Here is a 56,486-nt window from a genome sequence, read left to right on the forward strand (position 1 = left end):
CCGGCAGGATTCGAACCTGCGACCAAGCGGTTATGAGCCGCGCGCTCTGCCGCTGAGCTACGGGCCCCCCCGTACACTCATCCCAATTATAACAGAATCCTGAGACCTTTTTTCAGGTTTCGAGTAGAATGGAAAAAAAACCTGGGCTGTGCGGGTCTGGAAAGGAGGAAAAATGTCCCTGTTTTTGCTGGACGATACCCTTAGATTGACCGTGTTCTACGACCGCTCTTCAGAAGAAGGGGCAATCTGTCTGTACTTTGAGGAAGAAAGCCCTGTTTTGTTTCAGGGTACCGAAACCCGGCTTCTCCTCAGCCCGGCACAGGCAAAAGCCCTGGCGCAGGCTTTACTGGAAGCCTTGCAGGAACGCGAGAAGAATCTTTCATCCACCCTTCAGGAGGTTCTCCATGAGCACCATCCATGACCTGATTCGCAAAAATCGCAGTTACCGCCGTTTTTACCAGCAGGAGGCAATCTCCATGGAAACCCTGCGTGACCTGGTGGATCTGGCGCGTCTGTCTCCCAGCGCCGCAAATCGCCAGCCTCTCCGTTACTTTCTTTCGTGCGATCCTGAAACCAATGCCAGAATTTTCCCCACTCTGGCATGGGCGGGATATTTGCACGACTGGCAGGGTCCAGAGGAGGGAGAACGCCCTTCGGCTTATATAGTCATTTTGCTGGACACCGAGATCAGCAAGAATGCCGGTTGCGATCATGGAATTGCCGCCCAGAGCATCCTGCTGGGCGCCACCGAACGCGGATTGGGCGGGTGCATCATTGCTTCGATTCAGCGAGACGCCCTGCGCGCCGCTCTGAACATTGATCCCCGCTACGACATTCTGCTCGTACTGGCACTGGGTAAACCCAAAGAGACAGTGGTGATTGAGCCTCTTCCACCCGACGGCGATATCCGCTACTGGCGTACCCCCGATGGCGTGCATCACGTCCCCAAACGCTCACTGGATGATCTGATTCTCAACCGTTGACCCTTTCACCGGCTGGTTCGTCCAACTGCGCCTCTGAAATCTGAACTATCACTGGCAGGCAGGGCATTTTTATCCCGGTTGTATCTTTCCCAGCCATTCCTCTCTTCTCTGTTCAAATGGCTGTTACCGGTAACAATTTTCTGAAAATACCGATATAATCCATTCAACAAAGGAACTTTCAGGAGGTGAATCATGCAATACCGTCCGTTAGGTCGTACAGGGTGGAATGTTTCCGCCATCAGTTTTGGTGCGTGGGCAATTGGCGGTACCTGGGGACCCGTGCAGGATGAAGAGTCCATTGCCGCACTGCACCGTGCGATAGATATGGGGGTCAATTTCATTGACACCGCCGATGTGTACGGGGATGGGCGTTCGGAACGGCTCATCGCGCAGGTGAAAAAATCCCGCAAGGAAGAGATCATCGTGGCTACCAAAGCCGGGCGGCGCCTTAATCCCCATACCGCTGAGGGCTACAACCGCCAAAACCTTACCGCTTTTGTTGAGCGCAGCCTCAAAAACCTTGAAGTTGAAGCACTGGATCTACTCCAACTGCACTGCCCGCCCACGCCGGTTTATTACATGCCCGAGGTTTTCGGCGTTCTGGACGATCTGGTGGCGGCGGGGAAGATTCGGTACTACGGCGTCAGCGTGGAAAAAGTGGAAGAGGCACTCAAAGCCATTGAATATCCCAATGTGCAAAGCGTGCAGATCATCTTCAACATCTTCCGCATGCGCCCCGCCGACCTGTTTTTCCGCGAAGCCGCCCGCCGGCAGGTGGGCATTATTGCCCGCGTTCCACTGGCATCGGGTTTGCTCACCGGGAAGATTACCCGCGAGACGCAATTCAGCCCCGATGATCACCGTGCCTTCAACCGTCAGGGAGAAGCCTTTGATCGTGGTGAGACCTTCTCTGGCGTGGATCTGGAGATTGCCCTGCAGGCGGTCGAAGAACTGCGCCCGCTGGTTCCCCCCGGGATGACCATGACCCAGTTTGCCCTGCGCTGGATTCTCATGTTCCCCGAGGTCACCTGTGCCATCCCCGGCGCCAAACGTCCCTCGCAGGCAGAAGAAAACTTCAGCGCCGCCGACCTTCCACCGCTTTCCGAAGAAACCATGCAGAAAGTCAAAGCCATCTATGAGGCGCGCATCAAACCTCTGGTGCACCACTACTGGTAAAATGGAGGCATGCGCCGACGTTTGACAGAGATCCAGAGGGACATCCTTACACTGTTTATTGCCTTTATTCTCACCCTTGCAGGGGCGTGTGCGCCTTCCCCAACCCCGCCATCGTCAGAAACCGCCACGCCCCTGCCATCACCCACCTTCCCCCCTTCCCCCACCCCTACCCTCGCACCCACATCCACCCCGGAAACTCCTGCGCCCATCCGTCCGCGCTACACCCTGACGGCAATACTCAACTACCCTCTGCACAGCCTGAACGTTCAGGAACGCATTACCTATATCCATACCGCCGAAGAAACCCTGGACGAAGTCTGGCTGGTAGTAGATGCCCTGCTCTATCCCGGCGCGTTTGAAATGGACTCTCTGCAAAGCATCCGTGGACCGGCGCTGACGAACATCCGCCAGGAACGCACCTGGATCAAAGCCGAACTGGACTCACCCCTGCGGAAGGGAGAAACCCTGGAACTGGACCTGACCTACCGGCTGAGCCTGCCGGCCCGGGTTGCACAGGAAGGGTTGCGCCCGCAGGTTTTTGGGTGGTCAGAACGGCAAACCAATCTGGTGGACTGGTACGCCTACCTGCCGCCTTACATTCCCGGGCAGGGATGGCTGGCGCATCCGCCGGGGTATTACGGGGAGCATCAGGTTTATGAATGGAGCGACTTCAAGGTCAATCTGCAGATCACCGGGGAACCTGAGAATCTCACCATTGCCGCCAGCGCACCCGAAAGCCGGCAGGGGGAATGGCGCCAGTACTTTCTGGAAGGCGCACGCACCTTTGCTCTCTCCCTTAGCCCATCCTTTGTGCACACCACCCGGCAGGCAGGCGCAGTGACTCTTCACAGTTATGCCTTTCCCTATCACAAAACGGCCGGGGAACGGGTATTGAACACCGCCGCCCAAGCCCTGGACCTGTACTCCCGTCTGTTTTCCCCATATCCACACGAACACCTTGCCGTGGTAGAAGCCGATTTTCTGGATGGGATGGAGTACGACGGGTTGTTTTTCCTCAGTTATGGCTTTTACAATCTGGATAATGGCACACCGGCGCAGTATCTGGTGGCGTTAACCGCCCACGAAACCGCACATCAATGGTTTTACGGGGTGGTCGGGAACGATCAGGCACTTCAGCCCTGGCTGGACGAGGCATTGTGCACCTATGCCGAAAAACTCTACTACGAAACCTACGCTCCCGAAGCGTTAACATGGTGGTGGGAAGCGCGGGTCAACTACTACCAGCCCCGCGGTTATGTGGACGACAGCATTTACAATCCGCACGGTGAAGCCCAACCCTACCGCGCCTATCGCGATGCCGTGTACCTCAATGGAGCCGTTTTCCTCGAAGAACTACGAAAGCAAATAGGAGACGAAGCCTTTTTTGACTTTTTGCGAATGTACGTCAACGAAAATCGAGGCAAAATTGCCAGCGCGCAGGATTTCTTCCGCATCTTACGCCAGACCACCCGGGCACCGCTTCAACCCCTGCTGGAACGTTTCTTTCAGAATGTTCCGTAACGAAATTGCAATGTTCTTGTTAGGTATTTGTAAGGAACATTTCAAAATATTTGTGTGTATAATATAGGCAGAATTCCGAAAGGGATTTACACACTATTTTTTCATAAGGAGTTGTTCTATGTTATTCGCCGCTAAAGAAAAAGGTCAAGGTCTGGTAGAGTACGCGCTGATTCTGGTGCTCGTGGCCGTCGTCGTGATCGTCATCCTCGCCCTCCTGGGCCCCGCCATCGGCAACATCTTCAGCAACATCGTCAACCGCATCTAGTCTTCACGGATTGCATCCACGGAATGGGCGCCCGCAAGGGCGCTCATTTGTTTTAAGGTATACTCAGGGAAGTGAACGAAAACCGCACGCTCATTTCTATCCCCCCGGAAGAACTCCGTTTTACAGCCATTCGCGCCACCGGACCCGGTGGACAAAACGTCAACAAAGTCAGCACCGCAGTGCAACTTCACTTTGACGTCTTGCGCTCGAGAGCCCTTCCCGCCGATGTGAAAGAACGGCTGGTTCAGATTGCCGGGAAGCGAATCAACGAACATGGGGTGCTCATCCTTGATGCGCGGGCTTACCGTTCTCAGGAACAGAATCGCGCCGATGCCCTGCGGCGCCTATATGCACTGATCGAGAAAGCCATGCAGGTACCCAAAGTGCGCAAAAAGACGCAACCCTCCGGTGGAGGCAGGGCAAGAGAGAAACGCCATCTTGCCGAGAAGAAACGCATGCGCCGTCTGAACCTTTCCGAGTGGGAGGAATAGCACTCATCGCATGAACCTGTGGACATGGAAACAGAGACTCACCACTCTGCGCCAGAATAAGCGCTTTTGACACTGGATGCCTGCCAGTGGTAGAACAAGACTTCCCACCCCCTGATCGGGCTTCTTCCTGACCATTGCCTGATTGCTTCGCTCAACCGCGGCAGCCAGACCCTCGTACCGCACGGAAACACCACCCTGCAAGCCGGAGATGTGCTGGTGGTAACCTCTCAAAAGGCATCCCGAGAGGCACTGGAACGCTTTTTTGCCACCGGCGAATTTATCAGAGATTTATAAGAATTTCCATCTCCCCTCTTGACTTTCCTCATAAAACTGGTAAGATAAACGGCGAAATTTAGCACTCTAAATATTAGATTGCTAATTTTTTTGAGACTAAATTCGATCCAAAATCCTGAAGCAGGAGGAATCCAATGGCTATCAATCTTAAACCCCTCGGAAGCCGTGTCGTAGTCGAACCCATCGAAAGCGAAGACGTCACGCCGGGCGGTATCGTTCTGCCTGAAACCGCCAAAGAAAAACCCCAGAAGGGCAAGGTGCTCTCAGTTGGTCCTGGTGACCGCGATGACAAAGGCAATCGCATCTCCATGGACGTGAAAGTGGGCGATGTTGTGCTCTTCGCCAAATACGCCGGCACCGAAATCAAGGTTGACGGCAAGAAACTGCTCATCCTGCGCGAAAGCGACTTGCTCGCAATCGTGGAGTAATTCATTCTAAATCACACCCCAAAAAAGGAGAGTTGAACAATGGCAGCCAAACAACTGGTCTTCGCTGAAGAAGCCCGCCGAAAACTCAAGAACGGCGTTGATATCGTGGCGAATGCTGTTGCCACCACCCTGGGTCCCAAAGGACGCAACGTGGCAGTCGATCGCAAGTTCGGTTCCCCCACTATCACCCATGATGGCGTGACCGTGGCGAAGGAAATTGAACTGCAGGACCCCTTCGAGAACATGGGCGCGCAACTGCTCAAAGAAGCCGCCACCAAGACCAACGACATCGCCGGTGACGGCACCACCACCTCGACCGTGCTGGCTCACGCCATCGTTACCGAGGGTCTGAAGAACCTTGCCGCTGGCTCCAACCCGATGCTGCTCAAGCGCGGTATCGAAACCGCCGCCAAAGCGGTTGCCAAAGCCATCACCGAAATGGCGATTGACGTCACCACCAAGGATGACATCGCCAACGTTGCCACCATCTCTGCGCAGGACCGCCAGATTGGCGAACTGATCGCCGAGGTCATGGACAAAGTCGGGAAAGACGGCGTCATCACCGTGGAAGAGAGCAAGGGCCTCGAATTCGAAAAGGATTACGTCGAGGGTATGCAGTTCGACCGCGGCTACATCTCGCCCTACTTCATCACCGACTCCGAACACATGGAAGCGGTCATTCACGAGCCTTACATCCTGATCCACGACAAGAAGATCTCCGCCGCTGCGGATATCGTCCCGATCCTCGAAAAACTGGTGCAGATTGGCAAACGCGATCTGGTCATCATCGCCGAGGATGTGGACGGTGAAGCCCTGGCGACCCTGGTGCTGAACAAACTGCGCGGCATGCTCAACGTGCTGGCTGTCAAAGCCCCCGGCTTCGGTGATCGCCGCAAAGCCATGCTTCAGGATATTGCCATCCTGACCGGCGGCGTGGTCATCTCGGAAGAGACGGGCCGCAAACTGGAGACTGCTGTGATTGCCGACCTCGGTCGTGCCGAGAAGGTGGTTGCCGATAAAGACAACACCACCATCGTGGGCGGCAAGGGCGATGAAAAAGCCATCAAGGGCCGCATCGAGCAGATCCGCGTTGAAATCGAGAAGACCACTTCCGATTACGACCGCGAGAAACTGCAGGAACGTCTGGCAAAACTGGCGGGTGGCGTTGCCATCATCCGCGTAGGTGCCGCGACCGAAACTGAAATGAAAGAAAAGAAGCACCGCGTTGAGGACGCTCTCTCTGCGACCCGCGCGGCGGTGGAAGAAGGCATCGTGCCCGGCGGCGGTGTGGCGCTGCTCAACGCCATGAAGGCTCTGGATGGTCTGAAGATGGACCTCGAAGATGAGCAAATCGGCGTTAACATCGTGCGCAAGGCGCTGGAAGTGCCCATGCGCAAGATCGCCGAGAACGCCGGGAAAGACGGCTCGGTGGTGGTGGAGAACGTCCGCCAGCGCCAGAAAGCCGAGAACAACCCCAACATCGGCTACGATGTCATCACCGATCAGTACGTTGACATGATCAAGGACGGTGTCATCGATCCTGCCAAGGTCACCCGCGGCGCACTGGAGAACGCGGCTTCGATCGCGGCGATGATCCTGACCACCGAAGCCCTGATCACCGACGTGCCGGAGAAGGAAAAACCCGCAACTCCGCCGATGCCGGAATACTAAACCGCCAGGCTGATCCAGTCACAGGGTGCGTCTGAAAAGACGCACCCTGTTTTTTTCAGTACGTTTTCCGTTCAGAGCATTGACTCAGGCGGCAGGAAACCGTATTTCTGCAAAATTTGCTGACCTTCATCTGAGAGGACAAACTCCACAAAAGCCCGGGCTTCGTCGCCGTGCAGGGTAGATTTCAACACCGCAATGGGATACACCGCTTCCACATTGACCGCGTCAGGGATGAGCACCAGTTGAATCTGCCCTTCAGCGCTTCTTCCATCAGTGAGAAACACCATCCCGGCATCTCCTTCGCCCAGCATGACTTTATTCACCACCCCCTTGACAGTACACCTCGTTTTGATACACCTTCTCTATTAAAATTAGACGCACCCCCAGTCTGGCAAGATCCCGCCTGGTCTTAATGCCCTGCGGATTGTCCCTGGGGACGATAATGACCGGGCGATTTCTGGCAAACACTTTTACGGCGTCTTTCTCAATCAAGCCCTGTGCTACGGCGTCCTCGATGAATTTTGGCGCGGCAGAAGAAAAGACATCCGCCGGTGCCCCCTGAGCAATCTGCTGAAACAGGGTAGAGGCATTGGCAAAGTTCAGGTTAACCCGAACCCCCGCATGTTGTTGTTCAAAGGTCTATCCGCTTTCGGTGAAGGCTTCTGTCAGCGAACCTGCCGCAAACACCACCAGTTCAACCGGTTGAGAGGGGGAAGGCGCCCCCGTCACGGCTTGACAACCGCTCAATACAAATCCCAGCAAAAGCCCTTTCAGCGTTTTCATGATGTTATCCCTGAGAGGAGGGGGGCACGCCTGCTTTACCTGCTCATACCAGCCAGTGCGCTCCGGTGTAAAGACATCAAAATCAGGCACATAAGGTTTGATATCCAGCAAAGGGGTGCCATCCAGCACATCCACTCCTTGAATGCGCAAATGGCGGTCCTGCCGTTCCAGCAAACGCACTACCGAAATCCCTATCGGGTTTGGACGGCAGGGATAACGGGTAGCGAATAACCCGGTCTCAAAGTCTGCCAGGAATGGTTTAACCTTCAGGCGCACCCCGGCAGGCGCACGGTGCCAGACGTATAGCAGGATGAGATGTGAGAATCCCTCTATGCCCTCCAACCCCTCGGCATATTCGGGATAGACTTCCACCCAGCCTTCGGCATTCGAACGGCTGGACTGAATGGGGGTATCTTCAGGATCCTGATAGGGAGAATGGATGAGACCAATCGGTTTGAGTTCAGGCAGATTCATGACATCACCTTGATTTGAAACACTCACTGAATGAGTACAAGTTTATTCCGTTTCATTCTCTTTGGGAAGGGGTTCTCCAGAAAATTCGGATCCAAACCGGAATACCAGATACGCTGTTTCCTCGCTCTGTCTCGCAAAGGTTAATGTCTTGTAAACGATGCCCGTTATATCTGTGTTTTTTATTTCTGTGGAAATACAATAAAGCAAACAACACATTACCCCAATTTTCTTATGGAAGGGAATTTACACTTCTATGGGAACCTCCCTGGCGACTCGCAAATGGTTTACTCCATTGATGTATTTTCTTCTGGTAATTGTTGCTTTTCTTCCCCTATCTACCGAACAGCCATACGATCCACGAAACACCTCAGAAGTTATTTTTGAAATTCTCAGCCACGCGCTTGTTCCTTACGCTGGCTGGGGGCTTCCTTTTCACCTCCTCACTTTGCTGGTGATTGGTATTGCCATCTGGAAACCCTCCACGGGCGGAAGGTTTGTTGCCGGATATTTTGGGCTGAACTATCTGATCATTGCTTTCACCCAGACTCGCGCGCTGACCCCAACCTACGGGTACGCAGTGCACACCGGGGCACTGATTGCAGAGGTTTTTCTGGGGGTGCTCTGGTTATGGGTGGCATGGAAAGGGAAACTCATCCTGTCCTTTAAAAACATACCGTTCTGGCGCTGGTTATTTCTGCCATTCGCTCTCTTATCTTTCTGGGTTCCCATGACCATGGAAGGGAGCAGAGCGGTCCCATATTTCAACCCGATTCTTCTTCTCACTTCAGCCGACTACGCACTGGCGTACTGTTTCATGACCCCCGTATTTCTCTTCCTGCTCATTCTTGCCTACCCACATGTGGATGTGCTGGCACTGCGGCTGACGGCGTTCAACGCGCTGCTGTACGCACTGTTTAACCTCAACCACTGGGCTGTTCCCGACCGCATCTGGCTGGGGGTCATGCACCTGCCTTTGCTGGTCCTCTCGCTGGTCGCGCTGATTCTGGCGCACAAACGCCCTGTCCAACCGGTTGCATTTCAGCCCGGGGGTGTCTATAATGGGAATGGATGAAGCCTGCGCCCCACACTTTTTGATGATCGAGTCCGGATACACAGTCTGGGGTAAGCATGATCGGGACCGTCTGCGAACTGTGCAGACGGTCTTTTTTTGAGCCAGTTCACCGAGGGGAGGTGTGAGATGTCTGAAAAACTCACTCTGAGCGTGATTAAAGCCGACGTAGGGGGTTTTGTGGGGCACTCTGCCATTCATCCAGACCTCATCACCACTGCCCACAACGCCCTTGAGGAAGCCCGGCAGAAAGGCTGGTTGATTGATTTCCACGTCACCGCCTGCGGAGACGACCTGCAGTTGATCATGACCCACACCCACGGAGTGGACAACGAAGATACTCACCGTCTGGCGTGGCAGGTCTTTGAGCGCTGTACTGCCATCGCCCGGAAACTTAAACTGTACGGCGCCGGACAGGATTTGCTTGCAGATGCCTTCTCGGGCAACGTGCGTGGCATGGGACCCGGGGTCGCTGAGATGGAACTGCATGAGCGCGAGTCTGAGCCGGTTATCATCTTCATGGCAGATAAGACCTCAGCCGGGGCATGGAACCTGCCGCTCTTCCGCATGTTTGCCGACCCGTTCAACACCGCCGGGCTGGTCATCTCGCCAAGCATGCACGAGGGCTTCCGCTTCGAGGTGCACGATGTGAAACTCCACAAACGTATCTTCTTCGACACCCCCGCGGAGATGTACGACCTGCTGGTGTTCATCGGCGCATCGGGGCGGTACGTCATCAAAGCCGTGTACACTCGCGACGGCGAGGTTGGCGCCGTTTCATCCACCCAGCGCCTGGCATTGATTGCCGGGAAGTACGTTGGCAAAGATGATCCCGTGTGCATTGTGCGCAGCCAGGGCAAGTTCCCCGCAGTGGGAGAAGTGCTGGAGCCGTTCACCATGCCGCACATCGTAGAAGGGTGGATGCGCGGATCGCACTACGGTCCGCTCATGCCTGTGCCGGTGCGTCAGGCAACACCCAGCCGCTTCGATGGTCCCCCGCGGGTGGTAGCGCTGGGCTTCCAACTGGCGCATGGTATGCTCATCGGTCCACGGGACCTGTTCGATGATCCCGGCTTTGACGAAGTACGCCGCCAGGTTAACGTGCTGGCAGATCAACTGCGGCGGCATGGTCCCTTTGAGCCGCACCGCCTGCCCATGGATGAAATGGAATACACCACCCTGCCGCAGGTGATGGAGAAACTGGCAGAACGCTGGGAAGCCCTGCCCGACGAAGGGTAACAGCACAACCTCTTTTCCTCATATCAGCAGGGGAGATAGTTCTTTTGCCTATCTCCCCTGCTTGCAGGTAATATGGTTTCAACGGTTACACCGTTCCCTCCTCACACAAAATTTTGAGGTTTTCCAGGGTTTGTTCCATCGCGCGTTCCTGCATGCGTTCCACCAGAAGACGATTGGCAACCCGTCCCAACACTGCACCGGGAAGGGTGTAATCAATCGTGACGGTCACTTCCGTTCCTCCGTTTTTAGGGAGGTAATCCCAGGTCTGCTCGCCATCCAGGGGACCTTCGATTTTCCCCCTCCATCTGGCACCATTTGGACCAATGGAATCTTCCAAAACCCGACTGGTGACCGGGAAACGCACCCCCGCCATCAGATAATGGTGCTTTACCACCGTTCCAACCTCCCCCTGTCCGGTAACTTCTTCCGCCTCACTGAGACCGGCATAGAAAGTCGCCCAGCGGTTCGGATCCCTTGCTATTGCGTACACTTTCTCCACAGGGGCATGAATGATAATACTTTTCTTCACGTGCGCCATGACTCTCTCCTTTCGGACAAAAATGGATAACCAGAGGCAATCTTCTTGAGAAGGTCAAAGTTGTCCTCTGTATTCAGTCATTTGGCTTTGCCTATTTTCCAGGACGAATCGGTGCCGGCACAGCGGGTGAGGGACCCCACAGTTCGCCAACGGCATTGAGGGTCACTCCGTACAGTTCACCAAGCACTTTTTGATTTTCCTCATGGGTAAACCAGGCTGACCAGTCCAGTAAACTGGCAAACTCATATGTAGCCACAATCTGAGAAGTCCCCAGCAATCCGCGGTAGCCTCGAAATTCCACCACACCCGGAACCGCCAGTGTGCGCGGGATCACGCCGTTCAACCAGTTGTAATAGGCATCTTGTTTCTCAGGGTGGATATTCCACTTCACCACATACAGGATCATCGCCATTCACCTCCTTTCTATAGAAACGTCCGGGAGACGGGGCTTCAACAAGGTGAGGGGGCTCCTTCCCGACCCGATCTTTTTCAAGGGTCCTTCTCATCCTTGAAACCTTTTCCAATTCCGTCATGAACACGGGTGGAGGAAGAAGTGTTCCAGTATCTGCCTCTCATCCCTCTGAAAAGCAGAATACCTCATCCCTGTCCACAAACTGGCTACAAAAAAGTTGACTCGCTTAATGGAATAACGGCAGTTTTCGCATGAGATAACCTTCACGCCGGGAAGGCTCAGAGATGCACCGGGACTTCTTCTCTACCAGAGACCTGCCCTGCTGAAGGAACACATGCGCTTCTTCGACCCGTCCCAGGGCTTGTAACACCTTTGCATGGCTTTGAACCACTTCTTCAGTGGGAATCCATCCTTCATACGCTTGAGGGAGGAGATGGACTGCCCGAGAAGTGTGTTGTACTGCAGATCCCAGATTGTTCTGCGCCAGTAAAGTGAGTCCCTTTTCCATCTCTGCCCACATTTCGCAAACGGGAAGGGTAAACCGTTGAGCAACGCTCAACGCTTCATCGGAATAAGCCAGCGCATTCAGAAAATGCCCGGTTTCTCGTTCCACGCGAGCCAGCGCCGATAACCCTGCCGCCAGATTCTCGGCACATTCGCTCTGGCGCGCCAATTGTACGGCTTCTTCCAATGCCTGTCGGGCTGATTCAGGACGAAGATCATCAAGTTCCACCAGTCCCAGCCCAATCAGCGCTTCAGCCAGACGACGCCGATGATTCACCACACGGGCACCGTCAACGGCATTCTGGAATCGGGCACGCGCTTCAGAAACTTCGCCCAGGTGGCACAAAGCAAATCCCCAGCCAATTTCAGCCGCCACCCTGCCATGCACCTGAAACACCGACTGATGTAATGGGACTGTTTGCTGAAAGCACTCTATAGCCGCCGTATAATCCCCCTGATACAGTTTCCAGCAACCTGAGTACATACGGGCATAAAATTCGGCAGGTTGAGCGCTGATCCGATGAGCCAGTTCGAGGCTCTGTTCTAAATAGGCTTTTGCCTCTTTGAAATGTCCCAGTTTCAAATGCAAGAATCCCAGATCCAGTTCAGCCCATGCCATGCCATTAAAGTCTTTCACCATCTGATGACAACGCAAAGCGTTTTTCTGATGCACCAGCGCCTGAGTATATTCCCCCTGATGCAGAAACATATATCCAAGATGATGCTCAATGGGTCCCTGCACTGCCGGATCAGGATCCGGTCCCGCCATACGCTGAGCCGCGTAAAGCGCAGAAAAGCCCGCCCGGGGTTGCCCTAAAAAGTAGTGAGCAAAGGCAACCTCAACAAAAAGAAGCGCCAGGGTTGAGGCAGAGGCAGTAGACAAACCGTCTACAGAGAAAGCGTGGATTCCCTCCTCAGCAAGGGCAACGGCTTTTTCATATTGACCACCGAGATTAAGGTAGCGAACCTGAGAGAGCAAAGCAAGAAGGGATAAGTTCCTTTCTGGTAATTTTTCAGCCAGGAGGCTTACCGCTTTCAGGTCGGCATCTCGATCGGCAAGTCTTCCCTGGAGGTAGTCATGTTGAGCCCGCTTGAGCAGGATGTTGCCGCGCTTCAGGATGAGATCGGGTTGCGTTTCGTGCGGGTCAAGTTTGTCTAACAGAGCAAGCATACGGTTCTGAAATTGTTCGGTTTCTTTCCAGGCAAACAATGCCTCGGCTTGCCGGGCTGCCTGTTCATAGAAGAACAGGGCTTGTCTGGTTTCTCCACCAAGATCAAAGTGACGTGCCAGCACGCCTGCATCATCAGGCGTTAATCGCACCAGCATCCATCCGGCACGACGATGAAGCAGTTGACGACGGACCGGACTCAGCGCCTCATCCACCGCCCGTTGGACCAGTTCATGGTGGAACCGGTATTCCGAACCCTGCTCCACCAGTAATTCTCGATCGACAAGTTCATCCAGCCCATTCACCACTTCCATCTCGCGGCGCCCTGCGATGCCCCGAACAAGATCAAAAGGAAAAGCAGAACCGGCAATTGCCCCGGCTTCCAGAACCTGCCGTGCCACCGAACTCAGTCGTTGAACGCGCGACATGATCACATCTCGAACAGTGTCTGGCAGAGGAATCCCCATCTCCACACCCCGTTGCTCGGGCTGCCATCCTCTCTCCATCATGGCTTTAAGCACTTCCAGAAGGAAAAACGGGTTTCCCCCTGTGGCAGACTGGAGGTGTTCGGCAAATTCATGCATGTCAACAGGAAAATCGCCTCTTAAATGAGAAAGGAGAAGAAGGATTGAAGGGGTATCCAGTCCTGTAATTTGAAGTTCGGAGAGAACCCGCACGTTCTGCAATTCTTGCCGCAATTGCAGGACGGTGTCCGCTTCCTCACGGCGATAGGTCCCCAGAACCAGCACACGATTCCCGCGGATCTGGCGTCCCAGATAAGCCAGCCAGTCCAGAGTGGCGCTATCTGCCCAGTGAAGGTCTTCCAGACAAAGGATCAGGGAAGAATACGAACGCAAAAACATTGGAGAAGTGGATAACCCGATCACAATCTGTACCAGCGCCTCGAATAACCGGCTTCTGGCTTCCTCCGATGCTGCTGGCAGGGGAAGGGGAAGATCGGGGTACAGACTGCGCAGTTCCGGAAGAACCCGGGATACTTCCACCAGCCAGACACGATCCAGAGCACGGGGTAACCACTGGAAGAGCAATTCTGGATCACCTTTCCCGGTCTGGCTCCAGAGACCTCGCAGGGCTTGAATAATGGGAAAGTAAGGAAGTGTTCGTGCCTCTGGAAATGCAGAACCCATTAAGACGGCTGTATCCGTACCCAGACGAGCCAGAAACTCTTGAAGCAAGCGAGATTTGCCCATGCCCGCTTCCCCGGAGATGAAGATCACCTTTTTGTTACCTCCCAGGGCTTCCTGGGCTGTTTTTTCAAGCCACTCCAGCGCCTGAGAACGACCGATGAGCGGCACCCTTATCCCTGGAGAGGGTTTCCAGGCAGGCTGGACGACCTTCCTGAGCGAGAACCGTTTTTCTAAAACATCCTGATAAGCGGTACGCGTTTCGGGAAGTGGACTGACGCCCAGTTCCCGCTCCAGCACACGGGCGCAGATTTCAAACTGGCGCATTGCGGCGTTGCGATTACCCGTGGCTGCATACAGTCCAATTAATCGGCGATGGATATCCTCGGCAAGCGGATCGGTATCCAGATAACGCCGGGCATAGCGTATCGCCGCCTCTAAATTTCCCTGCTCAGAAGCGCATTCGAGGAGAAATTCCAAACCTGAGAGGTAGATGCGTTCCAGCGAATATCTCTGCTGTGTCATCCATTCTTCAAATTCGGCGCAGTCGGGGAGGGAAAACCCCTCCAGAAACAGCCCTCGATAAAGATTCACTCCCTGTTCAACAGAAGTTCTGTCTACCCGGGTGGGTTGACCACCCTCATCCCGCAACAGATCATGAGGGCGCTGCGCGGTCAGACCCGCACAGAGGGGCTCAAACGTTGCCACATCCGACCATACCCGCTGAGGATTCAACCCAACCTGATCATCTTCCAGGACGAAAAACTGCGGTGCCGGTAAAGCGAGATGCAGATGGGTGATCAGGTGGCTGAGATGACGACGCGCGGATGTTTCCGCTTCATCTGCCCAGAACAAATAACACAGCCGCTCTCTCGGAATGGGTTGCATGTCTGTAGCCAGACGATATAACAACGCACGCGCCTGACGGCGAGTAATGGATAAAGTGCCCTCTGCACCTTCTACCCGGGGAGGTCCTAAAAGAAAAATGCGCAGGTCTGGTGAGCCCTTCGATACAAGCCCCATTTTTTCTTGAACGACCACGAGTCTCCCCCCATTGAACATCCCACTGAGCGCCTTGAACCCTCCTCTCTTTTTCAGAGGGGTCAAAATCCCACCCTCTCTGAGAGAAGTGCCGGGACCACCCAATGACGAAAGACAAGCCTGTGCTTCTCTCTTCTATCCATGAAGGCACAAGCCTGTTGGTATCTTCTTTGTTCGATTGGAATTTTTCGACGGCTGATTGATGGGTTTCAAACAAAATTTCGTGAAAGCAGGACCTGCATTATCGCAGAATTAATTTTCCCAACCTCTTCCCATGCAGTACAAAGCATGTGCCTTTCTTTGAAGACCACCTTCAGAGTAACACGAACGCGAAGGAATTTCAAGAAGGATTCCGCCTCAGCCATGCCGGGTATCAGCCAGCGCAAACATAGATTCTATGCCTGTCGAATGTACCAGATGCTATTTTTCACCCACATTCTCAAAATTGTGATAAAAATGAGAACGTTTCCAAAACTCATTTTCCGGGGGCAGTGAAGGCATGGGACTTCCTTACCATTTCCGTTACGACTTTCTGGACCGGGTGCTGATTACACCTGAACAAATTGAACAGCGCGTCGCTGAACTGGGCGAGCAGATCACACAGGATTATCTCGATTCGGAGAAACTGATGCTTCTGGGGCTGTTACGCGGCAGTGTCATGTTCATTACCGACCTGATGCGCCACATCCGCCGCCCGCTCACCATGGACTTCATGGCAGTTTCTTCGTACTCGGGCACCGAATCGACCGGCTTTGTCCGCATTGACCACGACCACAAAGCCAGCATTGCCGGATGGGATGTCATTCTGGTGGATGACATCGTCGACTCGGGGTACACCCTGTGGATGGTGCGGAAACTTTTGTTAGACCGCAACCCACACAGTCTGAAAGTCTGCGCTTTGCTGGATAAACCCGAACGCCATAAGTACCCCATTCCGATTGATTACTGCGGGTTCACCATTCCCGACGAATTTGTGGTAGGCTACGGGCTGGATATTGATGAAAAAGGGCGCAATCTGCCCTATATTGCTTCAGTAGATTTAAAGAAATATCGCAAGGAATAGGAGGACACAACCATGGCACCGCTTAATCTACAATCCACCATCCGGATGAACAACGGCGTGGAAATTCCGCGCTTTGGATTGGGTACATTCCAATCCAAAAAGGGAGAAGAGACCTACAACGCCGTGCGTTGGGCTCTGGAAATCGGTTACCGCCACATTGACACCGCCGCTGTGTACGGCAACGAAGAAGACGTGGGGCGCGCCATTGCCGACAGCGGTATTCCCCGCGAGGACATCTTCATCGTTACCAAAGTATGGAACGACGATCAGGGCTATGAGAACACCTTCCGGGCGCTGGAAGCCTCCCTGCGCCGTCTCAAGACCGATTACGTCGATCTCTACCTAGTGCACTGGCCCGTCAAAGGCTTGCGTCACGAGACCTGGAAAGCCATGGTCGAAATTTACAAACAGGGTAAAGCCCGTTCGGTGGGGGTGAGCAACTACACCATCCGCCATCTGGAAGAATTGCTTCCCAATACCGAACTGGTGCCCGCCGCCAACCAGATCGAGTTCAGCCCCTTCCTGTACCGCAAAGCCCTGCTGGATTACTGCGTTGCCCACGGGATTGTGGTGGAAGCCTACAGTCCGCTGGCGCGTGCGCGCAAACTGGAAGACCCGCGCCTGGTTGCCATGGCGCAAAAGTACGGTAAAACGCCCGCCCAGATTGCCCTGCGCTGGGCAATCCAGCACGATCTGGTCGTCATCCCCAAATCGGTGCGCCGGGAACGCATTCTGGAAAACGCCAGCATCTTCGATTTTGAACTGAGCCCGGAAGATATGGCGGAAATGGACACCTGGAACGAGGATTACTGGACCATTTCCGAATCCTTCCATCCCGAACGCTCACCGCGCTGGGAGTAGCCATATGAACGCCCCGCAGGACTCCGCTTACACCTTTCACCTGCTCACCCCCGAACGCTGGACAGATTTTGAGCGTCTGTTCGGTGCGCACGGGGCATACGCCGGGTGCTGGTGCATGTTCTGGTTCCTGCGGGGCTCCGACTTCACCCGTGGGCAGTGCGACCCCAACCGCCTGGCGATGAAAGCCCGCGTCGAGGCAGGGCTTACCCCGGGCATGCTTGCCTACCTGGGAGATGAGCCAGTGGGGTGGTGTGCGTTTGGACCGCGTGAGCAATACCCGCGCCTGCTAGCCTCGCGCACCCTCAAACCTGTAGATGATGCACCCGTCTGGTCGATCGTGTGCTTTTATGTGGCAAAGGAACATCGAAAGCGCGGGGTCAGCAAAGCCCTGCTGAGGGCAGTTATCGAAGAAGTCCGGCGGCGCGGCGGAACCTTCGTGGAAGGGTACCCCAGCCCATCCACCGGCGAAGGACGTCCCGATCCTTTTGTTTATCTGGGGCTGGAAGCGGCATTCCGCGAGGTCGGCTTTGTGGAAGTCGCCCGCCCCACCCCCAGACGGCTCATCATGCGGTACTCGATTCAACACCCCTGAAGGGAGACCTCCCATGGAATGGAAAACTGAACTGGACAAAGAGTTGCTGGAGCGCCTGGAAAATTTACCGGCGCTCCGGGCGTTTTATCAGATTCAACACCTCAAGCACCTGTACCGCCAGGGATGGTTAAAGGCAGGTGTACCGCGCGAACGCTGTGAAACAGTTGCCGATCACATTTTCGGGGTTGCCATGCTGTGCTGGCTGCTGGTGGAAGCGGGCGCCGCGCCATCAGTCAACCTTGACCGTGCCCTGCGCATGGCGCTGATCCACGAACTGGGAGAGATCTACGCCGGGGACCTGACTCCCTCGGACGCCATCCCGTTGGATGAAAAACATGCCCGCGAACGGCAGTCGCTGGAGCGTGTGCTGGAGGGCGTGCAAGGCACCGAAGACATCCGCGCCCTGTGGGAGGAATTTGAAACGGGAGAATCCCCCGAGGCGCGTCTGGTGCGCCAGGCGGATCGGCTGGAAATGGCACTGCAGGCAGTGACCTACGCCCGCGAGGGAGCGCTGAAGCGCCCCGGGGCATTTTTCCAGTCGGCACGCCAGGCCCTTGCCGATGCGCAATTGCTCCTCTGGATGGAGATTGCCAGCACCGCGCTCATCCCCGACACCGGAAGGGAATAACCCTCGGGGAATTTCCTCAGAGCATGGCGCCTCTCTCCTGATTGGATATAATACAAATAAACTACAGATATCCATTTTTGAGGTAAAGCCATGAAAAACCTTCCCGCATGGATGATCGTCTTGTTGATTCTGGCAACCCTGAGCGCCTGCCTTCCCACTCAGACGGCATCCCCCACCCCCAACGTGGATGCTACGATTGCCGCAGGCGTGGCAACCAGACTGGCGGAACTTCAGCCCACCCAGGACATCCCTGCCACAGTCAGCGCCCAACAAACCCAGTTTGCCCAGTTCCAGCCCACTCAGGCACCTACACAACCGCCAGTCACCCCAACCCCTGCACTGAGCGATGAAGAAGCCCTGCGCCAGGCTCTGCTGGCGTACCTCGGCTGGCAGGAAAACGAACTGATCTTCTCGCTGGGAAAAATCGAAAACGGCATGGCACGGGGCGGGGTTAAGCGCGCCGGGGAGGAAAGCGGCGCGGGCTGGTTTGCCGGAAAACAGCCTGACGGCACCTGGGTAATTGTGCATGTTGGTCAGGGAGTTCCCTACTGCGCGGATATTGCCCCCTTCCCCTTCCCCACCGACTGGATTTCCCACTGCGTGGATGCTTCCGGCAACACCGTGCAACGGTAAAAGTCCTTCTCCCACTGGCTGAAAAACATCCCGTTGGCAAAATTGTCTTGAAAAAGGTGAGGCTTTTCCCTTTTCCTGCAGGGGATAGCAGGTATAATGTAACTTGACTATTTATATCGCTTTACAGGAAAGGCACGATGGAATCTCTCTGGGTAGCCTTTGTAACCGGTCTGACCACCGGTGGATTGAGTTGTATGGCTGTGCAGGGCGGGTTGCTCGCCTCTTCGCTCGCCGGGCAACTGGAAAAGGATCTTTCCCGGCAGGCGTCTCAAAAGAAGAAAACGCACCCGTCTGCCCCATCCCGTCATTCGGCTGTGGTGTTTCCCATTCTGGCGTTCCTGCTGGCAAAATTAACGGCATACACCCTGCTGGGTGCACTTCTCGGCGCGCTGGGCTCGCTGTTTGAATTGACTCCTGAACTGCGCGCCATCCTGCTGTTTGGAGTGGGTGTGTTCATGCTCGGCAACGCCCTGCGCATGCTGAACGTTCACCCTATGTTTCGTTACTTTACCTTTGAACCCCCGCAAGCCGTCCGACGCTGGTTGCGGCGCACCTCCCGCGAGGAGAACCGCTGGTTTACCCCGCTGATGCTGGGAGCGCTCACCGTGCTCATCCCCTGCGGGGTGACGCAGACAATGATGGCGCTGGCGGTGGGAACGGGCTCCGCCGCGCAGGGAGCGGCGCTCCTGTTCGCCTTTACGCTGGGAACCAGTCCGGTGTTTTTCGGGCTGGCATATCTGGCAACTTCGCTGGGAACGCGCCTGGAGAAGCACTTCAACCGGGTGGCGGCTGTCCTGCTGATCATCCTGGCGCTGGTCTCGGTAAACTCGGGTTTGAATCTGGTTGGCTCACCGCTCTCCGCCGAAGCCCTCAGCCGCAACGCCCTGCAAGCCCTCAACCCCCCGGCGCCCGGTCAGATTGCCGACGCCAGCAACACCCTGACCCTCCAGGTGCGCGATGATGGCTACTTTCCCGCCGAACTGACCGCCCGCGCCGGTGAGCCGGTGACTCTTAAACTGGTCACCGACAACACCTTTTCCTGCTCGCGGGCATTCCTCATCCCCGCGCTCAAGGTTCAACGGCTCCTGCCCGCCACCGGCACCGAGGTGGTGGAAATCCCCCCGCAAAAGCCGGGCACTACCCTGCATTTTACCTGCTCGATGGGTATGTTCACCGGCGTCATCACCTTCAACTGACCGGGAGGCAGTATGGCCAAACAACGCTTTTCCGTCCCCGATATGCACTGCTCTGCGTGTGTGATGCGCCTGGAAAGTCTGGAAGATGAACTGCCGGGCGTGAAACAGGTCAAAGCCAGTTTCCACAGGCAGGAAATGGAAGTGGAGTACGACGAATCCCACCTGACCCTGGATGCCCTGCTGAACGCCATCCAGAAAAAGGGCTACCACCCCCAGCCACTGGATTGAATTTCTCCAGCCGCCTCATTACCCCGCCTTCGGGCGGGGTATTTTTTCAGGATGAAGGTTCGTCCAGTCCGTGGCGCAGTTCAAAGAAATGCCAGACGTTTGCCTGCGGATCGTAAGCCGTGCGGGCGAATCCCAGATCACCAAAGTGAAATGCCACCCCCTGACGATTGCCCCACGGGGGCACGCCACAAATCGCCCGCAGGGTCATGGAGAGAATGCCGCCGTGCGCCACCACCAGCGTGCGCGGCGCTCCCCGGCGTATCACTTCCTCCAGCGCTCCAGCGGCGCGGAGGAAGACTTGCCACTCGCTTTCCCCGGTTGGAGTGATGCTTTCATACGGGTTGCGGAAGGCTGGACGCGGGTAAAGGCGCTCGGCTTCCTGCGGAGTCAGCCCCGCCAGCCCACCGGTGTTGGTTTCCATCCACAAATCCGAAACCTCCAGCGGAAGGTTAAGCACCTCACAAACGATTTCAGCGGTGCGGCGCGCTCGCTGAAGTGTGCTGGCAATTACCCGGTCAAAGGTGAAGCCCGTCTCTTTCCATTCACGGGCGCGGCGGTAGGCTTGCGCTTCTCCCACCGCAGTGAGCGGGGAATCGTAGCGTCCCTCGTACACGCCCTCATCATCAGCACGGGAACGTCCATGGCGCAACAGGGTAAGCGCTATCAGGGTGGGGCTCATCGGACAGAGTCCTTTCGGCGCATGAACCAGAACAGCGCGGCAAGCATGACTGCCACCAGACCGGCTTCCACCAGCACCCCTTTGCGTTCGGCGCGCCAATCAGGCAGGCGATTGAGTTCTTTCACCACCGGAACCCGGTTCAACAGGTCATGCAGTCCTTCGTTCAGCACGGGCTTCTCCCAGCCGGGAATGGCACGACCGGTGCGGCGGGAAATTCCCCGCACCACCCAGTCCAGATCGGGCAAAGCGGCGCACAGCATGGCAAACGCATGCCGGGGAGCCAGCGCCAGCACGGTTGCCCAGGTGAAGATCGGCAGTACCCGCTGATGATAGCCTTTCCAGAAGGCATCATCCAGCGGTTCCGGCGGATGGTAGGTGGCTTTTGCCAGTTTGTCCAGCACACCGTGAGAAAGGTACGCCAGCCCGCCTGTAGTGAGGATACGCGCCCAGCCCGGCAGGCGCACGCGCGCCAGGGCTTCGTCAATCAATGCGCCAGCGATCAAATGCGTTGGTAACTGCACCGGCTTCCTCCCGCAAGAAAATGACTGAAATGATTATAGTCGATTCTCAAAAACGAAAAGACCGCCCCATGCTGGAGCGGTCTTTTCTTCGAGGAGGTACTGCCTATTCTTCGATGGAGATAGCCTGTTCGGGGCAGGCATCCATGGCTTCGCGGACATTGGCTTCCTCTTCAGGAGGCACCACGTCCACCAGCACTACAGCAATGCCGTCATCTTCCAGTTTGAAAACATTCGGGGCAATCGTTTCGCATACCCCACATCCCATGCACAAATCGCGATCAACAAAGGTTTTCATTATTCCCTCTTTTCAGGTGAATTTTATTCAATTATACAGCAGTTGTGAAAATTCACACAATAAAAACCGGAATTTCTCATGATTTTTTAAGATCGTAAATTGGCGGTTGCCTAATCCTGTGTTCCCCCTTAAAATAAAGAGGGAACCAGGTGATTTTCGCCGAAGGAGGGATACCTGATGATTACACCCATGGGCGTCATCTTGATTGTGGTGGGGATAATCGTATGCTTTTCGGGGTACAGCATGTTCCGCTCCATGCTCCCGCTGTGGGGGTTCATTCTGGGCGGTTTTGTCGCCATGAACCTTGCCCCGCTGGTGATTAAAGTGCCGGAAGCCCAGCGTCTCTTTCTCGATATTGGCAGTTTTGTGCTGGGGGGGGTGCTGGGAGCGGTGCTGGCATCTCCGCTGTATTACGTGACCATTTTCGCCTCTGGCGCAGCAATGGGAGCGCTCTCGGGGATGGTGTTTGGCGCCTACCTGCAAATCTCCGGAGGGGAAATTTCGGTGCAGGCGCTCTCACGGCTGGCGGCAATGACCTTCCCTCCGCGGGTCGAGACAGCGGTTCAGGTTTTCCTGATGGTCGCCCTGGGGTTAATCATTGGCGCGGCGGCACTGAGTTTCCAGAAGTTTATGATCACCGCTTCCACTGCCTTCCTCGGCTCGGCGGCAGTGGTGAGCGGGTTTACCGGCACCATCACTCAAGCCCTGCAGGGCAGTGGTTCGCAGGGGGTCTGGATGATGGTTGGCTGGTTGTTGCTGGGCATGCTGGGAATGTTTATTCAGTTCCGCATGCGAGACGAGACTTAATATTTTTAGAAATGGAGAAACCCATAGCACATGGATTCTGAGCAAACTGCTCTTCGCTCTCGAAGAATAGCCATGCTGATTGACGGAGATAACGCCCAGCCCTCGCTGATTGGCGACATGCTGGCGGAAACCAGCAAATACGGCACGGTCATCATCCGGCGCATTTACGGAGACTGGACAACCGCCAACATGAACGGCTGGAAAGAAGTGCTGCAAACCTACGCCATCCAGCCCATTCAACAGTTCCGTTACACCATCGGCAAGAACGCCACCGACAGTGCCATGATCATTGACGCCATGGATATCCTCTACGAAGACCGCGTGGAGGGGTTCTGCCTGGTGTCCAGCGATTCGGACTACACCCGCCTGGCAACCCGCATCCGCGAGAAGGGCATCTTCGTGATGGGTATTGGCAAATCCACCACGCCGCGGGCATTTGTCAACGCCTGCGATGTGTTTGTCTTTACCGAAAACCTGCAGAAGAAAAACCTGCCTGCTCCCAAACCGCGTGCGCAAAGCGCCAGCGCTTCCCGTAAAAAGACGGAAAAGAACGGCAAGAGCGAGAAGCCAGAAGAGAAATCTTCTGCTCCGGTGGAAAATGAGACCCTGGCAAACCTGCCGCTGGACCTGCTCCGTCAGGCTTACGACCTTGCCGTAGGGGATGACGGCTGGGCGTTTCTGGGATTGATGGGTACGCACCTGCGCCAGTTAGACCCCAGTTTTGACCCGCGCACCTACGGCTTCAAACAGTTGTCCATGCTCATCAAAGCCCTGCCCGACGTGTTTGAAACCAAAGTGGGAAAACGCGGCGACGGCACCTTCAACGTGTACGTGCGTCTGAAAGAATAACCTCTGTAAAAAAACCTGCATGCCTGCCCCCACTCTCCCCAGCGATGAACGCGACGCGGCGCGATGGGTTGCCGTGGTGGTGGGCGTGCTGATTTTTTTAATGGCGGCGCGCACCCCGCTGGATAGCGACCTGTGGTGGCATTTGCGCACCGGCGAAGAAACCCTGCAAAGCGGAAAGCCTGTTCTCACCGATATATTTTCCTTCACCCGTTACGGAAGCCCGTGGATCAATCACTCGTGGCTGGGACAGGTGGTGCTGGCAGGGCTGTACCGGCTGGGCGGCTACACCGCCCTCACTGTACTGGTGGCTGGACTGGCTACTTTAAGTTTGATGCTGGTGTACCGGCAGATGAGCGCCCCGCCGTTGTGGCGGGCAGTCGTGGTCATTCTTGCCGGGCTGGTGTGTGCCCCGCTGTGGACTGCCCGTCCGCAGTTGTTCTCGCTGGCGTTGTTTGCCCTGCTGCTCGTCCTCCTGCCGGCATTCCGCACCGAACGGCTTTCCCCTTACCTCGTCCTGCCGCCCCTGTTTGCGGTGTGGTCGAATCTGCACGGCGGCTATGCGCTGGGTTTTTTGCTTTTAGGCGCCACACTTGCCGGTCAGGTGATGGACCGCTGGCTTACCCCCGAACACGCCCCTTCATGGCGCGGGATCGCCCGTCTGGCGGGAGCCAGTGCGCTGGGATTTCTGGCAGTGGCGCTCAACCCCAACGGCATCAACATGTGGAAAATCCCGTTTCAGACGGTGGGCGTGCAAATCCTGCGGCAAGCCATCTCCGAATGGGCTTCGCCGGATTTCCATGACCTGACTCAACAACCCTTCCTGTGGATGCTGGCGGGCATCCTGCTGACGCTGGGTATTTCCAGACAACGGCGCCCCGCCGAAACGCTTCTGCCTGTACTGCTCTTTACCGCCATGGGGCTGATGGCGCGGCGCAATTTTGCCCCATTTGCGCTGGCGGCGGCGCCCCTGCTTGCCTCTGCGGGGTGGGAAGCCCTGCAAACTGCCTTTGCCCCACTCTCACCTCATCTCAAGCGGTACTCGGGGGCGTCGCGCCCTGTGCGGGCATCACTCCGGCGGAGCATTAACCTGACCAGCGTGGGACTGCTGGCATTTGCCGCCTTTCTCAAAGCCGGGCTGGTCAGCCACCCGGCGCTGGTCGAGGGCGCAATCCGTCAGTATTATCCGGCAGACGCCGTGGCATGGATGGAACAGCATCACCCCACCGGGAATCTCTTCAACGAATACGCCTGGGGCGGTTACCTGATCTGGCGCCTGCCGCAGGTTCCCGTCTTTGTGGATGGGCGCACAGATTTATACGGCGATGACCTGCTGAAAGAATGGCTGACTCTCGTCAATGCCGGAGAGGACTGGCAAAACCTGCTGGAAAAGCATGGCATCCGTCTGGCGCTGATCTCTCCCGATGCACCGCTGAGGCACGCCCTGAAACAGGCAGGCTGGCAGGAGCAGTATGCCGACCCGATTGCGGTGATTCTGGCAAAGCCCTAAATGCCAGCAAACAGCATCCCCCACCATGCCAGCACCCCCAGCGCCGCCAGTGCAGAGATCGCCAGCAGGACGAAATACCCCCTGGTCCACCATCGCCAGCGCCGCCATGCCACCGGGATGAAACCCACCAGAGCGAGGCTCACACCCAGCATCAGCAAAGGAATCAGGAAAATCGGACGCGCCGTGTCGGGCATCCCCAGCAGGATGAGGGGGTTGTTATTCGACACCAGAACGCCCAGCGCCACCACCAGACCCGCCAGGAAAAGCCAGAGCAACGCGCCACTCATCAATCCCGAAGCCGTTGCCAGATAGTGGGAGAGCGGCGCCACCCCTGCCGGGATACTGCGCAAACGGCGAATCAGCCACCCCAGCGGATACACCACCCACAGTGTAAGCAGGAACACCGCCGCTGTCCCCAGAATGAGTGCGGGAAGCAGCAGGCGCTGATCCAGATTGAGCAGATTTGAGATCACCGGAAGGGAAATGTACTCTCGCGGGGTGACAAAATCCATGCGCTGATTCGCCAGACAGGACGCATCCGGCTCTCGATCGGGGTCTTTCACAAATTCCAGCATGATCTGATTGGCACAGTCATTGGAGGAAAACGCGCCGTGCCCGGTATTGGGAAAGGTGAAGGAATAAACACGGCGCAAATACTTTGCAACCATCTCGCCATACTCCGGCGGGGTGATGGGGTCAAAACGACCGTTAAAAATCAGAGTAGGAATATCACTGCTCACCGGCTCTTCCGCCTCACTGCCCAGCGGAGACACCCCCCAGTCCTGACACAGTTTCAGGAAAGCGCGGTTAGACACATCCACATCCTTGCGCAGTTCCGGACGGATGCGGCTGTAATCGTAGCGGTTCAAATCTGCCCGACCGTCTTCAGAACAAACCACCGAATGGTACATGCCATACGCCATAGTACGGTCAAAGACAAGAATGGAGAAGATGCGCTCCACCAGCCCGTAATGGCCCTGTTCGGTTTCTCGGATCATCGCCGGCAGAATGGGCAACAGTTCGGTGGCATAAAGCGTCTGGAAGAGCAGTGAAATCATGCTGTCGCCATCCAGCAATGCGGGATAGGACTGCATGGATTGATCGTCTTTGAGGATGATGGTAACCGGTTGTTTTTCCAGACGCTCCACCAGATCGAAGAAGCGCTTTTCCAGATCGGGATAACCCTGCTGACATTCCGGATCACTGGCACAGGCGTTGAAAAATTCATTAAAGGCGCGGTCCTGCGAAAACGGCGCTTCCAGGTTGAAGTTGCCCTGCAATGGCACCACCGCGTCAAGGATGACACTGCGCAGGGCTTCAGGATGCTCGCGCATGAGGTGCTGTGCCAGCAGAGTGCCGTAAGAAACCCCGTAGAAGTGAATCTTCTCGTACCCCAGCGCCTCGCGCAGGGCATTGACATCGTGAGCGTTTTCAACGCTGTTATAGGCGGAGAGGTTCACTCCCTCGCGGGTTAAGCGTTCCCGGCAAGCCATTGCCGACTCATAGTAGCGCTTTTCGGATTCCTCGGCTGTTACATCAACCGGCAACAGGTCAATACCTTCCTGAAAAATTTCCTCACAAAAGAGGAACGGCTGAGAGTACAGCGTCCCGCGCTGATCAAAGAGGATCAGAGTAAAATGCTCCCGCAAAGGGCTTTCGGGTAAAACCTGAGTGTAATAATCAATGGTCGATCCACCCGGACCGCCCTGCGCAAACACAATGGGATCCGGCTCCGGGGTCCCAGTCGGATGGAAAATCACCACCGCAAGGCGCAGGGTGTTGCCCTGAGGGTCTTCATAGCGCTCCGGCACAATCAGCCACCCGCAGGTGAGATCCGTCCCTGCAACCATTCCCGGCGGCACCGGCATAGGACAATCCCCGCTCTCAAAGCGGGGCACCTGCTCCCCGCCGGGCGCGGGAGCCTGCGCCTGCACCGGAAGTACCAACGCCGGCACCACTAACGCAATGAAAACAACCCATAATGCCCTTCGCCAAATGTTCATTTTTCCTCCGATTTTGTGACAATTATACCTTCTTGCCATGACAGGAAACACTTACCAGACCCGAAATCAGGAGTAAAATATCTCTAATTGATGCAAATTGTTTGCAATAATTTATTGCAAAACATTTGCAATAGACAGGAAACAGGCTATGGACACACTCGTTCAACAGGTTGCCACGCGATTGCGCGACGAAGGCGGAAGAATGACCAGCCAGCGCCGCCTGATTCTGCAGGCGCTGGAAGAACTGGGCGGTCACCCCACCGCCGAGGAGATTTTCCGGCATGTCTCCCGACAGTCACCGGGAATTAATCTTTCGACGGTGTACCGCACGCTCAACTGGCTGGAAGAAAACGGCTTTATTGCGCCGCGCTGGTTTGAGGAAGAACGCCGTCGGGAACGCTTTGAGCCGGCAGTGCAGATAGCCCGCTCCCACCATCCCACCCCGTTCCACTTTCGCTGTCGCTCATGCAACCGCATTCTGGAATTTGCAGACCCGCGGATGGAAGAAATTGTGGCGCAATTCGAGCGGCGCAGCGGTGCGCGAGTAAAAGACGTGGAATTGACCCTGTACGGGTTGTGTCAGACCTGTGCAAAAACAGAGTCTCTTTCTGGAACTTCACCTCATCACGAAGGGTTTATCAGGTAATCGCTATGGAACATTGCCAACCCAGTTCTGCTATACCGGTTACACCCTCAGGGAACACCATTGCGCTGGTCGGGAATCCCAATGTGGGCAAATCGGTGCTTTTTCACCGCCTGACCGGGCAGTACGTCATCGTATCCAACTATCCGGGCACAACCGTTGAAATCACCCAGGGCGCTCTGCGGGAGTTGCCCGGCGTGATGGTGCTGGACACACCCGGCATCGTCAGTTTTCCCGCCCAGAGCGAGGACGAAGCCGTTACAGCGCGTGTCCTGCTTAACGAGCCTTTGCGGGCGGTGCTTCAGGTGGGCGATGCCAAGAACCTGCGCCGCACCCTGCACCTGGCGGTGCAGTTAGCCGAGATGCGCCGTCCGCAGGTGCTGGCGCTGAACATGATGGACGAAGCCCGGCAACGCGGTTTGAAACTGGAGTGCGCTCACCTTGCGGATGCGCTGGGCATTCCGGTGGTGAGCACGGTTGCCACACAGGGAAAAGGCATGGACGATTTGCTCGCCGCCGTCCAGCATGCTGCCATTTCCCCCCTGCAACTGGAATACCCCCCCGCCATTGAGCAGTTTCTCAAACAGGCTGAAGGGCTGTTTCCCCCCGCTTATATTGCTCCGCGCGCGCTGGGCTTGCTCTTCCTGAGCGAAGACCCGGCTGTGGAAGCCTGGTTGAGTGAAAAAGCCGCGCCAGAGACGATCGAAACCCTGCGGCGTCTGCGACGCGAGACGGCAGAAACCCTGGGAGATACCCCTTTCAGCGTGATTCTGCAAACCCGCGAAGCCTTTATCGCTCAGGTGGCAGAACGCGCCCTGCAGATCAGTGAAGAACAGACGTTCAGCCTCGCCATGGAACTGAGCCATTTGAGCACACATCCCCTGTGGGGCATTCCGGTACTGGCGCTGATTCTGTACGCCATGTACTGGTTTGTGGGCGTGTTCGGTGCGGGCACGCTGGTAGGCTTGCTGGAAGAAAACCTGTTCGGCAACATCATCAACCCGTGGGTGGTCGAACACATTCAGCGCTGGATCCCGTGGCAATTTTTGAGCGATTTGCTGGTGGGCGAGTACGGGCTGTGGACGATGGGCGTGACCTATGCCTTTGCCCTGCTCCTGCCGGTGGTCACCACCTTCTTCATCGCTTTTGGCATTCTGGAAGATTCGGGATACCTGCCGCGCATGGCAGTACTGAGTAACCGTTTCTTCAGCCGCATGGGATTGAACGGGCAAGCCGTCCTGCCGATGATTCTCGGGCTGGGCTGTGTCACCATGGCAACCATGACCACCCGCATCCTGCCCACGCGAAGAGAACGGGTGCTGGCGACCATCCTGCTGGCACTTGCCATCCCCTGCTCGGCGCAGTTGGGCGTGGTGATGGGCATGCTCGCCAATGTGTCCTTCAGCGCGGCGCTTATCTGGACGGGCATCATCCTGCTGGTGCTGATGGCAGTGGGCTGGCTTGCCGCCCGCCTGATGCCCGGAGAACGCAACCCGCTGGTGATCGAACTGCCGCCCCTGCGCTTCCCGGTATTGAGCAACGTGCTGGTGAAGACCGCCGCGCGGCTGGAGTGGTACATCAAAGAAGCCGTGCCGCTCTTCCTGCTGGGCACTCTGCTGCTGTTTGTGCTGGATAAAGCCCATTTGCTCCCCGCCATCATTCACGGGCTGGAGCCCATCGTCACGGGCTGGCTGGGCTTGCCGCCTCAGGCTGCCGCATCCTTCCTGCTGGGATTGATGCGCCGCGACTTTGCCGCCACCGAACTCTTTATGATGCAATCTCAGGGCTTGCTGAACCCCGTTCAGACGGTGGTGTCAATCGTTACCATCACGCTCTTTGTGCCCTGCATTGCCAGCATCTTCATGCTGTTCAAAGAACGCGGCACCAGAATCACGCTGGGCATTCTGGCATTCGTCTTCCCCTTCGCCATTCTGGTCGGTGGGTTACTGTACCGTTTGCTGTTACTGGCAGGCTGGAATGGATAATTCACACTGGATCACCTGCTCGGTTTGCGGATTTCGCTTCTCACCGGAGGAACATCCGGGCTGTGCCGCCTGCCCTCTGCACGAGGGATGCCAGACGGTTTGCTGTCCCAACTGCGGCACCAGCCAGATCAATCCCGAACGTTCCAGTCTGGCACGTTTCATTAAAAACCTCATCACCAAAAAGGAGCATCATGCCTCGTCATCCGCTTCTTCAACCCAATCATAGACGCCACCGTTACCGCCATGGCAATCTCCTGACCCTTGCAGATGTCTTTCCGGGTAAGCGCGCCCTCATTGCCGGGCTGGGAGACCTGCCAGCCGAGCAAATTCACCGTTTACAGGCATACGGCATCCTTCCGGGGCGGCTGGTGCGCGTGCTGATGAATCGCCCAATGATTATCGTTCAGGTAGAACAGACCGAACTGGCGCTGGAAGAAAGCATTGCCCGGCAGATTTTCATCGCTCAGGAAAACAACCTGATATAATCCACGCAAATCTGTTTGTACGACGGAGGCTCCATGCGCTACCGTGTAATGCTCCTGCTTACCCTGCTGATGTTGTTGATTTCGTCATTCCCGGCGCAGGCGCAGGATGAGACCATCCGCTTCCAGAATGTGGAAGTGCTCCTCTGGCCCGAGTACGACCGCGAGCGCAGTGTGCTGGTCATCTACCGCATCACCCTGGGTGGGGATGTGAAACTGCCCGCCGAGATCACCCTTCCCATGCCCGCCGCCGCCAGAACCCCGCACGCGGTTGCCGAACAAAACGAAAACGGGCTGTTCAACGTGGAATATACCCTTTCGCCAGTACAAAACAATATCATCTGGGTGAAGTTGCTGGCAACCGTGCCGCAAATCCATCTGGAATACTACGATCCCACACTGGAGATCAACAACGCCAGCCGTACGTACCGTTTTCAATATCTCATGCCCTACCCCACCGATAATCTGGTGCTGGAAATTCAACGACCGCGCACAGCCACAAGCCTGGTTCTTGATCCGCCCGGCGGGACCTCTCAGCAGGGCACCGATGGGTTGACCTATCACGGCGTGGTGGTGGGCGAGGTCAAAGCCAGCCTGCCGGTGAATTTAAAGATCACCTACCAGAAGAGCGACGATGAATTAACCCAGCCCAACACCTTTGAGCCGGTTGCGCCTGCCGAGCCCATCAGCGAAACGACTCCCGGAAAACTGCGTGTCACCGAGGTGATTCCGTGGGCGGTGGGCGGACTGGGACTGATCATGGTCCTCGCCGCAGGCTGGATGTTCCTGAAAGCCCGCAAAGAGAGCGAGACCACGCCGGGGCGACGGCATAAACCCGCCGGAACGGTAAAATCAGCGTCCTCAGCGAGCGAAGCCCTGTACTGCCCGCAGTGTGGCAAGCGTGCCGCTCCCGGTGATTTGTTTTGCCGAGCCTGTGGCACCCGCCTGCCGCGCGGATAACGCCGCACCTTCTTTGGAAACGAAAAATCCCCGAACCGTTGAATGGTTCGGGGATTTTTTTGAGCAGGTATTTTACTTTTCCGGCGCGCCGGACTGAATCCACTCGATGACCTTCTGCAACTCGTCATCGGTAAATTTACCCGGATGTTTGCCGCCCTGAACGGTCTGCACCAGTAAACTCCCCTGAGCGTCGCCGGGCAGGATTGCCGCGCCGCTCTTACCACCTCTCATCGCGTCCGCATAATTCTTGAGATTCAACCCTCCCAGCGAGCCATGGCAGGAACCACAACGCGCCACCATGATTTTACCAATGGAACCTTCCCAGGTCAGCGCGCCTGTGGGAGCGGCTTCTGTGGTGGGTTGCGGTTGCGGCGTCTCCGTGGGCAGAACAGTCGGCAGGGGCGTGGGCGAACGCAGGACAATCACCTGGCTTGCCTCTTCCGGACGGGGAATGGTGGTAATGGAGGTCTGCTCGAAGGTGATGAAGTAAATCACCCCGGCGGTGAGTGCCAGCCCCACCACGCTGGCAATGGGCACGTAAATGCGCATGCGTTTGCGAATCACCTCAGGCGCAGGGCGCGGGGGAAGCGCGCCGCGTTCAATCTGTTCCAGTTCGAGGGCATGCTCTTCTTCCATTTCCTCACGGGAGAGAGTGCCTTTGATCATGGACCAGTTCCAGTGTTTGATGTGCACGTTGTAAAAGTGCCAGAGGATGATCGCCAGCACCGCCAGAATGGCTTCCGCGCCGTGCGCCGCTTTTGCGGCAGGAATCACCACGCCGGGCAGGACGCGGCTGGTGGCAATCGGGTTCCAGAGCATGAAGCCGGTAAGCGCCATGATCACCAGTCCCCATACCATTGCCCAGTACTCCATCTTTTCCATGAAGTTGTAGCGCGGCATTTTGGGGCGCTCTTTGCGCAAACCGATATTGAAAAGGAACCACTGAATGGCATCCTGCGCGTCCTTGATGCCCGGCAACATGCTGGGCTCGACCCGCAAGACGTACAGTTTATATCCCATCACCACCAGATGATAGATGGCTTGCAGACAGAAGACCGTCGCCGCCACACGGTGGACAATGCGGATGGACTCAATTCCGCCAAAAGCGGCAATGATCGCCTGTGAGATGTCCGAGAAGAAGAACTTCTGCGGTAAGCCGGTCAGCGCCAGCAGGGTGAAAGAGAGAATCAGCACAAAGTGCTCAATCCGCTGGGCAATATTAAAGCGTTGATACGTTTTGGTTTGCTCGCTCATCTCTCTACTCCTCCTTGCCGGTTTCTTGGGCCGCTTCTGATGGCTCCGGAGTCTGCGGCGGTTCTGCAGCAGGTTGAACCGGTTGAGCAGGCTTGCGGCGGCTCAAAGCGCGGCGCACCCGGTAGAAAATATCGCTGGCTACAAAGACCGCCATTCCGCCCAGCACCAGCGGGATGAAAATCTTGTAGAACAGATTGACATAGTACACCAGCGGGAACTTCTCGCGGTCAGGACGGTAATGGCTCATCCACGAATCGGGGAAGTTTTCGGTGGCATCGGGGTGGCACTTCTGGCAGGCTTTCAGCATGTTTTGTTTCATGCCCAGTCCGACCATCGGGTCGTCCACGTCTCCGATGTTGTGAACGCCATGGCAGTCATAACACACTGCCTTGTTCGTCTGTTGATCGGGTGAGATGCGCTCGAACAGAGTGACCGTGGAACCGTGGAAGTCTGCCACATAGGTGTTGTACACATCCGTGGAGAGACCGTATTTGTTCATGATCTCCGGGTTGCTGTGGCACTCTCCACACATCTTGGGCGAAGCCAGGCGGAACTGAGTGGTGGTCGGGTCTTCAATGACATGCAGTCCATGGCAGGTAATGCACACCGGCACATCGGGGTTGCCTTCTCGGGCGGCTTTTCCATGCACCGACTGGCTGTACTCCTGATAGATGCCGAAGTGGCATTGCGAGCATACTTCCGGCGACTTGCCCAATTCTTCGGGAATGAGGTTGCCCTGTTCGTCTTTAACCTGCGCCTGTGTGTGCGGGTTATGGCAATCAATGCAGGTTGGCGCCAGTTCATTACCGCTCTCGAAGGCGCGCCGATGGACGCTATCCAGTTCGTACTTGTCGGCGTGGCACACTTTACAGGTATTCTGATACTGCTTGCGGTACGCCCGTAAACTGGACAAATCCTTCGCCGGATGCGGATACCCGAACATGTCGGAGTGGCACATGGCACAGGCTACTCCGTTTTTGGCGTGTACAGATTTGCCGTACTCCTCGGGCAGGATGGTCACATACAGTTGTTCGCCGTTGTCCAGCGTCAGGATCTGTCCCGGGGTCTGGTGACAGGCGAGACAGACCTCATTTCCGGGCAGAGACTCCTGCGATAGAGAGACGGCGTGTGCAACGGAAGACAGGGTTACCAGCAGAAAACCTGCCAGCAACAGAGCCATCCATGGTTTGGCGAAAGGTTTCATCACCGGTACTCCATCCTTTTGGAAGAATTTCCTGCTCACTCTCTCATTAAAAGAAAGTGAGAGGCTGGATTAATTATATATTAAACAGGGACTTGTCTATACTTAGAGGGAAGTTTGACGAGAAAAAATGTGACCAATGACGCAGGGTTTATCCAATTCATCATCCCGACATTGATTTTAAAGTGGAAAAACCTCCGTTATGCGGAGGTCTTTCCCAAACGCGACGTACCGTTATTTTTTCAACCGCGCTGGACCGGAATGCGCTTACCGATGACTTCCGGACGGGTAGACTTGGGCAAAACAACCGTCAATTCCCCCTTCTTGTAGGTTGCCGTAATCTTGTCCTCCTCTACCTCACAGGGCATCTCGATATCACGTCGGAAGGATCCGTAAGTGCGTTCGATCCGATGATAGCGGCGGTCTTTTTCTTCTTTTTCCGCGCGTTTCTCGCCCTTGATGGTGAGGATGCCATCCTTGAACGAGACTTCAACGTCGTTCTCGTCCATGCCCGGCACCTCAGCCGTTACGACGATTTCCTTGTCATTCTCGCTCACGTCCACCCGCGGGAAGAACGCTCCCATGCGCTCCAGCAAGCGCGGTCGGAGTGAGAAGAGCGGTTCATCGAAGAACTCTTCCATCATGCGATCCATCTCGTCACGCAGGGTGAGGAAGAGATCTTCCTCGCGCCGGCGGGGAGCCAGCGCCCGTTCTTCGCGTTTCCAGGGAAGTAAATCTGTGATTGCCATAGACTCACCTCCTCTTTTCACGCGCCGCGGCTCCTTCATCAGGTGCCGCGAGTGCGGGATTATATCACCAATCGAGATACTGTCAAGTGTTTTTCTCTATTTTTATCCGGCTTTGACCGCAATCTTGGTAGGCTTTGCCGCACCGGCTTTGGGCAGGCGCAGGTACAGCGTGCCGTTTTTGACGCGGGCTTCAATGTGTTCGCGGTCAATCTCATCCGACAGGGCGAAGGAGCGTTCAAAATCGCCTTCGCCGTACTCGGCGTACGCCAGCGTGTAGTTTTCGGGGCGCTCAAAGGTCGGATAGGCTTTGATGGTCAGCACGTTCTTTTCCAGCATGATATCCACATTCTTTTCATCCACGCCCGGCAGATCCATCACCAGCACCAGATCATCGCGGGTTTCGTAGATATCGGTGCGGGGCAGATACACGCGGCGTTCGCGAATGCGTTCGGTTTTCTCCTCAGCCAGCGGAGTTTCCTTCTTGATTTCGATCGATTTGGTCTCTTCTGCCATATGCCACCTCCTCCCGCTTCATCTTATGCCGATTTGACGGTGATCTTGCGCGGTTTGTCGGCTTCGGCGCGCGGCAAAACGATCTTCAAAATACCGTTCTCGTACGACGCCGTTACCTTATCCGCATTCACCGGGAAAGCCAGCTGGATCGAGCGGCTGAACTTCCCGCACACCCGTTCGCGGCGATGATAGCGAATATCATCCTTGGGATCTTCAGGTTTGCGCTCGCCGCTGATGGTCAGCACATCGTTGACCACGCTGATGTCCAGGTCTTTCGGATCCACGCCCGGCACTTCCACGGTGACAATTTCCGCCTCGTCATTCGTCCAGGCATTGATGGCGGGGAACACGGTCGAAACACGCCCGGTTTCAGGCAGGAATGCCTGCATCAAGCGCTCCATCTCACGTTGCATGCGGTTCATCTCTTCCCAGATGCTCGGCATGGTATATCTCCGGTAGATCATACGACCCTCCTTCCATTCAGGGTGAATGTTTCATTCCTGATTACGCCTCGAATTGTAAGAGGAATGTATTAACAATCCATCAAAGAATTATTGGAGTTTTGTTAAATTCAAAAAAAACGGGAGGGCGTGTACCCTCCCGTAAAAGGCTGTCTTCTTTCCAGACAGCCCCAGCAAACACCTTTTTTCCTTATTCCGCCTGACAACTTTTCATCAGGGCTTGCTTTTCTGCCGGAGTGAGGAACGCCACCTCCAGGGCATTGCGTTGCAACTGACGAATCTGTTCGGGGGTCAGCCCGGCGGCAGGCGCGGCAACGGTGTACTCATACGGCAGGTTAATGCCACTGATGCCGGGATCATCGCTGTTGAGGGTGGCGCGGATGCCGCGCTCCACAAACTGGCGCACGGGGTGCCCGGCATAAGACGGGGCGGTGGTGGTCTGTACGTTGCTGGTCAGATTCACTTCCACGCCAGTACCGCGCTCCGCCAGAACATCCATCAGTGCGGGATCTTCGGGGGCATGGACGGCATGACCGATGCGCTCAGCGCCCAGTTCGTGCAGGGCTTGCCAGATGCTTTCGGCGCCAGCAGCCTCTCCAGCGTGCACGGTAACGTGCAAACCGACATCACGCACGGCTTTAAAATGCTCCACAAACAGACTGCCCGGAAAACGGGCTTCGTCGCCTGCCAGATCCACCGCCACAAACGCCTCGCGGCGGGCAAGGATGGCGCGCAGTTCCTTCCAGCAGGCATCCACGCCATAGGTGCGGCTGAGAATGCCAATCAGGTTCACCCTGACGCCGGTCTTCTGGCAACCGGCGCGCACCCCATCCACCACCGCATCAATCACTTCCACCGGGTCCAGATGATGCGGCTCTGCCATGAAGAGCGGAGAAAAGCGCAATTCGGCGTAATGCACCCCTTCGCGCTGCAGGTCTTCCACATTCTCAAAAGCAATCCGCCGGACAGCATCGGCATTGACCATCACGCCGGTCATCCACTCAAATCGGGCAATAAACGCCATGATGCCGGGCTGGGCTTCGCTGACCTGCACATACGGGCGCAAACGCTCCACGTCCCATGCCGGCAGGTTGAGACCATGCTGACGACCCAGGTCCAGAATCGTCTCCAGACGCACACAGCCATCCAGATGGCGGTGCAAATCAATCAGCGGAAGGTCAGGAGCAATCATGCCGGGATTAACTCTCCTGCAGGTACTTCTTGAACCAGCGGGCAATGTGATTCAGACGCAGGATACGCCGGTCGGTGCGCCCATTGCGCGAAAGCCCGTGAAACTCCTCGGGGAAACGCACCATTTCGGTTTCCACGCCCAGCCGTTTGAGCGCCACAAACACCTGCTCGCCCTGCTCGATGGGACAGCGCAGGTCCATCTCATTATGCAGAACCAGCGTAGGAGTGCGCGCATTGCCAATGTAGGAAATGGGCGAGCGCTCCCAGTAGTACTGAAGCGCCTCAAAGGGCGGTTGATTGTTCAATTCTTTCTGGAAATGCCAGTTGAAATCGCTCGACCCCCACATGGAGATGAAATTGCTCACACACCGCTGGGTCACGGCGGCTTTGAAGCGCTGCGTGTGTCCAATGATCCACACCGTCATGTAACCGCCGTAACTGCCGCCGGTAACCCCCATGCGGGTGGTGTCAATGTAGGGCAATTGCGACACATAATCCGCCCATGCCATCAGGTCGGCATAATCGCGATCGCCCCAGTTGCCGTGAATGGCGCCCGCATGCGCCTCGCCGTATCCGCGCCCACCCCGCGGATTGCAGAAGTACACTACAAACCCCTGCGACGCCAGATAGTAAAACTCGTGCATGAAGAGTTTGCCATACTGGGTGAGGGGACCGCCGTGGATTTCCATGATCGAAGGGTACTTACGGTCAGGATCAAAACCGGGCGGTTTCAAAATCCAGCCCTGCAGGTCATTATTGTCGGGACCTTTGAACCACACTTCTTCGATTTCGCCCAGATCTACACGGTCGAGGATCTCGCGGTTGAAGCGGGTCAGGGTGCGCAGATTGCCGGTGCGGAAGTTGTACACAGCAATTTGACCGGGGTCGGAAAAGGTGCCGTAGATTCCCGCCATGCGCTCCCCCTGCACATCCACTGTGTGAGAGTGGAACACGCCGCCCTCGCCAATGAGCGTCTCCAGTTGAGTGCCGTCACGGCGAATGCGCATCATTAAACTGGAGCCATGCCGGACAATCGGGAAGATGAGGCTTTCACCGTCCTGGCTCCACACCGGTCGGTTGGTTGCCGCCGAGCCAATATCGTTAATTGTCCAGGAACTGACGTGCAGGTCGTATTTCTCCGTCAGGTTGACGGCTGGCTGTGAGCCATCTACCGGTACCACCCACAGCCCTTCATTGCGGAAGCCCTCATCCACGCCTTCCTGAGCGTAATACGCCAGAAACCTGCCGTCGGGAGAGAAGCGCAGAGAAGACTTGTTGCCGGGCGGGGCAGGCAGTTTGCGCGCTTCGCCGCCGCGCGCGGGCATGATGAAAATATCGTCCAGTTCCGGGCTGGAATCGGGGTCTGGACTGTGATTGGAAATGAAGGCAATCCACTGACCATCCGGGGACCAGGCGGGGTATACCTCATCCCAGACAGGATGATCGGTGAGTTGAATGGCTCTGCCGGTGCCGGCATCCATCACCCAGAGATGCCAGCGCTCTCTGGGCAGATAACCATAACCATCCAGTTTGTAAAACAGACGTTCCACATGGCGCTGAGGGGTGCTGAGCGATTTGCGGTCGGGGTCTTTGCGGCGCTGGAGCACTTCCTCATCGGTCTTGCGCACGGTCAAAAGCAGTTTCCTGCCATCCGGCGACCAGAGGATTTCGCCAATCTCCCCCTCGATCTGCCCCAGCGGACGCGCTTCACCGCCGCCAAAGGGGATGACAAAGAGAGCGGGCGGCTTTTCTTTATCCAGCCGGTTGGAAAGGAAGGCAATTTTGTTTCCATCCGGCGACCAGACGGGATGCCCATCGCTGTGATCGCCCACGGTAAACTGGAAAGCGTTACCGCCGCGGGTAGGCACAACCCACAGGTTGGTGTACTTCTTCTCATTCTTGCGGTCCACACGCTGAACCGAAAAGACGACATGCTCACCGTCCGGCGAAATTTGCGGATCGGAAAGCACCTGAAAACGATACAAATCTTCTGCGGTGATGAGACGTTTTGCCATGGTGAATCCTTAATCCAGAAATATATGGGGAAATGTGCTTTCATTGTACTCCGAATCCGGGCGAGTGTTTGATTTTTTTGCCCATTCCATGTTATCCTTGAACCGCAAACCCAGTTGAGGAGTCCTATGACCTCGTCCCCCCCTTCGATCCTCGCCCTCATTCCTGCCCATAACGAAGCCGGGCACATCACGCCGGTTATCGCCGGGGCGCGCCGTTACCTGCCCGTGCTGGTCGTAGATGACGGCTCTAGCGATGAAACTGCCCGTGTTGCCAGCGCCGCCGGAGCGGAAGTGCTCCGGCAAACCCCCAACCTGGGCAAGGGCGAAGCCCTGAAAACCGGGTTCCGTTGGGCGCTGGAGCAGCACTTTGAAGCCGTATTGACGCTGGACGCCGACGGTCAGCACGATCCGGAAGAGATTCCCCGTTTTCTGGAAAAATGGGCGCAGAGCCGCGCGGATTTAATCATTGGCGCGCGGGATTTCCGGCAAATGCCTCTACACCGCCGCCTTGCCAACACCAGCGGCACATGGCTCTTTTCGTGGGCGGTCGGGCGTTCCATCCGTGATAACCAGTCGGGCTACCGGCTCATTTCCCGCCGTCTGATGGAAGCCTCACTTGCCAGCGCACATGGCGGGTTTGAGTTTGAGGTGGATATGATTGTGATCTGCATCCAGCGTGGATACAGGCTGGACTGGGTGAACATCCGCACCATTTACGGGGACGAGAAAAGTCACATTCAACCGCTCCGCCATGTGCAGGGGTTTATCCGCCTTGCCCTGGCGACCCGCCGCCTGATGCGGGAAAAGTAATCCCAACCCCCTTGACAAAAAATACTCATCTGTTTACTATTTTCCGAAATTGGTAAACGGGTGAGTATTTTCTTATGTCTGTTCGCAACGCCATTCTGGGACTGCTCTGCCAGCGAAACCGCTACGGATACGAGGTGCTTCAGGCTTTCCAGGCTGTGGCAGGCGGTCGGGAAACATGGGAGTTGAAACCCGCTCAGGTGTACACCACCCTTGCCCGCCTGAAGGAAAACGGACTGGTGGTGGAAGAAATCTCTGATGGAGAAACCGACCCCGGAAAGCGCCGCTATGCCATCACCCCGGCGGGCAAAGCCGAACTGCAACGCTGGTTTGAGACTCCCGTGCCGGTGGAACATCAGCGCGATGAGTTCTTCCTGAAACTGATGCTGGCGCTGGCAACCGGTCAGGCAGATCCACGCCGGTTGATTTATCTGCAACGCGCCAGTCTGTTTCAGGAACTGCACCGCCTGACCACCCTGCGCATGGAACTCGACCCCTACACCTCGCTGGCGCACATTCTCTTACTGGATCAGGCAATCATGCACATTGAAGCCGACCTGCGCTGGTTGGAGATGATTGAAGCCCGATTGGACGAAGTGCGCAAACAGCCCATCCCTGAGCCGGAACTCCGCCCAAGAGGCAGACCAGGCAAGCATGAAAAAAACATCATTCCCATGAAGGAGGAACCATGAGCAACCCCATCGTATCTACCCAGTCCCTGACCAAGGTGTACGGGCAAGGCGCCGCCGCCGTCCGCGCACTGGATGGCGTGAACCTGACCATTCAACCGGGCGAATTTGTCGCCGTGATGGGTCCCAGCGGATGCGGCAAGTCCACACTGCTTCACCTCATCGGCGGATTGGACCGTCCCACCTCTGGCACCGTCTGGCTGGATGGACAGGACCTGACGCAATTGAATGACGATCAGGTCACCGCCATCCGCCGGAAGAAAATGGGCTTCATCTTCCAGTTCTTCAACCTGATCCCGGTGCTTAACGCTCTGGAAAACGCCGCCCTGCCGATGATTCTGGACGGTATGCGCCCTGCTGAAGCCCGCAAACGCGCTCAGGAATGGCTGGAACGGGTAGGACTGGGACACCGGCTGACCCACCGCCCTTCGGAACTCTCCGGCGGCGAGCAACAGCGGGTTGCCATTGCCCGGGCGCTGGCAAGCGATCCCGCCCTTATCCTGGCGGATGAACCCACCGGCAACCTGGATTCGCGCGCCTCGGAGGAAATTGCCGGTTTGCTCCGCCAAATTTCCAGCACATGGGAACGCACCATCCTCATGGTCACCCACGATGCACGCATTGCCGCGTATGCCGACCGCATTGTCTTTTTGAAAGACGGGAAAATTGTGGATGAAACAGTGCTGGAGCACCGCAACGGCGAGCAGGCGGAGATGGTTGCCGATAAGATGAAAGAAATCGGGGATTAACCGTGTTTTTAGCCGTAAAAAGGAGTGCAGGATGAACCTGTATCTGACCCTTGCTTTTCGCTATCTGGGCGGGCGCAAACTGCGCACCGCTTTGACCACCCTTGCCATCGTCTTTGGAGTGATGGTGATTTTCGGCATGAACACCTACATGCCCACTTTCATTAAAACCTTCCAGACCCAGGCCAAAGCGGCGGCAGGACAGGTAGATCTGACCATCACTCAGAAAACCGGAGAGGCATTTGACCCGACCGTTCTGAATCAAATCCGCGCGGTTGATGGAGTCACTGTGGCAACCGGCTCTCTGGAGCGGTTAATCAACCTGCCCGCCAACTATGTTGATGGTAATCCCGGGACCCCTGACCGCATTACTGCGGTGATTCTCAAGGGCATCGTCCCGCAGGAAGCCCGCCAGATGATTGCCTACAACATTGTGGAAGGGCGTTTCCTGGAAGAGGGCGATACCCGGGCGGCAGTCATCACCCGTTCGCTGGCGCGGGAGTTCGGCATCGGCTTGGGAGATACCCTGACCCTGCCCACCGCCATCGGGTTAAGTGACCTGACCGTTGTGGGCATTCTGCCTGAGCAGATTCTGCCCGGCAACGAAGTGGTGCTGGTGTCGCTCGCCGAAGCACAGCGCCTGACCAATATGCCCGGAAAAATCAACATAGTGGACGCCAACCTGGATTCCATGGAAGAGGCACGGCGCAACGAAATCCAGCAGAATGTGCTCAAAGCCATTGGCGATGCCTACAAAATCGGTGCGCTGGAAGCCGGTTCGGAGATTCTCACCAACATCCGCAACGCGCAGTCCATCTTCAACCTGATGGGCTTCCTGGCGCTGGTGATGGGCGGCTTTATCATCTTCAATACCTTCCGCACCATTATCGCTGAACGCCGCCGCGATATTGGCATGTTGCGGGCGCTCGGCGCCAGCCGTCGAACCATCCGCTGGCTAATTCTCACCGAAGGTCTCATTCAGGGAGTCATCGGCACAGCGCTGGGACTGGTGTTGGGGTATCTGTTCGGGGCGTTCACGCTCAACCTTGTCACGCCCATGATGCAGGAATTCCTGAACATCACCGTGAGCACGCCCGCCATTTCACCTGCGCTGGTGCTCACATCCATCCTGCTGGGGGTGGGGATTACTGTGCTTTCAGGGTTGATTCCGGCGAATTCGGCTACGCGCATCACACCGCTTGAAGCCCTGCGTCCTTCGCTGGGGAATGTCTCGTTCAAGCGCATTGCGGGCATTTCCTTCTGGGCGGGGGTTGTCCTGCTGACCATTGCCGTGGGCTTCCTCTTCACCGGTTCCATGGAGTGGCTGGGGCTCGGCGCGCTCCTCTTCGTGGGCGCCATCATCCTGATGGCGCCGGCGCTGGTCAACCCGATTTCAATTCTGTTTGCCAGCCTGCTCACCCTGCTCTTCGCACGCGATGGCACGGCACAACTGGCAGAAGGCAACCTGAGCCGCCAGCCCGGGCGCGCCACGGTCACCGCCTCCACCACCATGATTGCGCTGGCTGTGGTGGTGATGATGGCAGGGGTGCTTTCCTCGGTGTCATTGACCTTTATCCATGTCATGGAAAAAAGCCTGGGAAGCGATTACTTGATCATGCCGCCCACCCTGGCGGTATGGGGGTCAAACACCGGCGCCGCGCCGCAACTGGCGGATGACCTGCGCCGGGTGCCCGGGGTGACTGTGGTAAGCACGCTCCGCTTTGCCGGTACGCAAATGAAAGACATTGCAGTGGGCATTCTGGGCATCGAGCCGCAGTCTTACCGCGAGTTAGATTTACTTTCCTTTACCAGAGGCGACCCTGAGGCGGTGTACCGCGCCATGGAAAACGAGCGCGTCATGATCATCAACGGTGTGCTGGCAGCGGCGGCGGGCATCCAGCCGGGTGATGAGGTAGAAGTCCTCACTCCCATGGGAAAGCAGACCTACCGCGTGGCGGCAGTGGCAACCGATTACCTGAACGCCAAGACCACCACCGCGTACATCTCTCAGCGCTTCATTGAAGAGGATTTTGGACGCGAAGAGGATATCTTCTTCCAGATTAACGTAGCGCCGGATGCCGACCGTCAGGCAGTGGAAAGCGCTTTCAGCGCCATTTTGAAGGATTACCCGCAGTTCAAACTGGTGGATGGGAAGAAATACGTGGAAGAAAACGCCCGTCTGTTTGATGCCGTTTTCCTGGGGATGTACGTCCTGGCGGCTTTCCTCGCCATTCCCTCGCTGATTGCCATGGTAAACACGCTGGCAATCGGCGTCATCGAGCGCACCCGCGAAATTGGCATGTTGCGGGCGGTGGGCGCCATCCGCCGGCAGGTGCGCCGCATGATTCTCTCGGAGGCGCTCATCCTCTCCGCGATTGGCACCGCCTTTGGAATTCTGGCGGGGCTGTACATGGGCTACATGGGAGTAAAAGCCTTTGAAGCCATGGGATACCCCATGGATTACATCTTCCCCGGCTCAGGCATCCTCGCCGCGGTTGCCATCGGCATCCTTTTTGGCGCGCTGGCAGCCGTTGTGCCTGCCCGCCAGGCCGCCCGGCTGGATGTCGTGGAAGCCCTGCGGTACGAGTAAACCGTTTTCTCTGACCACAGAAAGCCCTCCTGCAGACATTCACCGGGAGGGCTTTCTGTTTCGTCCAGCGCGCTCCCCCTGGCTATCCGTCCAGTGAAGTTGCTGTGTGCGGCAAAGCGCGCACCCGGCGTAAGAACGCGCTCACTCGATCATCATCTCCCTGCGGGTAGGTCAGACCAGAGTGTTGCGCCACCGCCTGCGCCGCTTTGCGGAAGAGATCCGTCATGGCAAACAGGGCATCCCAGGTACGCTGTTCGTCGGCATCGGCATACGTCGCCAGCAGGTGCTCCCACTCTGCGGGTTCAAGGTATTTACGGAAGTACTTTCCCTCTTTGCCCGGATTGACCCTGAAATCGGTGCGTATCCCTATATACCAGCGAAGCATGGCGAACAACTGCGCACGGCAAATCTCCATCATGGCTCTGGCATAGGTGATTTCCTCGCGCCACAGTCCCTTTGCCACACAGGTGCTCACCCACCAGAACTCATTACAGCAATCGGCAAAGGAACGCTGAGCAGGCGGTCTGGGCGGGTAGTCACCCTCGTGCGGCGGCGGGAATGGCTCGATGATGCCATCTTTATCCAGTAAAAGCACGCTCAAACTGTCCCGTCCCAGTTCAGACAGACGCTGAAGGGGATGAAAAGTCAAGTCTATACGGTTGCCATCGGTGAACTGCATGAGAAAAGCAAAAATCCCCGTGGAGGATTCCTAAACGGGGTCACCCATCTCCTCAGGCACCTGATAAATCATCAGGTCTCCAAAAGAACGCATCCAGGCGCGATCCTGTTTGAAAGGCGCATCGTCGGTGACCACATAGACGATATCGAAATCCTGAAAGAAATCCCGCGGCGCATCTGGGTTGGCGCGCGAGCCGTTGAGAATCACTGCTCGCACGCGCTCATCACCGCGGGCAAAGTCGAGAATGAGATTCATCATTTCCTGTTCCGTGCGCATAACATGCTCCCTCCTTGAAGGAAAGGATACTACAGGGTTCATCCAAAAGACAAAACTGGAATGTGATACAATACCCCCGTTTTCACATATGTTGAACTATCGACGCCACCCGTGGTTTTTTCCCCTGGCCCTTCTGGCAGTCTGCATTCTGGCTTACGGATTGCAAGCCCCATGGCTGGGATATTATCTGGATGACTGGATTATCCTGGCCGCCTATCATTCTCATGGAGTGCAAGGGCTCATGGAATATGCATTCCTGGGGAATCGCCCGCTGGTGTTCTGGTTATGGTGGCTGGGATTTCAGATTCTTGGGGAAGCCCCACTGGGATGGCAGATCTGGGCTTTGCTCTGGCGCTGGGCTACGGTAACCGCCGCCTATTATACCCTGCAATTGCTCTGGGAAAACCAACCACGCCGAAACGCGGCAATCGCTTTGCTCTTTGCAGTGTATCCGATTTTCAAACAACAATCCTCCGCCCTCACCTACAGTTTTCACTGGATTACCTTTGCGCTGTATTTCTTTTCCTTGATTGCCATGATTCGCGCTACCCGCACCCGTTCCCATTATCTGGTGTGGTCGGTGGCAGGAGTTCTGGCAAACGCCGTGCAAATGTTTTCACAGGAATTTTTCGTGGGGCTGGAACTCATCCGCCCGCTGGTTCTTTTCCTTGCGCTGGAGAATACACCTTCCACACGCCAGCGGATAAAACGCACCCTGATTCACGTTCTGCCGTATGCTCTGTTATGGGGGGGATTCCTCCTGTGGCGCCTGCACTTCATGCCTACGCCGGGAAGTGACCGTAACACTCCCATCATCCTGTTTAACCTGATCGATTCCCCATTGCCAACGCTGTTAACCCTGATCGGCCGTGCCTTACAGGATACTGCCGAAGGGCTGATTGGAGTGTGGGCAGAGACAGTTGCTCCCTCTACTTTTGCCTTCCAGCCCATCTCAAACCTGCTGGCATGGGGGCTGTGCCTGTCAGGAGCAGTGCTTGCCTTCCTGGTTCTGCGGCAGCGCCAGCCTGGATTCTCTTCTACTGAACAACCCTGGCACTGGCAAGCCCTCTCCCTCGGCGGGCTGGCTTTACTGGGCGGCTTTGCTCCCGGATGGCTCATTGGACGTTATCTCACCGATACCAGCACCCTGTACAATGATCGTTTCGGTCTGGCGGCGATGTTCGGGGCATCTATCCTGCTGGTGACTTTCCTCGATTGGGCGATCCGTCCTGGAAAGCCACAACAGATTCTGCTGAGTTTGCTCATCGGGCTGGCAATTGCCCAGCAAGCCCGCACTGCTACCGTGTATCGCTGGTCATGGGAAGATCAGCGCAGCCTGTTCTGGCAATTGCACTGGCGCGCGCCAGGCATTAAGCCATACACAGCCATCTTCGGCAACGGCGCACTGGCAAAATACATGGGATCATGGGCAAACATTTCAGCGCTAAATCTTCTCTATTTTGACGATATTCCCAGCCCTGCCTATACCTGGTACTTCGACCTGTACCGCTACCCGATTAAGGAGTTTGTCGAGGAAGGCGGAGCAGTCACCGACGAGAAAAATTTCCTGGAATACCGTGCTCCTGTCAGCCAGAGCCTTGTCATTCTCTCTGAAACATTGGAAAATCAGTGTCTCTGGCTGGTCTCTGAGGCAGACCGCCACAACCCCTATCTGGAAGAAGTGGTACGCACCGCTCTGCCGCTTTCAGACCTCTCACGGATTTTGCCCGAAGAAACCTATCCGGTTCCAACTTCCATTTTTGGAAAAGAACCAGCCAGAGACTGGTGCTGGTACTACCAGAAAGCCCGCCTAGCAGAACAACAGAACGACTGGCAGACCATGGTAAGCCTGTGGGCACAGGCAAAAGACCAGGGCTTTACTCCTCATAACGAACCTGAAATAGTACCATTCATTTTAGCCTCAGCGCATACAGGAAACTGGAAACAGGCTCTTGAATTGACGGATCAGGCGTACTACCCATCGTTTGTCATGCACGATTACCTGTGCACCACCTGGCGGAGAATTCGTGACGAAGTCCCTCCTTCCCCGGAAAAAGCGGAAGCCCTTCGGCAGGCAATCAAAGAGTTTGATTGCGAAAACATCATCCGTCCATAAAAAACGCCCCGCCATGGGGCGGGGCGGTGAGAACGGGCGTTCTCTTCAGTCCTCCAGTTGCTGGCTGAGGTAATTTTCCAGCCCCATCTGACGAATCTGATCCATCTGCGCTTCCAGCCAGTCAATGTGATTTTCCTCGTCACTGAGAATGCCCTCAAGCAGGGTGCGCGAGCCATTGTCGCCTTCTTCCACGCACAGGCGCACTGCCTGATTGTACGCCGAGATGGCTTCCGCCTCAGCCTGGTGGTCTTTTTCGAGCATCTCCTGAACCGTTGCGCCAATGTGCATGGGATTCAACTGACTGACCACAGGCATCCCTTCAAGGAACAGGATACGCGCAATGAGTTTCTCCGCGTGTTTCATCTCCTCAATGGCGCGCTTTTCAATGGCTTCATGCAAACGCTCATAGCCCCAGTTGGCGCACATTTCAGAGTGCAGGATGTACTGATTGATTGCCGTCAGTTCATCTGCCAGCAATGCATTCAGGGTTTTCAGGACGTTTTCTTTGCCTTTCATGGTTTGACCTCCTACAGCAGTTCAACAATATGTCCGATATGATCCATTTCATGCCAGAGCGCACGGCGCAGAAGTTTGCGGGGGCTCCACAGTTCCCCATCCACGCCCAGCACCTGTTTCGAGCCAGCCAGTGAGGGCAATACCTCGTTCAGACGCTGACGCACCACCTCCAGGCGCTGGAACGGTTCTTTGGGCAGAGATGAACGCTCGCCCATCAACCCGAAACGGTTGAGGTACCACCATTCGGCGGTAGCCACATGCGCCAGAATACCGCGAATGCTCCAGCGCTGTCCCTCATAGGTTTGATCCAGTTTCTCAGCGGGCAATTCTCCCACAATCGCCAGCAAATCCGCACGGCTCCAGGAGAGCAGATCCAGTCCGTTCTGTACTTCTTCCTCGCTCAATGGGCGCCAGTCATCGCGGAAAAAGGAATTAATTTCCAGCCCTTCCGGAACCACCTCGAAGGCTTCATTAATACAGTACACTTCCCACGTCTCCACCAGACGCAAGTCGAGGTGGCTCATATTCAGGCGCGGTTCGCCGGCATGGCGGTTGACCCAGTGCTCGTAACGCACCAGCGCCTGCGGCAGGTTGAGCAGGGCTTCACTGCTATCTCTGCCATAGGCAAACGCGCCAGGGTAATCCAGCGCCCAGGCAATCGAACGGCGACCCTCAAAACCGTTTTCCAGACCGATGCGAATCAACATGGGAATCCTCCACCCATCATCATAGCACAATTTTTTTAACCCAGCCTCTCAGGCGCAGGGATGATTGGTGATGGTTGAGCAATCAGGCGTTCTTCGGCTCTAAATACGCCACCGCATAGGACTTTTCGTCGCTCATCACCAGCCGCAGATGATGTCCGGGGCGGAAATCTGCCACACGGATGAGTTTGAGGGCGGGCAAAATGCGCTCATCCACCTGAACAAACTGCTGCACCCGATTGGGAGAGCCATCAAAGAAGCGCCGGTTGAACACGCTTTGCGGATCATCCAGCACAATTGCCAGCGGGTAAATTTGCGACTCAATCAAATCCTGGAAGAAATGCGTCCCCAGCGAAGGTTCGGGGGCACTTCCCACCCCCTGCCCGGAGAGTTCCACCAGTGCACGGGTATGGTAAATATCGCCATAGTTGACGGGAACGCCCAGATCGGAGTTGGCGCTTCCCCAGCGTCCCGGACCCACGCAGATAAAGCGCTCGTTTTCCAGTGCGGCGTTCAGTCGCGCAATGGTGCGCACCAGCAGGTTGCGCAAGTCCATGCTCTGGAGATGGAAGTAGCCCTCCGGCGGGACATACAACACATAATCAATCCCTGAAACCACCCCTTCCGGCACCACAAAACGCGTGGAGAAGATGATATCCTCAGGTTGCAGGTTGACCGGCAGACTGACCGCTTCGGTGGGCATCAGGCTGGACTGCGGACGGCACTGCAGAATGGTAATACACAGGTGCGGCTGAGCGTGATCAGCGTGTTCGATGTTTAAGGTAAATTCCAGATCAACCGGAGAGTGATAATGTTTTTCCAGCGTTTTGAGGATGTGGCGCATTTTCTCGGCAAAGTCGGTGCGCTTGAGCAGTTCCTCAAAGGTAATGACCAGATGGCGCGGGCTGACATCCAGCAGGGCACTGCGCAGAGACTCAAAATAACCATCGCGGTCCACCTGCGCCAGATAGCGCAGCGGCGGATAGCGGGCGTCCAGCACCTCGTGAATGGGCAGGGACTTAAAGGCATTATCCTCAAGGTCAATCACATCCACATACTGCTGGGAATAGCGGCGCACCTGTTTGGGATCGGTGGAAGGGCGCAGAAGCGGGTGACTGAGCGCCACCAGACGCGGATAATCATTACCCACACGGTCCACCGCGCGCGTGCCCAGTCCCCAGACCAGACGGATAACCCCATCTTCACGGCGGATTTGCGGCGCCCAGCGGTACAGGTTGCGACTGAAGGCAACCCCGGCAGCATGCGGCAGGAAAAAGCGTCCGTAGCGTTCCCCCTCAACCACCTGAAGCAAAATTGCCATGCGCTCGTCATAATCCTGCAGACGCTTACTGCGGCGGTACAGCAACGCTCCCGGGTTGAGCGTAGAGGCATACACGCGGGTGATGCCGCGCACCAGTTCGCGCAGGTTTTCCTCCACACCGCCCTGGTTGGGCAGGAAGACGCTGTCGTACTTTCCGGCAAACGAGGTGCCGAAATTGTCTTCCAGCAGACTGGATGAGCGCACAATCAACGGCTTTTTACCGATGCGCTCCAGCAAATCGCGCAAATGGTCGAGGATATCCACCGGGAACTGTCCGGCTTCAAAATCGCGCAGGATTTGCGGGTAATCGGAGCGCATCTCTTCTTCGCTCTTGTACTTCTGGTCGTTCCAGCGCACCAGGTTATTGATGGTCATGAACGTGTAGAACACGTCCGAGCCGATGAAATACGAGTCGGGTACATTCAGGCACTGGAGGATTTCGGGGTCGCCGGAAGACCGCAGGATACGCAACGCCAGCAACATGCCTGCGGCTTTGCCACCAATGCGTCCGGTTCCAATCTTGCGGCGGCGGATCTCCGCCAGATCTTCTACGGTAAACCACTGCTTGGCAACGTCCAGGTAACCCAGTTGATCGCTGATCAGCGTGCGGATGATGACCACCTTGTTTTCTTTCAGGCGGGCTTCCAGCGGAGCGCGCTGTTCCGGCGGCATGGACTCAATACGGAAGGCTTCCTCAAAGACCAGTTCTAAGGGTGCCAGTTCCGGGTTAAACGAAAGCGTCTGATCCTCGAAAGACACGCCTCGTTCCCGCAGAACCTCCCAGACCAGTTGCTCAAAGAGTTCGTAGGAAAGATACTGACTGAACAGGTAGTCGGTGTGATGGTCGCGCACCCGCTGAAGGCGCAGTTCCCACAGTTCGGCAGGTTCCTCGCCGTACGGGTCGCGCAAACCCTCCCATTCCTGCGTCTGAATGGCGAGGGCACGGGCCTGTTCTTCAAACTCCAGCGGGGTGATGATGCCGCGCTCAAAGAGTTCGCGGCGCATGCGCGCCCGAATACGCCCGGCCAGCACCGGGTACTGACATAACGCCAGATAAATGCGGAACTGCCGTCCCGGATGCGAGCCGTGCGTAACCATGTCCGTCCCCAAAGATCAACCCAGGTGCATGGGCATAATCACATGCTGGAAGGACTCATCACCCACCGGCTGAAGCCGCGCCGGAGAGCGGTTGTCATTGGTCTGCAGAACCAGATTCGGGGTCTTGATGACTTCCAGAGCCTCGCGCAGGAATTTGACGTTAAAGGCAATCGCCAGGGTGGGACCTTCGATGTTGGCATCCACCAGCGACTCGTTGGCGCCAGTCTCTTCCGACTGGGCAGAGATCTCAATTTGTCCGGGGCGGTCGTCAAATTTTTGCAGGTGCAGGCGCACCACGCCGTTGCCCATGCGGGCAATGATCTCCGCCTGCTTGACGGCTTTGAGCAGGGCATCGGTGGAGACAATGGTGTGCGTCTTGTACGAGCGCGGCAGGATGACCTTGTAATCGGGGAAGTTGCCGTCAATCAACTGCGAGGTGAGTTGCAGATTTTCCATCTGGAAGACCACCTGCCCGCGTCCGGGCGGGACAATCAGGCGCACCTCTCCCTCCTGGGCAATGCGCGCCAGTTCCTGGAGTGCCCGTGCGGGGATGATGACGGAAATGGGCTGAGAAACCGGTTCGCTCAAACGCATCTGGCGCACGGAGATGCGGAAGCCGTCGGTTGCCGCCAGCGAAATTTCATCGCCGCTGATAACCATCTGCACGCCCTGCAGCACGGGGCGGGCTTCCTCGGTGGAAGCCGCAAACGCCACCTGCTGAATCATCTCTTTGAAATCGGCAACCGGCAAAAGCACGCCGTGGTCGCTGTCCACCGCAGGAACAGGCGGGAATTCTGCCGCGTCAATGCCTTTTAATTCGGTGGACGAAGAACCGCATTTTACAGAGAGCGCCATCGAACGAGGATTGACTGCCAGATGAATCATCTCACTGGGCAGGGTGCCGATTAAGTCGGCAAACAGGCGGGCAGGCACAGTAATGGAGCCCTCTTCCTGAATTTGTGCGCCGAGCCAGCAGGAAATTCCCAGTTCCAGGTTGGTTGCCGCCAGGCGCAAACGCCCTTCATCGGTCGCCAGCAGAACATTACCCAGCACGGGTAAGGTACTGCGCGGAGCCACCGCTCGAGAAACCAGTCCAAGTCCATGCGCCAGTTGCTGTTGCGATACCGTAACCTTCATGATGACCCTCTCCATCCAATCGGTGAGAATGTATGTTCAAAGTATATCAAAAAACCGCTTTAACGGGGTTGATTCCAGAGCATCGAGATGAGCAATCCAATCGCTACGCCCAGCACCAGAAAGAGCGCACCGCCCAGCAAAATCTGCACCCACCCGCCGGAGGGGGACATTGCCAGCAAAAACGCCAGCGCCACAATCAATGCCGCCAGCAGAATGCCAAAAACCAGGTAAATGAAGAGACGGTGCACCTGTTTCATGAAACGCTCGGCGCCAGCAACCTGCAAAGGAAGCGGCTCGCGGCGCTCGAAATCTTCCAGGATTTGCAAAGCCGCCCGCGGCACAGTGCGGATGAACTGCTCCCATTCCATGCCCATCTGAACGCCCTGCTCCAGCCAGGCCCGCCTGGGAAGGAACATCGCCAGGGTCAATTTTTGTACGAACGGCTCGGACACGGCAAACACATCGAAATCGGGGTCCAGTTGCAAACCAATCCCTTCCATCATCGCCAGGGTTTTGCCCAGCAGCCACAGATTCGACGGCAGGCGCAGACGATGATGAAACATGATGGGGGTGATCTCTTCCATGACCTCGCGGGCACGGATGTCCTTCAGGGGCAGATTGGCATATTTCATCAGCAGGCGGTTGATATCCAGCGCCAGTTGCCTGCGGTTGACATGCACATCGGCGGCGCCCATGCGAATCAGTTGATCCACAATGCCTTCAGCGTCCAGACGCACCGAAACAATGTACAAACGCACCAGTTCGGCGCGGTCACGCTCGCGTAAAAAGCCCACCATGCCAAAATCCATGGCGCCAATCACCTCGCCGGGCAGAATGACCAGATTGCCCGGGTGCGGGTCGGCATGGAAAAATCCATCTTCCAGCACTTCTTTAATCACAATACGGGCGCTGTTGAGGGCAATGCGTTTTAAGTCATATCCGGCGGCTTTGAGGCGGTCAATCTGATCAATTTTGATGCCATTCAGGTACTCCATCACCAGCAGACGCTGAGTGGTGTACTGCCAGTACACCTCGGGAATGTACAGGCAGGTCTCTCCGGCAAAGTTACGGCGGAAGCGCTCGGCGTTGCGCGCCTCACGGCGGTAATCCAGTTCATTACGCAGGGTAAAGGCAAATTCATCCACCACGCCAACCAGATCGTAATACTGACCCAGCCGGGTTCCGGAAACCCGCCGCGCCCATGCCGTAAGAATGTCCAGATCCACCTTGACCTGCCGCTGAACGCCGGGACGTTGCACCTTCAGCACCACCTCTCTGCCATCGTGCAGGCGGGCGTAATGCACCTGCGCCAGCGAGGCACTTGCCAGCGGTTGAGGGGAGATCTCCGCAAACACCTCTTCCGGAGGTCTGCCCAGTTCCTGCTCGATCACCGGGCGGATCACCTCCCAGGGCAGGGGTGGGACGCTGTCCTGCAGGTGGGACAGTTCGCGGATGAATTCCGGAGGGAGCAAATCGGGGCGGGTGGAAAGGATCTGTCCCAATTTAATAAAGGTGACACCCAGTTCTTCCAGCGCCAGCCGCAGATGCAGAGCCACCTCATCGGGCATGGAAGGCGCCGCCACGCTCCCCGCAGGCAGGCGCAGAAAGCGCCGGATGGGCGCCCATTGCGGATCGAGACGGGCAAACAAAAACTCCAGTCCGTGGTTGAGCAGAACACGGACAATTTCGCGGTAACGATGGAAGTGAAACTCCGGGAATAGAGGGAACAAGGCAACCCTCCCTGCTCTCATCATAGCAGGGAGGGAGCAATCCGGCAAGGTCAATGCTCATCCGGAAGTTCCGCCTGACCTTACGTTTCCTGAATCAATCCGTGGCGCAGGGCAAAACGGGTGAGCGAGGCAATATCGTACAAATCCAGTTTTTTCATTAAATTCCCGCGGTGGGTTTCAACGGTTTTTGGGGAAATGCCCAGCGCCAGGGCAATGGCTTGAGTGGTGCATCCGCTGGCGAGCAACGTCAGAACTTCTTTCTCGCGGGCGGTTAACCGCTCCACCGGCGGCTGTGCCCGGATGACTTCCTGAATGCGCTCCATGGGAACCCCCGGCGGAAGGTATACTTCTCCCGCCACAGCAGTACGGATGGCGCGAATCAGTTCTTCATCGGGAACATCCTTCCACAGGTAGCCGCGCGCGCCTGCCTGCAATGCCCGGGCAATGTATTCCTCGTCTTTATACATGGAGAGCATGATCACAGCCGTGGAGGGCGAGATTTCCAGCACGGTGGTGAGAATCTCCAGCCCGGTGATGCCCGGCATGGAAATATCCAGCAAGAGCACATCGGGATGAGACTGGCGCAATTGCTCAAGCGTTTCCTCTCCGCTGGCAGATTCCCCCACCACGCACAGATTCGGGTCAGTCTCCAGCAACAGGCGGATTCCCCGACGCACCAGCGCGTGATCGTCAGCCAGCAGGATGCGGATTCCCGTCATGATACCACTCCAGAACAACGCGCGTGCCCTTTCCGGGGGCGGTATCAATGAGCAGGTTTGCCCCAATCAGTTCTGCACGCATGAACAGGTTGTTTAACCCCAGCGATTTGCCAAATGTGGCGAGACGGGCTTGCTGTAAATCAAAGCCGCGCCCATCATCGCGGATTTCCAGCCGGGAACAGGTGGAAGTTTGTTCAAAAGTAAACCAGCAATGGGTTGCCTGCGCATGACGCAGGACATTGCTGAGGGCTTCCTGCGCCACGCGGTAAAACGCCAGTTCCACCTCGCGGGGCATGGGCAGGTACGATTCGGGGGTAGAGAGGGTCAGGGGCAGTGCCACCGAGTTCGCCATGTTATTCGCCAGCCAGCGCAAAGCGGTGACGAATCCCAGATCCTCCAGCATTTTGGGATGCAACTGCAGAGAAAGCGAACGCACCTGATTAAGGATGGAAGAAGCCAGATTCAAACTCTCATCCAGGTTTTGCCCCAGATCGGGGAAGGCCGTTTTTACAGCAGCGGCAACACGCGTCAGGTTTAAGTACAGAGCCGTAATGGCTTGCCCTAACTGGTCATGAAAATCTCGAGCCAGACGCTTTTTTTCCTCTTCCTGAACGTTCATCAACGCTCTGGAAAGGCGGAAAAGATTGGCTTCATTGTTGCGGGTTTTTTCATACAGGCGGCGGTTTTCTTCGACTTGCCGGCGGAGTTCATCCATCAATTCACGCTGGCGAAGCGCCATACTGAGCATATCCGCGCTGGGAAGCAAAAAGTTCAAATCATTTTCCTGGTACATACCGGGTTGGGAATGCACCAGCCCAACGGCAAAGCGCACATCCATTCCCGGGCGAATCGGCAAAAGCAGGAGGGAACGATCCTCTGCGCACAGCGATTCGCCATCCAGCGCGTAGTTTCCCTGAGAAAGGTCTTGAATGCAGTACGGTTGAGACACAGCACGTAAAGCCGCCAGCAGGCTGCCCTGCAGAGAATGCTCCCCACCCTGTACCCAGCGGTCACCTGCAGGATGGTATTGCCAGACCACCGCATATCGGGACTGATCCAGGAATTTCCATAACACAACCCGGGTGCAGGGCAAGAGATTGGCAACCCCCTGGGCATACAGGTAGAACAACTCGTCCAGGGTGTTGCCCTTGAGAATCATGTGGTTCAACTGTTCCAGCCGGGTGAGTTTTTCGCCAGTACGCTTGCTCTCGGTAATATCCCGATTGACGGCAATCATTCCGATCATTTCGCCCTGTTCGTTTTCCAGCAGGGCAACCGTGGAGGCGATCCAGACCGGTTTTCCCTGACGGTCAAACTGACGTACAATCCCCCGCCAGATTTTCCTGCGGAGCAGGGTTTGAAAAGCCGTCTGAGAGGTTTCATTTGGGTCTTCGTACTGGGTGCGGAGGAACTGACTGACCGGTTTATTCAAAACCTCTGCGGAAGTCCATCCGTACAAAGCCTCTGCCGCGCGGTTCCAGAGGGTAATACGCCAGTCCCGGTCGGTGACAATAACCGCTTCACCGAGCGTTTCCAGCAACTTTTTCTCGAAATCGACAGGTTCCGGCATCACCCTCCCCCAGATATTTCAGGATGGTTTTTAAATTATACATAAAGATACCGGAAAAACATCCATTCCAAATGAATTTCAAACGCCTTGAATCCGTCCGCGGCTGGTTTGACAGCCCTCATCAACCATGCTTTAATACAGATATGCCCCTTTTTGGTCCCCCCAATGTCGACGCCCTGAAAGCCCGCCGCGATGTCAAAGGTTTGCTGAACGCGCTGAAATACCGCGATGACCCCACTGTGCGCCGTAAGGCGGCGCAGGCGCTGGCAGAGATCATGGAAGAACTGCCCGCAGAAGTGCGAGAGAAAATCATCCCTGCCCTGCTTGCCGCGCTGGAAGAAGTGGATTCCTCGGTTTTTCAGGCAGTGATAGGCGCGCTCAGTGCGGTGGGGCAACCTGCCATTCTGCCGCTCATTGGGGCATTACGCGCGCCTCAGGAACGGGTGCGCGAAGGGGCGGCGCGGGCACTGGGCAGACTGGGGGTCGGACTGAATGAGCCTGCTTATCTGCGTCTGGCGGTGGATCCGCTCATCGGCGCCCTGCGCGATAGCGCCTTCGTCGTCCGGCGCGCCGCGGCATGGGCGCTGGGAAACATCGCTCCCCGCCTGGACGCCGCCTCCCGGGGCCTGCCCGTGGAGAATCTGGTGCTGTGCCTTCGCGATCCTGTACCCGAGGTACGGCAGTTTGCCGCCGGAGCGCTGGGAAAAATCGGCGAGGGGCGTGCCATTCGCCCGTTGATTGCGGCGCTGGAAGATGACTCCTCAGTCGTGCGCAAAACCGCCGCCGAAGCCCTGAACACCTTAGGCTGGCATCCCACCACCCCCACCGAGCAGGTGCTGGAATGGATTGCCCTGCAAAACTGGGAGCGCCTTTTCCAGATGGGAGAAACTGCCGCTCCCGCGCTTTTGCACGTGGCAAAAGACCGGGATCGGGATGTACGAACGGGTGCCATCCGCGTGCTGGGCAAACTGGGTATACCGCAGGGTGTAGAAATCTTCCTGCAGAGTCTGCACGATGTGGACGCTGAAGTCCGCCGCGCCGCCGCCGAAGCGCTGGAACAGGCAGGCACGCCGCAAGTCGTTGAGGTGCTTTTACAAGCCCTGCGCGACCGCGACCGCGAAGTGCGCCGCCGGGTCATCCGCGCTCTCGGACGCACAAAAGACGCGCGCGCCGTTCCCCCGTTACTGGGAATCCTCAAGAGCCATGAAGAAGACTTTGCCCAGATTGCCATGCAGGCGCTGGTAGAAATCGGGTTGAACGGGGTGCTTG

At 56.5% G+C, this 56,486-nt stretch carries 55 protein-coding genes, 1 tRNA gene and 2 pseudogenes (1 of these 58 only partly in view); 31 read left to right on the forward strand and 27 right to left on the reverse strand.

Annotated elements, in window-relative coordinates:
• Nucleotides 1-64, reverse strand: a tRNA-Ile gene (locus LHF31_RS02345).
• Between the two features lie 108 nt (nt 65-172).
• Here LHF31_RS02345 and LHF31_RS02350 point away from each other — a divergent pair.
• From LHF31_RS02350 to groL, 9 genes are all read left to right on the forward strand, one after another.
• Entirely contained in the window at nt 173-421 is a 249-nt protein-coding gene (locus tag LHF31_RS02350; protein WP_303773368.1) for a hypothetical protein, read from the forward strand.
• Nucleotides 405-983, forward strand: a complete 579-nt coding sequence (locus LHF31_RS02355) for a nitroreductase family protein (protein WP_298009811.1) — start codon at nt 405-407, stop codon at nt 981-983. The genes LHF31_RS02350 and LHF31_RS02355 overlap by 17 nt, the downstream gene beginning before the upstream one ends.
• A 192-nt stretch (nt 984-1,175) precedes the next feature.
• Nucleotides 1,176-2,159 carry an aldo/keto reductase gene (locus LHF31_RS02360; protein ID WP_298009809.1) on the forward strand — a complete coding sequence of 328 codons (984 nt, stop codon included), beginning with the start codon at nt 1,176-1,178 and terminating at the stop codon, nt 2,157-2,159.
• 9 nt (nt 2,160-2,168) lie between these two features.
• Nucleotides 2,169-3,680: a M1 family metallopeptidase gene (locus tag LHF31_RS02365; RefSeq protein ID WP_303773370.1), complete on the forward strand. Its 1,512-nt coding sequence runs from the start codon at nt 2,169-2,171 to the stop codon at nt 3,678-3,680.
• Between the two features lie 118 nt (nt 3,681-3,798).
• Nucleotides 3,799-3,945 carry a Flp family type IVb pilin gene (locus LHF31_RS02370; protein WP_041455050.1) on the forward strand — a complete coding sequence of 49 codons (147 nt, stop codon included), beginning with the start codon at nt 3,799-3,801 and terminating at the stop codon, nt 3,943-3,945.
• 71 nt (nt 3,946-4,016) lie between these two features.
• Complete coding sequence (gene arfB, locus LHF31_RS02375) at nt 4,017-4,436, forward strand: alternative ribosome rescue aminoacyl-tRNA hydrolase ArfB (protein ID WP_298010573.1); 420 nt, start codon at nt 4,017-4,019, stop codon at nt 4,434-4,436.
• 114 nt (nt 4,437-4,550) lie between these two features.
• Nucleotides 4,551-4,730, forward strand: a complete 180-nt coding sequence (locus LHF31_RS14605; protein ID WP_369685043.1) for a TrkA C-terminal domain-containing protein — start codon at nt 4,551-4,553, stop codon at nt 4,728-4,730.
• Between the two features lie 134 nt (nt 4,731-4,864).
• Nucleotides 4,865-5,158, forward strand: a complete 294-nt coding sequence (gene groES, locus LHF31_RS02380) for a co-chaperone GroES (protein ID WP_013561044.1) — start codon at nt 4,865-4,867, stop codon at nt 5,156-5,158.
• 39 nt (nt 5,159-5,197) lie between these two features.
• Nucleotides 5,198-6,829 carry a chaperonin GroEL gene (gene groL, locus LHF31_RS02385; protein WP_303773376.1) on the forward strand — a complete coding sequence of 544 codons (1,632 nt, stop codon included), beginning with the start codon at nt 5,198-5,200 and terminating at the stop codon, nt 6,827-6,829.
• 71 nt (nt 6,830-6,900) lie between these two features.
• Here groL and LHF31_RS02390 read toward each other — a convergent pair whose 3' ends face one another.
• From LHF31_RS02390 to tsaA, 3 genes and pseudogenes are all read right to left on the reverse strand, one after another.
• Nucleotides 6,901-7,182, reverse strand: a complete 282-nt coding sequence (locus tag LHF31_RS02390) for an extracellular solute-binding protein (RefSeq protein WP_369685044.1) — start codon at nt 7,180-7,182, stop codon at nt 6,901-6,903.
• Nucleotides 7,145-7,453: pseudogene (locus tag LHF31_RS14610) on the reverse strand (molybdate ABC transporter substrate-binding protein); the annotation flags it as partial. The gene LHF31_RS02390 and the pseudogene LHF31_RS14610, both read right to left, overlap by 38 nt.
• A gap of 15 nt (nt 7,454-7,468) precedes the next feature.
• The gene (gene tsaA / locus LHF31_RS02395) at nt 7,469-8,086 is read right to left on the reverse strand and encodes a tRNA (N6-threonylcarbamoyladenosine(37)-N6)-methyltransferase TrmO (RefSeq protein ID WP_298006597.1); all 618 of its coding nucleotides are present in this window, start codon (nt 8,084-8,086) and stop codon (nt 7,469-7,471) included.
• Between the two features lie 253 nt (nt 8,087-8,339).
• Here tsaA and LHF31_RS02400 point away from each other — a divergent pair, with 253 nt between their 5' ends.
• Both LHF31_RS02400 and fbp read left to right on the forward strand, forming a co-directional pair.
• A complete protein-coding gene (locus tag LHF31_RS02400) occupies nt 8,340-9,158 on the forward strand; it encodes a hypothetical protein (RefSeq protein ID WP_298006600.1) in 819 nt (272 codons plus the stop codon).
• A 126-nt stretch (nt 9,159-9,284) separates the two neighbouring features.
• Nucleotides 9,285-10,394, forward strand: coding sequence for a fructose-1,6-bisphosphate aldolase/phosphatase (fbp, locus tag LHF31_RS02405; RefSeq protein ID WP_298006603.1), 1,110 nt, complete (start codon nt 9,285-9,287; stop codon nt 10,392-10,394).
• An 85-nt stretch (nt 10,395-10,479) separates the two neighbouring features.
• Here fbp and LHF31_RS02410 read toward each other — a convergent pair whose 3' ends face one another.
• The 3 genes from LHF31_RS02410 to LHF31_RS02420 form a co-directional block, all read right to left on the reverse strand.
• Nucleotides 10,480-10,932: an SRPBCC family protein gene (locus LHF31_RS02410; RefSeq protein WP_298006606.1), complete on the reverse strand. Its 453-nt coding sequence runs from the start codon at nt 10,930-10,932 to the stop codon at nt 10,480-10,482.
• 91 nt (nt 10,933-11,023) lie between these two features.
• Nucleotides 11,024-11,344 (reverse strand): antibiotic biosynthesis monooxygenase, encoded by a 321-nt coding sequence (locus tag LHF31_RS02415; RefSeq protein ID WP_298006608.1) that lies wholly within the window; start codon nt 11,342-11,344, stop codon nt 11,024-11,026.
• 226 nt (nt 11,345-11,570) lie between these two features.
• Nucleotides 11,571-15,203: a tetratricopeptide repeat protein gene (locus LHF31_RS02420; protein ID WP_298006611.1), complete on the reverse strand. Its 3,633-nt coding sequence runs from the start codon at nt 15,201-15,203 to the stop codon at nt 11,571-11,573.
• 499 nt (nt 15,204-15,702) lie between these two features.
• On the opposite strand from LHF31_RS02420, the gene hpt reads away from it, so the two are divergent.
• The 7 genes from hpt (at nt 15,703) to LHF31_RS02455 (ending at nt 20,404) form a co-directional block, all read left to right on the forward strand.
• Nucleotides 15,703-16,266: a hypoxanthine phosphoribosyltransferase gene (gene hpt / locus LHF31_RS02425; RefSeq protein ID WP_298006614.1), complete on the forward strand. Its 564-nt coding sequence runs from the start codon at nt 15,703-15,705 to the stop codon at nt 16,264-16,266.
• Nucleotides 16,267-16,278: 12 nt separating this feature from the next.
• A complete protein-coding gene (locus LHF31_RS02430) occupies nt 16,279-17,127 on the forward strand; it encodes an aldo/keto reductase (protein ID WP_298006617.1) in 849 nt (282 codons plus the stop codon).
• A gap of 4 nt (nt 17,128-17,131) precedes the next feature.
• The gene (locus LHF31_RS02435; protein ID WP_298006620.1) at nt 17,132-17,719 is read left to right on the forward strand and encodes a GNAT family N-acetyltransferase; all 588 of its coding nucleotides are present in this window, start codon (nt 17,132-17,134) and stop codon (nt 17,717-17,719) included.
• Between the two features lie 13 nt (nt 17,720-17,732).
• Nucleotides 17,733-18,347, forward strand: a complete 615-nt coding sequence (locus LHF31_RS02440; protein ID WP_298006623.1) for an HD domain-containing protein — start codon at nt 17,733-17,735, stop codon at nt 18,345-18,347.
• Between the two features lie 90 nt (nt 18,348-18,437).
• The gene (locus LHF31_RS02445; RefSeq protein WP_303773384.1) at nt 18,438-18,980 is read left to right on the forward strand and encodes a hypothetical protein; all 543 of its coding nucleotides are present in this window, start codon (nt 18,438-18,440) and stop codon (nt 18,978-18,980) included.
• A 137-nt stretch (nt 18,981-19,117) separates the two neighbouring features.
• On the forward strand, nt 19,118-20,176 hold the full coding sequence (locus LHF31_RS02450; protein ID WP_298006627.1) for a sulfite exporter TauE/SafE family protein: 1,059 nt from the start codon (nt 19,118-19,120) through the stop codon (nt 20,174-20,176).
• A gap of 12 nt (nt 20,177-20,188) precedes the next feature.
• Complete coding sequence (locus LHF31_RS02455; protein WP_298006630.1) at nt 20,189-20,404, forward strand: heavy-metal-associated domain-containing protein; 216 nt, start codon at nt 20,189-20,191, stop codon at nt 20,402-20,404.
• Nucleotides 20,405-20,450: 46 nt separating this feature from the next.
• Here LHF31_RS02455 and LHF31_RS02460 read toward each other — a convergent pair whose 3' ends face one another.
• The 3 genes from LHF31_RS02460 to LHF31_RS02470 form a co-directional block, all read right to left on the reverse strand.
• Nucleotides 20,451-21,083, reverse strand: coding sequence for a histidine phosphatase family protein (locus tag LHF31_RS02460; RefSeq protein ID WP_298006633.1), 633 nt, complete (start codon nt 21,081-21,083; stop codon nt 20,451-20,453).
• Nucleotides 21,080-21,604: a hypothetical protein gene (locus tag LHF31_RS02465; protein WP_298006636.1), complete on the reverse strand. Its 525-nt coding sequence runs from the start codon at nt 21,602-21,604 to the stop codon at nt 21,080-21,082. Before LHF31_RS02465 ends, LHF31_RS02460 begins: the two co-directional genes overlap by 4 nt.
• Before the next feature lie 103 nt (nt 21,605-21,707).
• Entirely contained in the window at nt 21,708-21,899 is a 192-nt protein-coding gene (locus LHF31_RS02470) for a ferredoxin (RefSeq protein WP_298006639.1), read from the reverse strand.
• A gap of 177 nt (nt 21,900-22,076) precedes the next feature.
• Between LHF31_RS02470 and LHF31_RS02475 the strand changes: the two genes are divergently transcribed.
• Genes LHF31_RS02475 through LHF31_RS02485 form a run of 3 tightly spaced genes read left to right on the forward strand, consistent with a single transcriptional unit; the run spans nt 22,077 to nt 25,062 of the window.
• Nucleotides 22,077-22,706 (forward strand): DUF4203 domain-containing protein, encoded by a 630-nt coding sequence (locus LHF31_RS02475; RefSeq protein ID WP_298006642.1) that lies wholly within the window; start codon nt 22,077-22,079, stop codon nt 22,704-22,706.
• Nucleotides 22,707-22,736: 30 nt separating this feature from the next.
• On the forward strand, nt 22,737-23,555 hold the full coding sequence (locus LHF31_RS02480; protein ID WP_298006645.1) for an NYN domain-containing protein: 819 nt from the start codon (nt 22,737-22,739) through the stop codon (nt 23,553-23,555).
• A gap of 19 nt (nt 23,556-23,574) precedes the next feature.
• Nucleotides 23,575-25,062 carry a hypothetical protein gene (locus LHF31_RS02485; RefSeq protein ID WP_298006648.1) on the forward strand — a complete coding sequence of 496 codons (1,488 nt, stop codon included), beginning with the start codon at nt 23,575-23,577 and terminating at the stop codon, nt 25,060-25,062.
• On the opposite strand, the gene LHF31_RS02490 is transcribed toward LHF31_RS02485, so the two are convergent.
• A complete protein-coding gene (locus tag LHF31_RS02490) occupies nt 25,059-27,065 on the reverse strand; it encodes an alpha/beta hydrolase (protein WP_298006651.1) in 2,007 nt (668 codons plus the stop codon). The two genes, LHF31_RS02485 and LHF31_RS02490, sit on opposite strands and share 4 nt — an antisense overlap.
• 148 nt (nt 27,066-27,213) lie before the next feature.
• Here LHF31_RS02490 and LHF31_RS02495 point away from each other — a divergent pair, with 148 nt between their 5' ends.
• Nucleotides 27,214-27,711 (forward strand): Fur family transcriptional regulator, encoded by a 498-nt coding sequence (locus tag LHF31_RS02495; protein ID WP_298006654.1) that lies wholly within the window; start codon nt 27,214-27,216, stop codon nt 27,709-27,711.
• Nucleotides 27,712-27,716: 5 nt separating this feature from the next.
• On the forward strand, nt 27,717-29,693 hold the full coding sequence (gene feoB, locus LHF31_RS02500) for a ferrous iron transport protein B (protein WP_298006659.1): 1,977 nt from the start codon (nt 27,717-27,719) through the stop codon (nt 29,691-29,693).
• Here feoB and LHF31_RS02505 read toward each other — a convergent pair.
• Nucleotides 29,670-29,855: a hypothetical protein gene (locus LHF31_RS02505; protein WP_298006662.1), complete on the reverse strand. Its 186-nt coding sequence runs from the start codon at nt 29,853-29,855 to the stop codon at nt 29,670-29,672. The two genes, feoB and LHF31_RS02505, sit on opposite strands and share 24 nt — an antisense overlap.
• A 29-nt stretch (nt 29,856-29,884) precedes the next feature.
• Here LHF31_RS02505 and LHF31_RS02510 point away from each other — a divergent pair, with 29 nt between their 5' ends.
• Nucleotides 29,885-30,178: a ferrous iron transport protein A gene (locus tag LHF31_RS02510; protein ID WP_298006664.1), complete on the forward strand. Its 294-nt coding sequence runs from the start codon at nt 29,885-29,887 to the stop codon at nt 30,176-30,178.
• 33 nt (nt 30,179-30,211) lie between these two features.
• Complete coding sequence (locus tag LHF31_RS02515) at nt 30,212-31,135, forward strand: zinc ribbon domain-containing protein (RefSeq protein WP_298006667.1); 924 nt, start codon at nt 30,212-30,214, stop codon at nt 31,133-31,135.
• Nucleotides 31,136-31,207: 72 nt separating this feature from the next.
• On the opposite strand, the gene LHF31_RS02520 is transcribed toward LHF31_RS02515, so the two are convergent.
• The 7 genes from LHF31_RS02520 to LHF31_RS02550 form a co-directional block, all read right to left on the reverse strand.
• Entirely contained in the window at nt 31,208-32,389 is a 1,182-nt protein-coding gene (locus LHF31_RS02520) for a cytochrome b/b6 domain-containing protein (protein ID WP_298006670.1), read from the reverse strand.
• A 4-nt stretch (nt 32,390-32,393) separates the two neighbouring features.
• Entirely contained in the window at nt 32,394-33,593 is a 1,200-nt protein-coding gene (locus tag LHF31_RS02525; protein WP_298006673.1) for a cytochrome c3 family protein, read from the reverse strand.
• A 239-nt stretch (nt 33,594-33,832) separates the two neighbouring features.
• A complete protein-coding gene (locus LHF31_RS02530) occupies nt 33,833-34,339 on the reverse strand; it encodes an Hsp20/alpha crystallin family protein (RefSeq protein ID WP_298006676.1) in 507 nt (168 codons plus the stop codon).
• 102 nt (nt 34,340-34,441) lie between these two features.
• Entirely contained in the window at nt 34,442-34,852 is a 411-nt protein-coding gene (locus tag LHF31_RS02535) for an Hsp20/alpha crystallin family protein (RefSeq protein ID WP_298006679.1), read from the reverse strand.
• A 23-nt stretch (nt 34,853-34,875) separates the two neighbouring features.
• Nucleotides 34,876-35,295, reverse strand: a complete 420-nt coding sequence (locus LHF31_RS02540) for an Hsp20/alpha crystallin family protein (protein WP_303773392.1) — start codon at nt 35,293-35,295, stop codon at nt 34,876-34,878.
• A 208-nt stretch (nt 35,296-35,503) separates the two neighbouring features.
• Complete coding sequence (add, locus tag LHF31_RS02545) at nt 35,504-36,505, reverse strand: adenosine deaminase (RefSeq protein ID WP_298006685.1); 1,002 nt, start codon at nt 36,503-36,505, stop codon at nt 35,504-35,506.
• Between the two features lie 7 nt (nt 36,506-36,512).
• Nucleotides 36,513-38,519: a S9 family peptidase gene (locus tag LHF31_RS02550; protein WP_298006688.1), complete on the reverse strand. Its 2,007-nt coding sequence runs from the start codon at nt 38,517-38,519 to the stop codon at nt 36,513-36,515.
• 126 nt (nt 38,520-38,645) lie between these two features.
• Between LHF31_RS02550 and LHF31_RS02555 the strand changes: the two genes are divergently transcribed.
• From LHF31_RS02555 to LHF31_RS02570, 4 genes are all read left to right on the forward strand, one after another.
• Complete coding sequence (locus tag LHF31_RS02555; protein ID WP_298006691.1) at nt 38,646-39,329, forward strand: glycosyltransferase family 2 protein; 684 nt, start codon at nt 38,646-38,648, stop codon at nt 39,327-39,329.
• Nucleotides 39,330-39,403: 74 nt separating this feature from the next.
• Entirely contained in the window at nt 39,404-40,018 is a 615-nt protein-coding gene (locus LHF31_RS02560; RefSeq protein ID WP_298006694.1) for a PadR family transcriptional regulator, read from the forward strand.
• Entirely contained in the window at nt 40,015-40,764 is a 750-nt protein-coding gene (locus LHF31_RS02565) for an ABC transporter ATP-binding protein (protein ID WP_303773394.1), read from the forward strand. The genes LHF31_RS02560 and LHF31_RS02565 overlap by 4 nt, the downstream gene beginning before the upstream one ends.
• Before the next feature lie 31 nt (nt 40,765-40,795).
• Complete coding sequence (locus LHF31_RS02570; protein WP_298006951.1) at nt 40,796-43,351, forward strand: ABC transporter permease; 2,556 nt, start codon at nt 40,796-40,798, stop codon at nt 43,349-43,351.
• A gap of 82 nt (nt 43,352-43,433) precedes the next feature.
• Here the strand turns inward: LHF31_RS02570 and LHF31_RS02575 are convergent.
• Nucleotides 43,434-44,306 (reverse strand): annotated as a pseudogene (locus LHF31_RS02575) (aminoglycoside 6-adenylyltransferase).
• An 88-nt stretch (nt 44,307-44,394) separates the two neighbouring features.
• Between LHF31_RS02575 and LHF31_RS02580 the strand changes: the two are divergent.
• Nucleotides 44,395-46,422, forward strand: coding sequence for a hypothetical protein (locus LHF31_RS02580; protein WP_303773396.1), 2,028 nt, complete (start codon nt 44,395-44,397; stop codon nt 46,420-46,422).
• 45 nt (nt 46,423-46,467) lie between these two features.
• On the opposite strand, the gene bfr is transcribed toward LHF31_RS02580, so the two are convergent.
• From bfr to LHF31_RS02615, 7 genes are all read right to left on the reverse strand, one after another.
• Complete coding sequence (gene bfr / locus LHF31_RS02585; RefSeq protein ID WP_298007589.1) at nt 46,468-46,938, reverse strand: bacterioferritin; 471 nt, start codon at nt 46,936-46,938, stop codon at nt 46,468-46,470.
• Nucleotides 46,939-46,949: 11 nt separating this feature from the next.
• On the reverse strand, nt 46,950-47,645 hold the full coding sequence (locus tag LHF31_RS02590) for a DinB family protein (protein WP_298007587.1): 696 nt from the start codon (nt 47,643-47,645) through the stop codon (nt 46,950-46,952).
• 82 nt (nt 47,646-47,727) lie between these two features.
• On the reverse strand, nt 47,728-50,061 hold the full coding sequence (locus tag LHF31_RS02595) for a PEP/pyruvate-binding domain-containing protein (protein WP_298007585.1): 2,334 nt from the start codon (nt 50,059-50,061) through the stop codon (nt 47,728-47,730).
• 15 nt (nt 50,062-50,076) lie between these two features.
• Complete coding sequence (gene dnaN / locus LHF31_RS02600; protein ID WP_298007583.1) at nt 50,077-51,198, reverse strand: DNA polymerase III subunit beta; 1,122 nt, start codon at nt 51,196-51,198, stop codon at nt 50,077-50,079.
• A 59-nt stretch (nt 51,199-51,257) separates the two neighbouring features.
• Nucleotides 51,258-52,928, reverse strand: a complete 1,671-nt coding sequence (locus LHF31_RS02605) for an AarF/ABC1/UbiB kinase family protein (RefSeq protein WP_298007581.1) — start codon at nt 52,926-52,928, stop codon at nt 51,258-51,260.
• An 80-nt stretch (nt 52,929-53,008) separates the two neighbouring features.
• Nucleotides 53,009-53,647: a response regulator transcription factor gene (locus tag LHF31_RS02610; RefSeq protein ID WP_298007579.1), complete on the reverse strand. Its 639-nt coding sequence runs from the start codon at nt 53,645-53,647 to the stop codon at nt 53,009-53,011.
• Nucleotides 53,619-55,217: a PAS domain S-box protein gene (locus LHF31_RS02615; RefSeq protein WP_298007577.1), complete on the reverse strand. Its 1,599-nt coding sequence runs from the start codon at nt 55,215-55,217 to the stop codon at nt 53,619-53,621. The genes LHF31_RS02610 and LHF31_RS02615 overlap by 29 nt, the downstream gene beginning before the upstream one ends.
• Before the next feature lie 71 nt (nt 55,218-55,288).
• On the opposite strand from LHF31_RS02615, the gene LHF31_RS02620 reads away from it, so the two are divergent.
• Nucleotides 55,289-56,486: the 5' portion of a HEAT repeat domain-containing protein gene (locus LHF31_RS02620; RefSeq protein WP_298007575.1), read on the forward strand. It continues 614 nt past the right edge of the window; 1,198 of the gene's 1,812 nt are visible here — the first part of the coding sequence; it begins with the start codon at nt 55,289-55,291; its stop codon lies off the right edge, out of view.

The organism is Anaerolinea thermophila, from assembly GCF_020723905.1.
In the GTDB taxonomy this organism is placed as follows: domain Bacteria; phylum Chloroflexota; class Anaerolineae; order Anaerolineales; family Anaerolineaceae; genus Anaerolinea; species Anaerolinea thermophila_A.

What these genes read in the sequence shown, in the direction of transcription:
- LHF31_RS02540 (WP_303773392.1), bottom strand. Translation starts at nt 35,295, where the DNA reads ATGCCGAGCATCTGGGAAGAGATGAACCGCATGCAACGTGAGATGGAG.
- LHF31_RS02515 (WP_298006667.1), top strand. Translation starts at nt 30,212, where the DNA reads ATGCGCTACCGTGTAATGCTCCTGCTTACCCTGCTGATGTTGTTGATT.
- LHF31_RS02415 (WP_298006608.1), bottom strand. Translation starts at nt 11,344, where the DNA reads ATGGCGATGATCCTGTATGTGGTGAAGTGGAATATCCACCCTGAGAAA.
- LHF31_RS02530 (WP_298006676.1), bottom strand. Translation starts at nt 34,339, where the DNA reads ATGGCAATCACAGATTTACTTCCCTGGAAACGCGAAGAACGGGCGCTG.
- LHF31_RS02495 (WP_298006654.1), top strand. Translation starts at nt 27,214, where the DNA reads ATGGACACACTCGTTCAACAGGTTGCCACGCGATTGCGCGACGAAGGC.
- LHF31_RS02590 (WP_298007587.1), bottom strand. Translation starts at nt 47,645, where the DNA reads ATGTTGATTCGCATCGGTCTGGAAAACGGTTTTGAGGGTCGCCGTTCG.
- LHF31_RS02470 (WP_298006639.1), bottom strand. Translation starts at nt 21,899, where the DNA reads ATGAAAACCTTTGTTGATCGCGATTTGTGCATGGGATGTGGGGTATGC.
- LHF31_RS02360 (WP_298009809.1), top strand. Translation starts at nt 1,176, where the DNA reads ATGCAATACCGTCCGTTAGGTCGTACAGGGTGGAATGTTTCCGCCATC.
- feoB (WP_298006659.1), top strand. Translation starts at nt 27,717, where the DNA reads ATGGAACATTGCCAACCCAGTTCTGCTATACCGGTTACACCCTCAGGG.
- LHF31_RS02525 (WP_298006673.1), bottom strand. Translation starts at nt 33,593, where the DNA reads ATGAAACCTTTCGCCAAACCATGGATGGCTCTGTTGCTGGCAGGTTTT.
- LHF31_RS02560 (WP_298006694.1), top strand. Translation starts at nt 39,404, where the DNA reads ATGTCTGTTCGCAACGCCATTCTGGGACTGCTCTGCCAGCGAAACCGC.
- LHF31_RS02570 (WP_298006951.1), top strand. Translation starts at nt 40,796, where the DNA reads ATGAACCTGTATCTGACCCTTGCTTTTCGCTATCTGGGCGGGCGCAAA.
- groL (WP_303773376.1), top strand. Translation starts at nt 5,198, where the DNA reads ATGGCAGCCAAACAACTGGTCTTCGCTGAAGAAGCCCGCCGAAAACTC.
- LHF31_RS02475 (WP_298006642.1), top strand. Translation starts at nt 22,077, where the DNA reads ATGATTACACCCATGGGCGTCATCTTGATTGTGGTGGGGATAATCGTA.
- LHF31_RS02435 (WP_298006620.1), top strand. Translation starts at nt 17,132, where the DNA reads ATGAACGCCCCGCAGGACTCCGCTTACACCTTTCACCTGCTCACCCCC.
- LHF31_RS02455 (WP_298006630.1), top strand. Translation starts at nt 20,189, where the DNA reads ATGGCCAAACAACGCTTTTCCGTCCCCGATATGCACTGCTCTGCGTGT.
- LHF31_RS02445 (WP_303773384.1), top strand. Translation starts at nt 18,438, where the DNA reads ATGAAAAACCTTCCCGCATGGATGATCGTCTTGTTGATTCTGGCAACC.
- LHF31_RS02510 (WP_298006664.1), top strand. Translation starts at nt 29,885, where the DNA reads ATGCCTCGTCATCCGCTTCTTCAACCCAATCATAGACGCCACCGTTAC.
- hpt (WP_298006614.1), top strand. Translation starts at nt 15,703, where the DNA reads ATGGGACTTCCTTACCATTTCCGTTACGACTTTCTGGACCGGGTGCTG.
- LHF31_RS02460 (WP_298006633.1), bottom strand. Translation starts at nt 21,083, where the DNA reads ATGAGCCCCACCCTGATAGCGCTTACCCTGTTGCGCCATGGACGTTCC.
- LHF31_RS02365 (WP_303773370.1), top strand. Translation starts at nt 2,169, where the DNA reads ATGCGCCGACGTTTGACAGAGATCCAGAGGGACATCCTTACACTGTTT.
- LHF31_RS02595 (WP_298007585.1), bottom strand. Translation starts at nt 50,061, where the DNA reads ATGGTTACGCACGGCTCGCATCCGGGACGGCAGTTCCGCATTTATCTG.
- bfr (WP_298007589.1), bottom strand. Translation starts at nt 46,938, where the DNA reads ATGAAAGGCAAAGAAAACGTCCTGAAAACCCTGAATGCATTGCTGGCA.
- groES (WP_013561044.1), top strand. Translation starts at nt 4,865, where the DNA reads ATGGCTATCAATCTTAAACCCCTCGGAAGCCGTGTCGTAGTCGAACCC.
- LHF31_RS02490 (WP_298006651.1), bottom strand. Translation starts at nt 27,065, where the DNA reads ATGAACATTTGGCGAAGGGCATTATGGGTTGTTTTCATTGCGTTAGTG.
- LHF31_RS02505 (WP_298006662.1), bottom strand. Translation starts at nt 29,855, where the DNA reads ATGAAACGTGCCAGACTGGAACGTTCGGGATTGATCTGGCTGGTGCCG.
- LHF31_RS02615 (WP_298007577.1), bottom strand. Translation starts at nt 55,217, where the DNA reads ATGCCGGAACCTGTCGATTTCGAGAAAAAGTTGCTGGAAACGCTCGGT.
- LHF31_RS02350 (WP_303773368.1), top strand. Translation starts at nt 173, where the DNA reads ATGTCCCTGTTTTTGCTGGACGATACCCTTAGATTGACCGTGTTCTAC.
- dnaN (WP_298007583.1), bottom strand. Translation starts at nt 51,198, where the DNA reads ATGAAGGTTACGGTATCGCAACAGCAACTGGCGCATGGACTTGGACTG.
- LHF31_RS02535 (WP_298006679.1), bottom strand. Translation starts at nt 34,852, where the DNA reads ATGGCAGAAGAGACCAAATCGATCGAAATCAAGAAGGAAACTCCGCTG.
- LHF31_RS02580 (WP_303773396.1), top strand. Translation starts at nt 44,395, where the DNA reads ATGTTGAACTATCGACGCCACCCGTGGTTTTTTCCCCTGGCCCTTCTG.
- LHF31_RS02430 (WP_298006617.1), top strand. Translation starts at nt 16,279, where the DNA reads ATGGCACCGCTTAATCTACAATCCACCATCCGGATGAACAACGGCGTG.
- LHF31_RS02400 (WP_298006600.1), top strand. Translation starts at nt 8,340, where the DNA reads ATGGGAACCTCCCTGGCGACTCGCAAATGGTTTACTCCATTGATGTAT.
- LHF31_RS02355 (WP_298009811.1), top strand. Translation starts at nt 405, where the DNA reads ATGAGCACCATCCATGACCTGATTCGCAAAAATCGCAGTTACCGCCGT.
- LHF31_RS02610 (WP_298007579.1), bottom strand. Translation starts at nt 53,647, where the DNA reads ATGACGGGAATCCGCATCCTGCTGGCTGACGATCACGCGCTGGTGCGT.
- LHF31_RS02565 (WP_303773394.1), top strand. Translation starts at nt 40,015, where the DNA reads ATGAGCAACCCCATCGTATCTACCCAGTCCCTGACCAAGGTGTACGGG.
- tsaA (WP_298006597.1), bottom strand. Translation starts at nt 8,086, where the DNA reads ATGAATCTGCCTGAACTCAAACCGATTGGTCTCATCCATTCTCCCTAT.
- LHF31_RS02550 (WP_298006688.1), bottom strand. Translation starts at nt 38,519, where the DNA reads ATGGCAAAACGTCTCATCACCGCAGAAGATTTGTATCGTTTTCAGGTG.
- LHF31_RS02370 (WP_041455050.1), top strand. Translation starts at nt 3,799, where the DNA reads ATGTTATTCGCCGCTAAAGAAAAAGGTCAAGGTCTGGTAGAGTACGCG.
- LHF31_RS02450 (WP_298006627.1), top strand. Translation starts at nt 19,118, where the DNA reads ATGGAATCTCTCTGGGTAGCCTTTGTAACCGGTCTGACCACCGGTGGA.
- add (WP_298006685.1), bottom strand. Translation starts at nt 36,505, where the DNA reads ATGATTGCTCCTGACCTTCCGCTGATTGATTTGCACCGCCATCTGGAT.
- LHF31_RS02520 (WP_298006670.1), bottom strand. Translation starts at nt 32,389, where the DNA reads ATGAGCGAGCAAACCAAAACGTATCAACGCTTTAATATTGCCCAGCGG.
- LHF31_RS02480 (WP_298006645.1), top strand. Translation starts at nt 22,737, where the DNA reads ATGGATTCTGAGCAAACTGCTCTTCGCTCTCGAAGAATAGCCATGCTG.
- LHF31_RS02555 (WP_298006691.1), top strand. Translation starts at nt 38,646, where the DNA reads ATGACCTCGTCCCCCCCTTCGATCCTCGCCCTCATTCCTGCCCATAAC.
- LHF31_RS02485 (WP_298006648.1), top strand. Translation starts at nt 23,575, where the DNA reads ATGCCTGCCCCCACTCTCCCCAGCGATGAACGCGACGCGGCGCGATGG.
- LHF31_RS02410 (WP_298006606.1), bottom strand. Translation starts at nt 10,932, where the DNA reads ATGGCGCACGTGAAGAAAAGTATTATCATTCATGCCCCTGTGGAGAAA.
- fbp (WP_298006603.1), top strand. Translation starts at nt 9,285, where the DNA reads ATGTCTGAAAAACTCACTCTGAGCGTGATTAAAGCCGACGTAGGGGGT.
- LHF31_RS02440 (WP_298006623.1), top strand. Translation starts at nt 17,733, where the DNA reads ATGGAATGGAAAACTGAACTGGACAAAGAGTTGCTGGAGCGCCTGGAA.